Raw genomic sequence first — 57,671 nt, forward strand, 5'->3', positions numbered from 1 at the left:
GATTCTCAGCTGAAACCTCCACCGCCTTCAATCTCCCGCCTCAAATCCCCCATACACCAGATTCGAGCTTAGCTCGGTTTTTCGGACCCGCGATGCGTCGAAGCGCAATGTGCTGGCTGAAATCACTGCTCTGTGCACATACATCGCGCTTCTATGCTCCGCTCCGAGGCCAGCCCAGTAGCGAGGCGCGACCAATGTAAGTCGTCCGTCTGCTGCCAAGTTTCGAGCGTAGGTAGATTATTATTGGTGGCAGGTAAATCGAGGTTAAAGGGAAGCGATGGAAGCATTAAAAATTATTGAGCAGGACGGCCGCTACATCTGGGTCGCGCATCCCGCGACCACGAACCCAGGCGGGGTTGGATTTTCGCCGATCAGTTTTTCGACGGAGGACGCCGCAAAGGCGGATTGGGACATCTACCTTAGATCGCCAGGCGACGGCAAGGGACGAACTCTTCGTACAAGAGAACAGATTGAGACACTTCTTCGCGTCGCAGCCGAGACATCCCCGGAATGTAACGGCGCGTCTCTGCCCTCGCCTCAATGGCAGAAGGAAGACGCAAGCGGCTGTAACTGGTACGTCGACATGGACACCGGCGACCCTGTCAAGTGTTTGAAGTATTTGGAGAGCGCCATAATAGGGCTGCAGGCCGCTTACAACCTCATCGACAAAGTAGCGTAGCTCGGCAAGCCGTTAGAAGTCGAATCGCGCGTGTTCCCCTTCAAGACCGCGCTGCGTCGGGTCGTTCACGGCGCGGCCTGTAACTTACTGCGGGGAAGCTAGCGCCGCATTACAACAGGCATACGCGGTTACCTTCCAAGATACCGGTCAGGATTGACTATAAGCTGTCGCCGCATGCCTCGCGAGTCCGTTGCGTGAAAGCGTTCCTGAGACGAACATTCTGGATGGAGTGAGGTCACCCCGCGGAGGTCATCATGCAAGAGCTAGCACTGGTTGGAATCGATCTCGGAAAGCATACGTTTCACTTACATGGCCAGGACGCATCGGGGAGGCAGGTGTTTCGGAAGAAAATCGGCCGGTCCCAAGTTTTGGCTTTTTGCTCCCGTCTGCCTGCCTGCACCATCGCGATGGAGGCTGGTGGCGGTGCACATTTCATGGCGCGCCAGATCGCCCTCCTTGGCCATCAGGTAAAACTCATATCTCCCCGGTTCGTGCGCCCTTTCGTTAAAAGTATCAAAAACGACTTCATGGATGCAGAAGCGATTTGCGAGGCAGCATCTCGGCCGTCGATGCGCTTTGTCACGCCTAAAAGTGAGTCGCAACAGTCGTTATCAGCCTTGCATCGGACCCGACAGTCGTTAATGCAGGAGAGGATACGCACCGGCAATCAGATTCATGCATTTTTGCTGGAGTTCGGCATTGTTATGCCGCGCGGCACTGACATCAAAAAACGTTTGGCTGCCGTGCTTGCCGAACACGATCTGCCAGCGCCGATGATGACCCTGCTTCTACGATTGCGTGATCATTCTGAATATTTGCGAAATCAGATAATGGGCATCGAAAAAGAACTGAGCGCCCAGTTGTCCACCGACGAGTTGGCGCAAAGGTTGCTGACCGTTCCGGGCATCGGACCAATCACTGCTAGCGCCCTCATAGGCGAAATGGGCGACGGCTTGCAGTTCGCATGTGGCCGTGATTTCGCCGCATGGCTCGGGCTTGTCCCTCAACAAATTAGTACTGGCGGCAAAACAACCCTGCGAGGTGTTAGTCGACGGGAAGGCAAGCCGATTCGGACTTTGCTTGTTTTATGCGCAAGGTCCTATATCCTGAGAGTGAACAAGGAGAGCGGTCGGTTAGCGGACTGGGTGCGGTCCCTGATGGCGCGACGACATGCCAATATCGTTGCCTGCGCTCTCGCCAACAAATTGGCCCGCATCGCGTGGGCGGTGGCGACCAAGAAGGCCCCGTTTCAACCATATCCGTCTGTCATGCCGGGCTGACCGGCAGACTGTATCATTCATGCGTTTGCAACCGCCGATGATGAGGTGGACGGCATTACGACGCGACTGCAGCCCGGAAAAAAAGTGGCTCTCGAAGCCGATCATTAAAGGTCCGTCGCGCGAAACGTTCATCCGCGGCTGTACGGCGCAACGGCCGTTGCATGCTATCTGCGTCGTGGAGTTGAACGGCTCGACGCGTTGGCGGGCATTCCAAAAAATTTCTGTGGCTTCTGAAGCCGGTCAAGTTTTCGGAAACGTCAAAGCGAAGTTCAGATCTTCGATTAATGATAGCTTGGTGCCCCTTGTGGGCACTTTTTGTTGCTTCGCGCATCGCTGGGAGTTCGAGCGGCCGCTTGGAATCGCCGAGTTCGAAAGGTCAAACCGTATACGTCCACCTAGACCATGTGCGGCCGATGCCGCCGCAGTGCCAAGCGTATGGGACAACGAATTTATGGTGCTCGGATCAAGTCAGCGAGACCCGGCATGGGAATGCTGGTCAAATGCCGCCAGAAGCGTCATTACCTCCTGACGCAATTCGTCACTTTCGCCCGTAATCGAACCACTTCCCTTCGCCTTCCGAATCGCTTCCCACGTTGTGATGAGGGAACTTAGCTCAATGAGCAGGCCCTCTGAAATGAATGGAAGTTCAGTGTTCATTGAAGTCTTAACGGCACGGGAAATATAGACTTTAGAGACCGAAATCGTTTTTTCGCAGTTTATGACAGTCTCGCTTGTCTCGCCGCTGCTGCCCGGACAGCTTTTACCTGGCGGTTTCAAGGGTGAAGCGCAACAGAGGGATTAATGTTTAGAACTTTGAGGTTGACTTGCTGATGCGAGGGTCGCGGCGAAGACCTCGAATGGTGAATGGAAGTTGTGAGTTGCACGAGGCCGGCTATTCAGACTGTCGGCGATGGCGTCGAGTTCGTCTCGACTGTAGACCGAAAGGTCGGTGCCTTTGGGCAGATACTGTCGCAGCAGCCCGTTGGTGTTTTCGCAAGTGCCGCGTTGCCAGGGACTGTGCGGGTCGCAAAAGTACACGTTCACGCCGGTTGCGGCCGTGAGCTCCCTTGTGGCGCGACATTTCTTTGCCCTGGTCATAAGTGAAGCTCTGCCGCAGTGGCGCGACAATCGAATTGAGTTTGGCGGAGAAGCCTGCCAGCGCCGAAGCTGCGGTGGCGTCTTCCATCTTTGCGAGCAGCACCAGGCGGCTGGTCCGTTCAACCAGAACGCCGACCGAGGACTGGTTGCCCGCGCCCTTGATGAAGTCGCCTTCCCAGTGTCCGGGCAGCAGTCGGTCCTCGATTTCGGGCGGCCGCACATGAATACTGACCATGTCGGGAATCTGTCCGCGTCGGTCTGTGCCGCGTGTACGCGGCATGCGCGTGCTGTGACCACGGCGCAGGCAGGCAATGAGCTGACGGCGCAGTTCGCCGCGCGGCTGGGCGTAGATGGCCGTGTAGATGGTTTCGTGCGAAACCTGCTGGGTCGGGTCGGTCGGATACATACGTTTCAGTGTGCCCGATATCTGCTGGGGTGACCATTTCCACTCAAGCAGGGTGAGAACGATACGCCAGCAGACGCTTTGCAGGCAAAGCTTTGTGGGGGGGCGCCCCGCGCTGCGGCGTGAGGCGCTGAGCGCTTCGGCCGGTACCGATGCGTAGCCTGCGGGAGAGCTGTTTCGCGTCAGTTCACGGCTAACGGTGGCCGGCGAGCGCCCGAGTATCCGGGCCATGGCCCGGATACTCGAACCCTGCAGATGCAGGCTTGCAATGGTCAGGCGCTCTTCAGGTTGTAGTTGCTGGTACTGGGTTCTTTCGTGCATCGCAACACCTTATACGAAACGGTGTTGCACTTCAGATTTGAGGCCGCCCCTTGAATCCCTTCCAGCTCGCCAGAGAGACCGTGAGAGACATGAGGCGAACACAACCGACCGGTTGGGTCGGTTAAGAATTCTGCCATTTCGAGGCGTACAGATTAAAAAAAGAGCCGCATTACGCCCCGGTCATCTGAGGCGTCGCCTGACGCGACTGCTGACCCGCGACACTCAGGACCCGGTTACCAGAATAACGCTACGTTAGTCACAACTAGGACCGAAGGGCTCTTCTAACGTACTTTGTCGGCGGTTACCCTTGTCGCTGCCCATTTTGCAGCAATGTCAGAAAAAGCGCGTTCGGCGCTGGTCCGAAGCGCATCTGCGTCCATACCCATCTGATGAGCTTTGAGAATGTGATATTCGACGAACTTGTTAGCCTCGACGAAATGTTCTATGTCTCCTCCCCCGCAGGGCCACCGTACACGTAGAGTGAACATATGCACATCCGAACTGTGTGTCGACGACAATGAATCGACGACACACCCCGATCTGAGGTCAAGCACATATTGGTTCTGCCTGGAAGTAGCAAACTGCGGAAGCGTTCCCAAGAACGCGACGATCGGATTGAGTCGCTGCATGTATTGGCCCCGAACCTAGTTTTATCATTTCGGCACCGTGGAATCCTAGGGCGACCAAGGGATCGCAGATGCTCGAGTTTTCCGCGATCATCGCATAATTAAGCAAACGACGAAATTCCAGCCTACTTCACTGATTGTTTGCGGCTTAGCAGATTTATTACAGCTTTACTGTTAACAAAAGCATTGCCTCCATGGCATCTGTACTATTGATAAAATCTGTTATCAATAGTAGCCTTCGCGAACGGTGAGCTTTTTCGGGGATGACATGACGCGGCTGGCAGTCAATGGCGCGAGCGGACAAATGAACCTGCTCACGCAACACGATTCTGAGACTGGCCGCCTGTGCCGCTCGCTGCAGTTGAGCGCGACCGAGGATGGTAAAAGCGTGCTCCTGATCGAGACCGATGAGCGGAAAGTCGGTACCCAGCGGGAATATCGCTTCGAAATTACGACGGGTGAACTGATTGCGCTGGTCCGCGCGCACGGCGCTGAGCTCCCAGGAGAAAACCATGTCCGTGCTGCCGAATCGGATTGAACCGGGCCAACGCCTGTCCGATGCGCAGTTCCGTCAGCTGGCGGACGTACCGGCGGAAGCGGAATGGTTTGCCAATCTGGACAATCCGCGCACGCGTCGGGCCTACCGGATCGACCTGCTCGACTTCATGAGCTTTACCGGCATCACCAGGCCCGACGACTTCCGCATCATCACCCGCGCGCACGTGCTGGCCTGGCGCAAAGTACTTGAAGAGCGCGCGCTGTCAGGTGCAACGATTCGGCGCAAGCTGGCCGCGCTCTCCTCCCTCTTCGAATATCTCTGCGAAAGAAACGCGGTGAGTTTCAATCCGGTCAAGGGTGCGAAGCGCCCGAAGGTTGACAGCAACGAAGGAAAGACGCCAGCACTGGGCGACCATCAAGCTCGTGCATTGCTTGATGCACCGGGCTCCGCCTCGCTCAAAGGCAAGCGCGACCGCGCGCTGCTGTCGGTGCTGCTTTATCATGGGCTGCGTCGCGAGGAACTGTGTCTGCTGAAAGTCAGCGACATCCATGCGCGGCGCGGGGTGCCGCACCTGCGAATCCAGGGCAAGGGCAACAAACTGCGTTATCTGCCGCTACATGCGGGCAGCGCCGAACGGATCCATCTCTATCTCGAAGCTGCCGGCCACGGCAAAACTCCTGACGCGCCGCTGTTCCAGCCCGTCCGACGCGGGGTGGGTCAAGGGCTGACCGCCGATGGCGTCTACAAAATCGTCTTGAGCTATGCAGCCACCGCGGGAATCGAACTGCAAGGGTTTAGCGTCCACAGTCTGCGAGCCACAGCAGCGACCAACGCCCTGGAGCATGAAGCTGATATCGCCAAGGTCCAGGAGTGGCTCGGTCATGCAAATATCACCACCACGCGGATCTATGACCGACGCCAAAGCCGCCCCGAAGAATCCCCTACATTCCGGGTCACTTACTAGGCGCACGCGCACCCTCCGCCCCCCCAGACGACGCCCGCGGGATCCGGTGTTCTTACCTGGAAGTCAAGTCTGCAAACCCGCTTATTCGCGCCAGACATTCGCCGCGACTCGTCGGCTTTTGCGGTTATACGCTCACTGGATTACACCGATGTCCTACGCGGCGTTTCTACCAATCATTGTTGCTTTGCGGTCAAGTTGTTCTGCATATCGCCGTTATACGTGAAAGGCAGACATTCGCATTGATGGGCAAACAGCGTGCTTCGGCAACAACAGAATATACCAACGACGGCTCCACGGGCTCGCCCCTTGCGCATTTGCGTATTGCGCTTCTGGCAACGGTGTTGGCCATTGCATCGGCCTGCATCCCGATCTTTACCGCGCTAGGTGTCTTTTTCGTACCGCGAAGCATCAGTTCACCTTCTCGTCGTCGCCGTGATGGCCGCAAAGGCAGCGAACGCGCCGCTGGGGTCAGCGGTCATGCGTCGCATTGTAATTTGATCGGGTTTCCACACAACCTGAACCGAAAGCGGCCCAACAGGTCCAGGTTGCTGTTGTGTGTCCCAAAACCGTCGATAGCAAACCTGACTCCTTTTGCCCTCAGGGAGTCGAATATGGCTGCCGTCCGAGCACTTTCGCCAAGCAAAAACCGCTCTGTCAGTTCCAGGACGAGACTCACACCCGCCGGCAATCCGTCGGCCAAGGTTCCTATCTGTGTGACGAAGCCCTTCCGCTCGAGGTCTGCCGGCGCGACGTTGACCGAGATTCGCAGCGGAATCGCGGGCAGTCTCCGGCTCATCTCGGCGACAGCCGTATTCATTACGAACTCTGTGACTTCCACGAGTATGTCACTTGACTCCGCCTCTTCCATGAACGAGGCCGGGCTTATTATTGCACCCCACTTCGGGTGATGCCATCGCAGCAACGCCTCAACCCCGGGCCAGTTCCCGGCTGACGATGTCGACAATCGGCTAATAGACAACATGGAACTCCTTGCGACGAAGTCCTTGGCGAACGGCGTTCAGCAGGAGCCGGCGCGGCGCGAAGGCAAGCAGATAGGCCGGTGCAATGAGGCTGTCCAACAATAGTTCGACACCCAGGCCTGCCAGCCTGTATTTCCACTGTTATGCCGGAAATAAAAGCAGCGGAGGACGACACAAGGATGGCAAACGGCCATTTCCTCGATCCCACCCCGTCGAATAGGTATCTTTGGGCGTGGACGCCGGGACAAACATCCCTGCAGCGTTCAGTAGCCCGCTGTCACTGACCGGCGTTATGGAGCCATTCCGGGATCGGCGTATTCGCGCCATCCGTCAGCGTCGGATACATACTCCTCACTTGGGGGTGCGGACAGCCAAGGTATCCTAATGCGCCATTAGGTCAGCAACGTTCAGGAATGACTGTGCTGTCAGCGTTTGGCATTAGTTCGTCGCCAGGTAAAAACCGCACAGACGGCGAAGGAAACCCAAAATACTCCGAGCGACAACGCGGCCACCATTTGAGCACTGATGCCACTTCCTTCCAGAAAAATTCGTGTAATTGCGGTGCATGCGCCGGCGCACGAGAAGGATGTCACGAGCCATAAAAAGATTTCAAGCGCGGTCCAGGTCCACTTGGTACGCCTTCGATTCCTTGGGCCTATTTCTGCACCCGCATGCGATAGATGTTCCGCAAGGAGGTCGACATAGATTGCGGAGGCTTGCTGAGGGTTTCCCCCAGCGTTGACAAACGCACTGCCCCAGATCTCGTCGCGACGAATTCCGCTTTCGAATTCCCGAACCGCTTCCCCATATAATTTTTTGACTTCGTCCATAGCGTCTAGTGCTGCCCCAATACGGCAGCCCCCTTTGTTGTGCGTGGTTATAGTTTTTGTCCATCAACGCCGGCCGTGTTTGCTGACCAGCGGTGAGAATTGTAATCGGAGGCTGGCCAATTGCGGAAAGACTTAATCATGAATGCGACAGCCTTCGGGCGCATGTAGAGAGTCATTAGCTACCGGCGGAAGCGCTTTAATTGCCTTGATCCTTCCGGGCATTGTCAAGTTACCGAGAGCGGGACGGGACGACGGCAGGTGACGACTATCAGAAAGCGGCCGACGGATTTTGAGTGAGTTCGACGAATTCTCGCCATGCAACGAACTGAGCAGAGAGTTGTTTGCGATAGATTGAAGCGCGCAGTAGGTGGCGTTTAAGCGCCAAATGTTGCCGGATCGGCCCCAAGCACCAGAGAAATTTTTGTGTGCGTTCAGGGTCGCGAAAGCCGCGCATGCGACGCTCGCGTTCGCGTGTCGGTTGGTGGCTATTCTCTGCGCGGTTGTTCAGCCGAGCTGCCGCTTTGACAAACACGTGCTTCACATTCGCAAGCTCCGGGATCTCGGCTTTTGCCGCCGGATAGCTGCGCGATCAGTGACGATCTTCCGCGGCACCGGGCTCAAACGCAGCACACGCTTGAAGAAGCGTTTGGCGGCAGCCTTGTCGCGCAGCTTTTTGCACCAGAATGTCGAGTTCGGCGCCATGCTCGTCAACCGCACGCAACAGCAGATACGGTTCGCCACGCGGGGTGACGAACATCTCGTCGAGGTGCCACGTGCTACCCGGCTTGCTGCGCGCGCCTTTCGCCCGGAGACTCACCGGCCTGATGACCGTAGGAATCGTTGATCGCCTTGAAGTGATCGAGATCAAGCGCGAGCAGCGAGAAAGGCGCGCCTCCCCGTTTTGCCCGCGCAATCTCCGTCTCGACGCGTTCGATGAACTGGCGCCGGTTCGCCACACCCGTCAGTGGGTCAGTCGCGGCCAGATTTTCGAGCTTCTGGTTGGCCCGCTGCAGTTCCTGCAACGCTCTTTCGGTGCGCGCCATCGCCTCGGCGAGCCGGGCCACCAGTTCTTCCTGACTATAGATGGTCGCAAATGAGCGCGTGGTCTGAAAGGCCTGAACGACGCCGTAGCTGAGCAGGAAAAACCCGGCGGCAAACATCGAGTGCCCGAGCCACAACATGTCATTCCACGGTCTGGCGATGATGAAGGCGAGCGAAGCCAGCGCGAACGATGTGACCGATATCCCGAAGATCACCATCAGCGGCGAACGGATCCGGCGCAGCAGCAACGCACTCACGTTCAGGGTCGAGAAGACGAGCGCACCGCCCTCCATCGACAGTCGCACTGCCAGACTGCCCGCGAGCGGAGAATTCTCGATGACCGCCATCGCAACGTCGATGAGCAGCAAAAATCCAACCCATTTCGCCCAGCGGCGCGCGTTAAGGCGCTGTCCCATATCGTCCGGCGGCCGGTCATACGACAGCAGTCCGGCCAGCAGCTGCACCGACATCAGCAGGCGCGACGCAGGTCCATAGAGCAGGAACAGCCAGATATTGTGATGGGCAAGCCCGGCAAAGGCGCCATGCGGTGCGTAGACCAGCACGAAACCGAAGAACCCGAGGGTCAGCCAGCGGAACAGCGGTTCGCCCGACGAGAGATAACAACGCCAGGTGACGAACAGGTCTTCGAGCATTGCCGCCGCAATCGCGATTTCGTGGAACCCGTGATTCTCGAATCGGAGCGACGGGTCCTGAAAGAAATACAGATAGGCAACGAGGTAAGCCGGCGCCAGCGCGAATCCGGCCAGCAAGACACGCGCGTAAATCCGTGTGGCAAACCGGACCGCTACGGGCGGCTCGTCGATAACCACGCTTGCGCTCACGAGCCACTCCAACAATGGGTCGCGGACGACGGGACGTATCCTGTCGGGCTGGCTTATTCCTCAGGCTATTGGGAGTATATGCGCCGTTTTGCAGATTGGCGTGTTTTGACGTTCGCTTTCTCTCCAAGGCGCTGTGCGGCGTCGACCGCAGATCTAGCGTCCGTTCCTGGTTGCAGTTAATCAAGCAAACGGCGATCGAATGCAAGCACGGCACACTGAATGCAAGCACGGTTGCAATTGATCCGGGCACGCGCGCGCCGTCAGTTGCAGATATTTCGAGCGGGAAACTGCTCCATTTCAAGTCCGGCCGGTTTCAAATCCAAGTCGCTACACCTACCAAGGCAAGTGGGACAGTAAGAAAGACTTCGATGGAAGCGCTCACTGCATCATGGCATTCGGGGCAGGCACTGACGGTTACGGAGACCATGTCCTTGTCCGTCGCGGGCGCTCCCGCCACCGTGCATCGGAAACTGACGAACCTGAAGAAGCAAGGGCTGGTTTCCGTGCACGAAAGCGACATAGATCTTCGCGTCAGGATGCTGGTTCCGACTCGCAGAGCGCTGGATTATTTCGAAAGGCTAGCTGCCTGCCTAGAAGATGCGAAGTTAGGGTAGAGGCTCAGCCAACCGTCGTAGTTCGGCCTGCTCCTGCGAGCAGAAGTCCATGTGGCACGCCAGTTAAACGATCAGAGATGGATAATCCGTTCTGGCCATGCGCAGGGAGCCTGTGTGCCACTTATGCTTCCGTGCGCCTAAAATGCGCTACGGTGACGTCATCAACGAAGTCATCGAACAAGCCATCAAGGAACAGACCACATGAAAAACGACAAAAATCTGTACAACGAAGCCCAACTCGACAATGCAGACAAGCTGCGTCAGCGCTCGTACAGCATACCGGGACAGAAGGCCAGTGCACCGCCAAGCCGGTTTTCACGCATTGGTGGGCTTGTCGCCATCGTCATTTCTATCGCCATCATTGTGCTGGCTGTCGCAAGTCTCATCTTTCACTGACCCATGACCGATAAAACTCGGCAAGATCGCGTTCTGCTGTCACGAGCCGCAAGACCCCGCGTAGCGCGTCCTGTTCTTCGCGTAATGCACGAGCGGCATCGCGCTCAGCGAGCAACTCTTTCAATTGGTCGGCGGTGATCGTAACCTCGATTAGCATACTGCTTGGACCAATATGCCAAGGGCACGTTCAGCTAACGCGGAGATATTCCCGCTTTGTATGTCGCCGGATCGCAGTAATGTTATCGCCGTCGAGCAGCGCGTGCAGCAACTCGGCTGTCATCGTTACGACCTCGGCCTCGTTGTCCGGCCTGATGAAGTGGCTCGTTTCCAATCGTTTGATCATCAGCCAGAAACCGCTACCATCCTAGAAGAGAATCTTGATTCGGTCACGACGCCGGTTCCCGAAGATGTAAAGAGAGGAATCATCGGGTTCAATTGCATTGACTGCTCGACGAGGATTGACAGGCTGTTCATGCCGTAGCGGAAATCGACAGGGCCACGGTGCAGGTAGACGTTCAGCCTTTCGTCGAGCCTGAACACGGCAACCTCCCTAGGATCTGAACTACGGTCGTCAGTTCGTCGATGGTCGCGATCGAGCTGCCCAGCTCAAGTTCGACGCCGTTCGATAGACGCACATGGAGCGCCAGAGACATCGTCATCAAGGGGTGCGTAGCAGATTCGGGTTGATATCGTGCTCCATGGCTGTTCTGGCAATCGATATGCCTCGCTTCAGACACAGACGGATGAGTTCATCACGCGCTTCGTCATCGTATTCGCGTCGGCCATCGCGCTTTTTCGACGATCACCAAACGGCTTCGCAAATCGTTTTTATCTGCCATCGGTGCCAATTCTCTAAGTGTCCACGTGGACACGTAGCATTAGAGTGCAGCGATTTCTACACAAGGGCGTCGCTCATGGACCGCGTCCAATAAAACGATCTCCGTGTTCGGGTCCAGACATGGCGGCCACAATTGAGTATCGGGCCGTCAGCGTTTTGCGGCTAGCCCCACGGATGTGTTCGCCCAAAGCCCCAATAGCGGGCAAGCTGCCGCGTGATGCACGGAAATGTCTCGCGATACGCCTCGATGATCTTTTGGGCATCTACGCGTTCATAAAGGTCTGCGTGGGCGGGGGATTTGCGTTTCGGTGAGGCCATAAGAGTGTGCTTATTTAAAGGTGAGAAAACTGAGCCGCTTGATCTCACGCATAGGTTGATTCCATTTTGAGCATGGCCGGACCACAGCGTCTTCGTAAGTGTTCGATGTCCCACGGTTCTCACAGTTCATCTTCCGTAGAGTCATAAAAAAAGCGGGTGTAGTTCAAAACAGAACGATAAAAGATAGCGCATCGACTATTCGATGCCGGGGACAGTGATGAAGAACCAGCAAACGTGCATCAGGGCCACTGGCCAAGTTGCATCGTCAGGCGCAGTGGCTGCCGTCAGCAACACATCTGGCCACGGTGCGACGCGACAGGGTCGCGCTCCAGCCCTCGATGCCCAGTACATGCCGATCACTTTTTCATCGGAAGTCGGAAGACTTCGTCGAGAAATTCCGCGCAGACCTCTGTCCTCACGGGGACGAAGATCGGTCTTGTGTCCCCTGACCCAGTACGGCTGAAGTCAGGCAAAAAAGCTTCCTGCCATACCTGCTACATGCCGGCGCTCATGTAGCTGGATAACCGTGCGCCTTTAAACTGGAGACTGACCATGAAACGCAATGTCATCACAGCAGCAGTCCTCTCGCTGGCTTCCGTCGCCGCCTTTGCTACGGGTACGAATTCGAGCTCAAGCTCGACCTCGGGCGGCTCGACCGCTGCCGCCGTGATCGGCTTTGGACACTTTACGGCAACCGACGCCGGTGCTGCAAACGGCCACGCTTCGGCCACCGCAGGCTCAGGTTTTGGCTCCACGGGTAACACGACCAACGCAACGACGAGCCACATCAACACATCGCAGGTCGGCGGCTTCGGCTTCGGCGGCTCTACCGCGGGGGGCATGTCGGGTGCCGACGCAGCCGCGAACGCGTGGAGCAAGCTCGGCAACGGATGGCATTAAGCGTTCCGGCTGCATAGGTGCCAGCCCTGAATTCGGGGCACCAGGAGTCAGTTCGCAGGAATGGGATGCTGTTGAACTCCACGATAACGAGCATGACTCTTTCACAGTCTGATAAGGAGTACATATCATGAAAATCAGAATAACCGCTGCTGCGCTGCTCTCTCTCTGTTCCGTTGTCGCGATGGCTGGGACAGGAACGAATTCCAGCTCGAGTTCGAGTTCGGTTGGCCAAACCTCCGCGGCCGTGTCGGGCTCCGGCTTCTTCCAGGCAACCGACTACGGCGCGGCAAACAGTAACGCGCAAGCGCTCGCAGGTGGCGGTTTCGGCGTGACCGGCAACGCCACGAACGCGTCGACCAGCCATACCAACACCTCGACGGTTGGCGGATATGGCCACGGCGGATCGTCCGCGACGGGGCTCTCCGGCGCGGGTGCGGCGGCCAACGCATGGAGCTCGCTCGGGCGCGGCTGGCGCTAGCCGACCCGTTAGAGGCGGCGTCTGCAGAGATCATTGGTCGAACTGGACCCGCCTCGTTTACACCCATAAGAACTATAAATCGTGCTCTGGAATCGCTTGTCGTTGATTGCTGTCGCGGCGTTCCACTTTATTTCGGGAGACTTACAATGACTAGGACCACCTTGTATCTGGCATGCGCAGTTCTGCTTTGTGTTGCGCACGCCGCTTATGCCGATACGACCGCAAATTCATCGTCGGGCTCGATCTCGGGTTCAAGTTCGGTCGGCATCGGCCAGGGCGGCGGCTCCAGCCTGAACAACATCGGAACCTCTTCGAACTCTTCGGCCACCACGAGTTCGAACGCGTCGTCGGTTGGTGGCATCGGACGAGCCACCGCGTCGGGCGGCTCCTCGAACGTCAGCGTGTCGGTCACGGTGCCGGCACTGACGGCATCGACTGGAGCAGGCACGACGGGGGGCAGCGCAACCGACGCTGCCAGCAAGGCCGCCTCGGGCGCAGGATCGAGCGCGTATGATACGAGGGCGACAGTCGACTACAACCAGAGCTCGTACTCCGTGCGAACGACACCGAGCATCGCGGCGCCAGCGCTCACGACGACGCTCTCCGATACCTGTATGGGCTCCACGAGCTTCGGCGTGTCGGTTACCGGCTTCGGCCTGACAGGTGGTACGACGCAGGTTGATCAGGCGTGCGTTCGGCGACTGGATGCGCGCGAGTTCCGCGCGATGGGGCTGACGGATGTCGCGCTGGCGCTGTTGTGCCAGAGCGACGCCAATCGCAAGGCTGTCGAAGCCACCGGCCATCTCTGCCCCGGCACCATCGCGCCCCTTGCCCACGCAGTCGATGCTCCGCAGTATTCGGATGACGAAAAATATCGTGACCCGCTCGTCCGCACCCGACTTGGTCTGCCTGTCGTCGCCGCGGCCAGCGAGCGCACGACGGATCCGAGGGCTCAGCCCGCAGCAGAAAAAGTCAAGGCAGTGCCGACTCCGACGAAGGTCGAACATGATGAGATTGCTGACGCCAAGTCAATGTCGGTCATGCACGACAACATCAAAGTCTCGCTGGCGAAATAGCGTCGCTGGGTGCAATGGCACCTGCACCATGAAAAGGAGATGTGCTCATGCCTTCTCTTCATTTCAAAGGTTGGTTGTTGTCGATAGCCCCGAAAAGGCCAACCCTCGTTTTCCGGTCGAGGCGCCGTATGAAGAGTCATCTCTCGGTTGTGATGCTGTCGCTCGCCGCAGTCGCCGGCGCCAACGCGCAGATAACAGCACCCGCCCTAGCAATCTCCGCGAGCAACGCGGCGGGTTCGCAGGTCACGCCCAACACCCTGCCCTTCGCCTTGCTTGCCTGGAAGGGTGCGATTCCGCTCAAGGTCTCGGAGGGTGGTAAATGCCTCTTGGTCGCGCGCCGGGGACCGCAGATTGTGGCCGTCGAACTGTCGCCGCTCAACGACGGCCCAACGGTGGTGGGATGGTCGACCAGGGAAATCGACATGGATACCGCCACGTCCAGATGGGGCTATGTCGCGCCGAAATGGGCTTCGGATGAGGCGCGGTTCGGCAACCCGGTAACTGCATCGATCGCCGCCTCCAGTAAAACTGTCGCGAAGGAAAGCGCCACGCCCGCAACTTTTTCAAGCTCCGGTGCGCAAAGCAATGCAAGCGTTCAAGCACGCGACCGGGCTGCCGAGGAAAGCGAATCGAGCGAGACGGTGACGGTCAACGGCAAGGCCTACCGGAAGTACAGCCATTTCAAAGCTGCTTCGACCGGGCTTCTCGAGGCCGTCCAGGATGAATACATCTGTCAATGAGGGCGTCGTACGACTACCAGTCGCAGTTGGACAGAACGGGCAGATCGGGCCGCTTCCGATATAAAATAAGACCGCCTTTGCGCGGCGTGTAAAACGCATAACGATGTCAGGCGTGACGCAGGGCTTCCTGCGGACGGGATGGCTTTAACTAAAAGCATCTTTACCGGTGGGAATCAGTTGCTGGGTTGGCTGATTGACGCTGGAGCACCGATCGACGGGGATCCACGGCTGGGCTATCCCCCGATTTTGCAAAGCCTGTGGACGCCCGGCACGTTGGATTTCTTCATTGCCCGGGGCGCGAATGTGAATGCGCAAGGCGGTCAACGTCGCAGTACCGCTCTTCATATAGCGGCCGTTCAAGGGCTTCTGCCACATGTAAGGACACTTTTGGTGGCCGGCGCCGATGCGAATATTATTAACAGCGACGGCGATACTGCGCTAACATTGGCCGCCCGGTACGGCAAACTGGACGCCGTGCGTCTTCTCCTCGAATCTGGTGTACAGCTACATCGTCCGTTCGACCGAAATTATCTATCTTCGAACGTTTGGCAGCATCGATTGCTTACTATGAAAGTCTTCCCTCAGACGACCGGAAAAGAGTCGAGCTACTCGACTACATCGAAGTCGACCGTCTGCTGCGGGAAGCGGAAGAAAACGGCTCATGGACGATTGACCTTGCAACTGGTGAAATACTAGAGCGCTAGCTTGATCTGCTAAGGATGGTTTGCCGGGGCTGCCTGCCTGCCCGCTTGACGACTACTGCGCGGCTCGACAAATTACAAAGGGCGCCGAAGCGCCCTTTGTACTTCATTCTTTCCCAGATCTTATACACCTCATCCCCGTCGCGCTTTCCGACACCGACCACCGAGACCTTGAATCCGACTGAGTACCGCAGACGGTTTGCGCAGACCGATATCTGACCAGCTTGGATAGGTCCCGGGCGCGCCCAGCGTGAACGACACCGCAGGCTGAACGTGATTTATTTTCCGTTTTCTCAAGCGCCCCTATCAGGCATCTGCGCTGCTCCGACAGGTCGGGATCTCATCAGGTCCCCGATCTGACAAATGCAGGTCCTTTTTGTTCCACACGCAGGCAGTGGGCTGTACTGGTTTTTGACATAACGCCTGACCTCGCCTGACGGACTCCAGATCCCGTATGCAATGCTATGCTGATTCCATTCCACTACGGAAAAATCGCAATGGACATTAGCTGGCCGGTCATGGGTGTGACATTGGTGGTGATGGGTATTCACTGGTCGATGGAACGGGGTGCGCGCAAACAGCGCGAACAGCGCATCGCCCGTCTGCGGCGTCCCGCGGTACCGCTTGTCCAGGAACTGCATTGCCCGCACTGCGACCACGTCATCAGTGATGCAGATTTCGGACGTCAGCACGTCCCGTTCGTCCCGCCAACGCGGCGTGATTCACCTTACTTCCGTCGAGATCGCGACGCGACGTGAATATGCCATGCATACGCAAGGCGCCTGACGGCTCTGAATCATGAAAGAGCCCTGTTTTCAAGGGTCTTTCGAGAGTGCTCCAACCGAAAGCGACCTGTTTTCGTATAGCTTTTTAAATTTTCCGCACGACCTGTTCGCACACTGAAAAACCTGTGCTAATGTAGTTCCGCTTCTCGCGTCCCTGACGCATCGACCTACGATCTGGCCTTGAGCCAAGTCCGATTCTTTATGACGCCGGGGTATCCCGGCCGCAGTCATCGCTTACGGCAAGCGCATCGGATTGATCCGCCCTGCGCAGCCCCCTGGGCGACAAAATTTTCCTGAGTGCTTCGGCGGGCTCCCGTAGTCCGTCCATCGAAAACGCACTCATTCCCTGCATCACGGGGCTCACCCGTGCATCACCGTTTTATCCGGGCATGACCCGGGCACACCCATTCCAGCTCTGCGTCCAACGAGTCGCCCATCTAGCGCATCGCGCGCACGCTCCCCGTTCGCTGTGCCGACAGCGAATGCATGCGAGCCCCGCACGATGACTTCACCGCCTTCCGCGACCCGCCCGCCGGGAACGCTCAACGAAGGTCACCGCATGGATTCTGCAGCGTCACTGCTTCGCCCCGCGGAGCAGTGACGCTCTTTCGAACACCCCTGTCGCCCGCGTCAGTCAAGGCGCCCATCTACCGACGTGATAGTTACGCGCCAGTCAGCGCGTCGAACCGGCCAACCGGCGAACGACAAACGACCTGATCGGCATGCAGTACCCCGGCCACGCGAAACCCACCTCCAGGTGGCGGCCACCCCTCCCTAAACGGAAGCAGGACCCGGCTCGCTGGAGCGCACCGGCACGACGCAAAAAGCACTGAATCAACCACGAACCATCCCAACAGAAGATGACTATGAGCAAGTCCACGTCACCTCCGAACCGGCCACGATCGATTGAAGCGAAGTTCATGGCGGCGTCGCTCCATAAGGGCGCGGCGACCCTGACCCGGCAGAAGATGCGTACCACCTTCTTGGCGTTCGCCGCGCATGCGAAGCAGCGGCGCTACGGGCCGGTCGATCCGGCCACCGTCACGGAAAAGCAGCTCCGGAACTACGTGGCCGCGCGCATCGAGGCGGGGATCACGCCGCGCACGATCCAGAACGAGGTCAGTCATCTGCGCCGCGCATTGCGCGGCGTCGGACGCGGCGAGTGGGCCGATGGGGTGACGAATGCGCAGCTCGGCGTGCCCGCCGGCACGCGTATCGGCACCGGACGCGTAGTCGATGCAAACGTGCTCGAGCTGGCGCTCGAACGCGCACAGGCCGACACCCGCGCATGGATCCAGCTCGAGCGGTACTTGGGCCTGCGACGCGAGGAGATGATCGAAAGCCACCGGAGCCTGAAACAGTGGGAGGCGGCACTGGCGCGCGGCCAGAGCTTCATCACGATCCGTCATGGCACCAAGGGTGGACGCGTGAGGGATACGGCCATTCCGGCGCCCTACCGTGCGCGGGCGCTGGAGGCGGTCAGGGCCGCGCTGGAAGTCATGACGGGGCGGCAATACCTAGTCGATGCGCCCACCGATCGCGCGGCCCAGAAGCAGGTTCAGGACCGGTTTGCGGCGCTCGGGCTGACGGGCCGGGACTCCGGACACGCCTTGCGCCGGGCCTTCTGCCGCGACAACTACGAGCACTACCTGGGCGCAGGCTACAGCACCAAAGAGGCGCTCGCACTGTGTTCGCGCGACCTGGGCCACGGCGAGGGCCGGGGCCGCTGGGTCTGGAACAACTACCTCAGGGCGACCTATGAGCTGCAAACCTGAATTCATAGCCGCCCATCGTCTGCCGAAAGGCAGCGTGTGGAAGGTCAAAGCTGAGCTGGTGGGCGGAACCCGTCTGGAGGGTCTCCCTGAATCCGCAGACGCTCTGCCGAAGGTGCGAATATCTCCTGAGGCATTCCACGCCCTCAGGGGACTCAGGAATCGCGGTGAGACAATCCGGGAGGTGATGGAGCGGCTGATCTTCGGCGCAGCCGGCAAACCATGACATGCTTCGGGATCTGATGACGGTCTGTGCCCGGCAGTGAAACTGATATAAAAGTGTCAGTTATCTGACACTTTTGCCGAAAGATTCAGCGAGGGTGCATCTGCCGGGACCGAACTGATAGAAAAGTGCCAGTTATCTGACACTTCGCACGGCGCGGTGCGAGGCCGCATTGCCATTAAGCGTACGGAGCATGAAGTCAACCGTCAGGCCAACCCGATCCACCGCTCGATAAAGGTGAACCCACTTACCACGAATCTTCAGGTAAGTCTCATCGACACGCCATGAGTGGCCGGTGGGCCTGCTAATGCGGTTCCACCGTTTGACGAACTCCGGTGCAAAGCGCCGCACCCAGCGCAGGATCGTCGTGTGCGCCAGCGACATACCCCGTTCTGCCATCATTTCGACCAGATCGCGCAGGCTAAGCTTGTAGCGCACTTACCAGCGAACGCACACAATGTGATCACATCGCGGTCAAAGTGACGGCCTGCGAACAGTTCGTCAAGGCTTTTCAGCTTGCTCATCGTCGGTTCTCAATTCGTTCAGCCTGACACGTTAACCGATTTGCTGCCGGGGACGCGAACAACTCGATGGGGCTTTGAGAAACTCCGCGGCTTGTTCTCGCAGAAGGTGAGCTATGAACTGGTGATCTAGAAGCGCAAGCTATTACCGCGCGTCAGAACCTGTGCCGCACTCCGATGCTGACAATCGCCTGCGATTGCGCCGCCGACGAGTGACCGTTGCCCTTGTCCGTCACCGAAGCGGTTGCGGCGATAGGATTGCCCAGCGCATCGAGCGTCGTGCCTGAAGCATGCTGATATCCCCCCATCAGATACACCGTCGAGCGCGTCGACAGGCTGTACTGCGCACCGAGCGATACAGTGTGATATTGCGCTCGATCGCCCACGCCATCCACTTCGCCTCCGCGGGTGTAGCTGTAGCCAGCGAACAGCCGCACCGACGGCCGCAGCGTCCACTGCGCGAACACGCCCGCAATATTGAAGGTGGCATGTCCGTTGAACAGCGAGTCCGCGCCCGAACGGTACTGCACATTGCTGTAGTTCACGCCGACAATCGCCGGTCCGAAATCGTAAGTGGCTCCTGCACCGATGATCTGCTGCGACTGCGCGCTCGCATAACCTTCGTTGATCGACGAGTTGAACAAACCGTCATCGGTGCCTTGCCATTTGCCCGCTGTCGTATCGTCGGCACCGCTCTTGCTGTTGTCGGAGCGCTCATAGCCGGCACCCACGTGAACTGGTCCATTCGCATATGATGCACCGACGCTCCACGTGTTCTGCTGTTTCAGGCTGCCCGGCTGGCCGCCGAAACCGTACATCGCGCCGAACGTGAACCCTGCGTAGGTCGGGCTGGTGTACTTGACCGAATTGTTGACGCGAGCGGTCTGGTCGAGGTCGTCGATATCGCCCGGATGCGCACCGTAGCCGCCCACCAGCGACACCGCCGCGACCGGACTGACGAAGTCGTTGAGCGACGTGTACTGGCGTCCCATCGTGATGGTCCCGTATTGTCTGTTGCCGATCCCAACGTAAGCCTGACGGCCGAATATGCCGCCGTTCTGGCCGCTCTTGCCATTTGTGATGTCGAAGCCGTCTTCGAGCAGGAACAGCGCGGTCCAGCCGGCGCCAAGCTGGTCAGTGCCCTTGATGCCCCAGCGGCTGCCGGACAGATTCCCGCTCGTGGCGGCGACGTTCGAATGACCGCTATACGCCCCGGTCGAACCAATGCGTTCGTTGCTGCGGTAACTGATGCCTGCATCGACGATGCCGTAGAGCGTCACCGAACTCTGCGCGGAGGCGATCCCCGCGAACGACAGCAGGAGGGGCGTGGCAAACCAATATTTTTTCATCGTTGTCATGTGTTTGATAAGGCGTCAATCTCAGGTCGCTTGGGCGGCGAGTTTTCTTCGTTCCGCGCGAACGCAGCCCCGCCTCGGGCAGTGAGGGCGGTTGACGTCAAGCGGGATTAAGCGGCGCAGAGAATGCGGCCGACGTGCACTGAAAACGGGTGCGACGTCAGCCTGCGCGCAGATGTTGATTCAGTGGCGACGCACAGCGTCCGGAGGCAGTTCGGGCGCTGTCACGGTAACTGCCTTGCGAACCTTCGCGACATCCGACGCCGTGACCGTCGAGCCGGTATTGCCCCAACTCGTCCGCACGAAGCTGGTCACGTCGGCGACTTCTGCGTCGTTCAGACGCCAGCCGAACGCGGGCATCGTGAAAGTCGACGGCGCGGTTTTCGTGCCCTGCAGCGCGCTGCCCGACAGCAGTACGTGAATGATCGAGGTCGCATCGTTGCCCTGCAAGACCGGATTGCCGCCAAGTGCCGGGAACAGGCCTGTGTAGCCGCGTCCGTCGCTGCGGTGGCAGGACGCACAGTTGTCGCGATAGACCGCCGCACCTCTCGCGCTGGCGTGGCCGGTTCGCAGCGCGCGGGCGGCGCTGTCGTCGTAGACGTAAGGCTTTTCGGCAGGATCGCTGGACGGCAGCGTCTTGATGTAGCGCGCCATCGCGATGACGTCCGCGTCGCTCATGTATTGCGCGCTGTGCTGCACGACATCCGTCATTCCGCCGAAGGCAGCTGCGTGCGCGGTGCGGCCGGTCTTCAGGAATTGCACGAGGTCCGCTTCGCTCCATGCGCCGACGCCGGTGCGCGGATTGCCGCGCAAGCTCGATGGGACCCAGCCGTCGATCGCTGCGCCGCCGGACAGATAGCTCGGTCCGTCGAGATCGTCCAGCGCGAGTTCCTGCATCGTCACGCTTCGCGGCGTGTGGCAGGCGCCGCAGTGGCCGAGGCCTTGAACCAGATACGCGCCGCGTGCGAGAACCGGATCGCTGTAATGAGCCGCATCGAATGCGTGGGGATTGGGCGCGAACAGATGACGCCAGATGCCGAGCGGCCAGCGGATCGACAACGGCCAGACGATATCGACAGGACGATTGGTCTGTTCCACAGGCGCGACGCCGTGCGTGAAATACGCGTACAGCGCGTGCATATCGTCGTCGCTGAGACGCGCGTACGATGGGTAGGGCATCGCCGGATATAGCGTGTCGCCGTTCGGACGCACGCCCGCGCGTACCGCGCGATCGAATTGCGCGAAGGTCCACAAGCCGATGCCGGTGTTGCGCTCCGGCGTAATGTTGGTCGAGTAGATCGCGCCGATCGGCGTGTCGAATTTCAATCCGCCCGCGAACGGTTTGCCCGACGGCGCCGAGTGACACGCGATGCAATCGCCGGCGCGCGCGAGGTACTCGCCGTGCGCGATGAGCGCGGCGTCGTTTGTGCTGGAGGGTGCGGCTTGTGCGGATGGTGCGGTTTGTGCCGCGTCAACCGTGAGCGGCCCGAACAACGTTGCGCAAGCACTCACGGCCCCCACGGCGCGGCGCATGCGCTTCGAAACAGTTATCGTCATGCTTATACGCTCACCAGCGGACCAGGGTTCTTCAGATACTGCGTGCGGATCGCACGCGCGGACCAGTAGGCGAGAGCGGCAACGAGACCCGTCGGGTTGTAGCCGATGCCTTGCGGAAACGCCGACGCACCCATCACGAACACGTTGTGCACATCCCAGCTTTGCAGATAGCGGTTCAACACGCTCGTCTTCGGGTCCGTGCCCATCACCGCGCCACCCACCAGGTGGGTGGTCTGATAGCGGCGCGAATCGAAATGCGCACCGTATTCGCGCGTATAGACGTTGATCGCTTTCGGGCCCATCTGCTCCGCGATGTTGTGCATCTGGCCGGTGACGTACCGCGCCATTGCGATGTCGTTGTCTTTCCAGTCGAACGTCATACGCAGGAGCGGCTGCCCGTACGAATCGCGGTAAGTCGGATCGAGGTCGAGAAACACATCGCGATATGACATGTTTGTTCCATGTGCGTCCATCGAAATCGTGTGCGTATAGTGATCCTTCACAGACTTCTTCCACGTGCTGCCCCAATTCGGCGTGCCGGCCGGCGTCGCAATGCCGCTGATCGGCTTGGTACCCGCCTGATTCACCCACAACGGCGAGCCGCCGACAAAACGGAGCGGACCGTGGTCGAAGTTGTCTGCGTTGAAATCGTCCACCGCAACGCCGTTGCCGCCCGCACCGATGAACGGATTGGTGTACGTGTCCTTGTCGAAGAACGCGGTGATGGTCGACAGGTTCTGATACGCGAAATTGCGGCCGACCACGCCTTCACCGGAGATCGGGTCATACGGCTTGCCGATACCCGACAGCAGCAACAGATGAACGTTGTGATACTGGAAAGCCGCGACGATCACGAGATCGGCGGGCTGGAAAACTTCCTGGCCCGACGGATCGACGTAGGTCACGCCTTTCGCGAGTTTCTTCGAATCGTCGAGATCGACACGCAGCACGTGACAGTGCGAGCGCAACTCGAAATGTGGCGACTGCTTCAGCGCGGGCAGAATGTTGACGTTCGGCGAGGCCTTCGAATACATGTAGCACGCGTAACCGCTGCAAAAGCCGCAGAAGTTGCACGGGCCCATCTGCGCGCCATACGGATTCGTGTACGGACCCGACGTATTCGCCGAAGGCAAACGGTACGGATGCAGCCCGAGTTCTTTCGCGGCCTTGCCGAAACGCTCGGCGGAATATGTATTCAACTGCGCGGGCAGCGGGAAGTTGTCGGTGCGCGGCGCTTCGAACACGTTGCCGTCGCCGACGATCTTGCCGTTGACCTTGTACGCCTGACCTGAGGTGCCGAACACTTTCTCCGCGAAATCGAAATGCGGTTCGAGTTCGTCATAGTTGACGCCGTAGTCCTGGATCGTCATCCCTTCGGGGATGAAGTTTTTGCCATAGCGCTCTTCGTAGTGACTGCGCAGACGCAGTTCTTCCGGCGTAATGCGGAAATGCACGCCCGACCAGTGCAAGCCTGCGCCGCCCACGCCTTCGCCCGGCAGAAAAGCCGCCAATTGGCGATACGGCAGCGCGGTTTCCATCACGTTGTGACGGATCGACACGGTGGTCTTCGAAAGATCGAGGAATAGTTTCTTGCGAACGTTGTACGTGAGTTCGTCGATCGTGTTCGGATACGCGCCGTCCGGATACGTATCGCGATACTCGCCGCGTTCCAGCGCGACCACTTTCAGGCCCGCCTCGGTCAGTTCTTTCGCGAGAATCGCGCCGGTCCAGCCGAAGCCCACGATGACTGCGTCGACGTGCGGTTTGCTGTTGGTAGCCATTAGGCGCGTTTTCCTTCAATCGACACGGGACCATACGGATACGGCTGACCGTTCTGGTTGACGAAGTCCATGAAATCCGCGCGCGCGCCGGGGAAGCCGATCATTCTCCAGCCGCCCATGTCGCGATTGCCGCCATGAATCGGGTCGCAGAAATATCCTTCGCGCGTGTTTTGCAGCAGTTGCGCAAAGAACACGTTGGCGGGCACGTCGCCGAGATCGATGCTGCCTTTTTCGAGCGCGCCGAGCACGGTGTCGCGGGTGAGGGCATCGAGTGCGTCGAAAGACTTCTTATAGGTTTTCGTGCAGTACGCGTTCACCGAAGCAATGCCGAGCCGGTACAGATCGCGCGGCACCAGCTTCAACTGGTAGCCGAGTTCGGGCGCACCTTGCCTGAACGGGCCTTGCATGTACCAGAGCGCGCCGTGCGCATAAGGCGTGTCCATCTGACGGTCGACGAATTCGGGCACGCCCGCTTCGATTGCGCCAGGGCCTTCACTGTCGGCGGGAACCAGACGGTCCACGGCCGCGTGGACGAACGCCCACTCCTTCGCGTCGAAGAAGCGCGGCTTGTAGTCAGCGCGGGACGTGCTGGCGCTATTGTCGCCATTCGGGATCGGTGCGGACGCCGACTGATCCGACCCGTTGTGCTGCGCGTCGCAACCGGCCAGCGTGCCAGCCGGAACGAGCGCGATAGCCGAGCGCAGAAAGCCTCGGCGCGAGGTAAGGGGGAATTCAGGCATGTTCTCGATTCACCAGTGTGGACGCGCAATTGCGTCCGCGACGACAGTCCGCCGCGGACGGATCATATTTGGAACCGGTTCCATCCGCACGTGATTATTTTCGCAAAATGTCGTTGCGAAATCTGGCGGAATTCCGCCGTAGCGCGTGCTTGACCGCCGTGAAGCGTCGTTATGACGGCGGTTTCAGGCATCGGACGATGCACGCACGTTGCCGCGGCAACCGGTTCCCGCTGTTGCATATTTTTCGACAGAAGGTCTGCGGCGAGGAGCTGACGGTGACTGCCAACAAAAATAGACCGCCAATACCCGTCCGGCCTGATTGTTGAATTTTCGCAATCGACCTTTTCGTAATTTACTTTCTTCGCCAAATTTTTGGCCGACGACGCAATTGATTACGACCGTGAATTCATCTTTTTTCGCCGATTGACCCAGTCATCGCCGAGCATGGCGACATTGCCCGTAGACCGCTCCAGCAAGCCTCGAATGCTCAAAGAAAAAATCAGTCCGGAAGGTGATCCGGGCGCGCCGAATCTGTCGCGGTGCCATGCGCTGAAGACCCTCGCGGCCCCCGCCGCACCGTCACTGGATGCGCCTGGCTTCCTGCAGTTATCGAAAGCGCTGACTGCTCATGCATCGATGCATACGGCTTTCACGCGGCTGTTCGCGACGCTCAGCGCCAGCGACACCAGCTTTGCCAGCCGGGCCGGGTCGCTGGTCCGTCAGGTACGCGAAGGGCAGAACCCGCAGCAGTTGCTCGTGGTGGCCAACGCGTCGGGCTGGCACGACGTCGCGCTTGCTATCGTCGCAGGCTTTTCTGTCGACAAGCCGACCGGTCCAATGTGCAAAGCCTCAGGTCAGCTGCGGCTGCGAGGGATCGTTGTTACAGATTTCTATTTTTCAAAGACTTATCTAAAAAAATCTAAGAACCTTCTTAAAACCTTCTAACAGTCGGGTCGGTGCCATGTTTCATTTGAAAAATCAATTACTTGGCGCCCCGCCCGGTGAGCATATGACTATCTTCGGTGCATATTTGACTGGAAGCGGTGAGCATATGACTGGAACCAGTGAGCATATGACTTTCGGAGGTGACTATCTGACGGCGCGCTGTGGATAAGTCGCGATAAGCCCGATAAATAGCTATTCCTAACGCCTTAGTTGGGCGTTGAGGCGCGTGCGTCAGATCTCCTCCTCAGAAGTCGGCGGTTTTTGCCGGCACGGTGAGTATTTGACTCGTTAGCCTGTGGGCAACAATGCCGCAAAGGTGGGTTCGGTCAGTCAAATAGTCACCGGGTGTGACTGATAGTGACCATTTGACTAGGCGGTGCGGCGGTACTTCACGTCAAGCCTGATCACCCGTGCTGTCAATGCCACGCCGGTCCTCTGCGGTGACCATTTGACTCCGAACCACCTTGACCTTGTCCATGTCGTCGATGTGCCAGGAAGCCAGGAAGCCGACTTCGATCAGGCGGTCTAGCGCTGCTTTCATGGCTCGGCGGAAGAATTTGATTTCAGCCATGCGCGATCCACATAATTTATGAATCGTCTCGACCTTCATGGGATAGGGGCGTTGATTAGTCGAGTAGAACGCGTGCAACCATTTTTCCAACGGCGATAGCTGGGTTCTAACCTGCCAGTCGATCCGGGTGTAGTCACCGGGCCTCAGCTGTGCGGCAACCTCCGTGTTGATCTGCACTTTCCAGAATGTGACTTCGTCGAAGCCGCCCTCTTGGGCTCCAGCGTATTTCAGAAGAAGCGGTCCGCCGTAGACGAGAGGCGCGCTGGTTTTCGTGCGTGCGCGAGTGACTTCGAGGGCGCACGCGGTCAGGCGTCGGATGGTTTCCCGAAGCTCTAAAAGGCTGCGCGAGTTTTGCGTCCAGCCCAGCATTTTTATAAGAGATCGGGCTTCGAACTCCACCCATTCCTGTCGACTGTCGACGGTGGTGCCGCGAGACAGGTGAAGGATCTGAAGGTACACATCGTAATCGCGTTGTCGCAGCTCTTCCCCTGTGTAGGTGATCTTGATGTGTTCGAGCGCATAGATCGGTTTTGCCTTCAGATCCATTCGTGCATCTCTTTGCCCGCAGGTGAAGAGTGCCGAACGGACTAGGTCGTGCAGTACCGGTCGATGATCTTCCGACCACAGAGGAATCTGTACCCTCGAAGGCGTTCGTCCAGACTTGGGGCTTTCAATCGCTTTGCCCGCACGGGTCTTCTCGAGCCGGGTAACGATCTCGAGTGCCGTTTCCTTTGCCGCTGGTTGCGCAGTCTCACCGCTCGTCTCCAGAAATTCGGAGGAGAACAAGCCGGATTTTTTCATCCTCATTGCTTTGCCTCATCGTGGATCGGGTATTCTAGTGCCGATTACTTTTTTTGAATATAACAAGAATTTCTGATCGGAAGCCCATGATTAATCCTTTACGCCCTGAGTACAGTGTCGCGGACATCGAGGACCAGGCAAACCGTGTCGCTGACGTGGTCGAACGCGTTCGCAATAGCATTTTTTCGCCAGACTACATCAAGAAGCCCCCTACTTTCTCCATCACCCAACTTGCAGCACTGTGCCGCATTGATCGGAGTGCGCTTGTGAGGCGGCTTGCAAAGGGCGATCTTCCGGCTGGAAAGGAGATCAACAGGTCAAGACGGGACTTCACGCTGGCGGAGGCTCGTCGATGGGCCAAGGCATTTGGACGATCGCACACAAGAAGCGGCGACGATCGGGCCGTGGTAGTAACCACCGGCAACAGTAAAGGCGGGGTCAGCAAAACGACCACGACCATGTGCATGGCACAGGGACTTTCACTTCGCGGGTACCGCGTACTCTGCATTGATCTGGACCCGCAAGGATCATTGACGAGCCTGTGCGGTTATCTACCCGATACCCAGGTCCAGGAAGAGGACACGATCTTGCCTCTTTGTGCGGGCGACGAGACTTCCCTTCGATATGCGATTAAACAGACCTACTGGGATGGTCTTGATGTCGTCGCGTGTAGTCCGGTTGCGTTCGCCGCGGAGTTCCATATTCCAAGTCGCCAGTCCAAGCGCGAACCGGATTTCCGGTTTTACGACGTGCTTAACAGGGGGATCGAAGACATCAGATCTCAATACGACATTATCCTCATCGACACCTCCCCGACTCTTTCGTACCTGTCGTTGAATGCCTTTTTTGCGGCCGACGGGCTCATTATGCCGATGCCTCCACGCGGAATGGATTTCGCCAGTTCCAGCCAGTTCTGGACGCTCTTTTCGGGTCTGGCAACGTCAATTGCGGAGCAGGCCGGCACCCAGAAAACATGGAAGTTCATCGACGTCCTTTTGTGCATGACCGAAGGACAAGACAATGTGAACGAGAGCGTAGTCAGAGAATGGGTCAAAGTGGCTTACGGCGACAAGCTGATGACAGGCGAGATTCCGAAGACCGTGGTGTCGAGCTCGTCAGGGACAAAGTTTTCGACCGTTTATGACATCACCAAGTACACGGGTAGCGCCAAGACATACCAGACAGCGCGGGTGGCGTATGACGCCGCCGTGGATCAAGTCGAGGCGCAGATCCGGCGCGTCTGGGTCGGTTAAAGGAGTTGGCCAATGAGTAAGAAAGAAGAAGCGGCACGTCTCGCCGCAGCAGCGCTTGAACCAGCACTGTTGCCTCGGCTTGAGCGAAGGACCCCACGCCTAGCCATGAACAAGGTGACAGACTTCACAGGAGAGCTGGAGAAGGTTGAGCGGGATCTGAGTGAAGCGAACAGGAAACTGGCGTTGCATGAGGGCGCCCTTCCGACGCGAAAGTTGTCGCCACAATTGATCAGACCCTCAAGGTTTGCAAACCGGATCGAGCGCTCCTTTCAAGGGTCGTCGTTTGAGGCCTTCAGGCAGGAAATCGCGAACGCTGGCGGAAACGTTCAACCTATCAAGGTAAGGCCTGTTTCCGGCGGTTACGAGATTGTTTATGGCCACAGGCGTCATCGTGCTTGTCTCGACTTGGGGCTGGAAGTCCTTTCCCTAGTTCAGGAGAAGATGTCTGATAAGGAACTATTTGAGGAGATGAGTCGGGAGAACGAACAGCGAAGCGACCTCTCCGCGTATGAACTCGCCATGCACTACAAGAGAGGGATAGACAGCAAGCTCTACAGAAACTGGTCTGAAATTGCGGCAGTTCTCGGCAAGGCGAAAAGCCTGATGAGTCGGTACAGCGCGCTCACCGAACTTCCTGAGACCGTGTTGAATGCGTTCGGCTCACCCAGCGACATTCAGCCCAAGTGGGCGGAGAAACTGAGACAGGTGATCGAGGCAGATTCGGCGGCGGTGTTCGAGGCGGCGAAAGCCATAAAAGGAAAGACGCTTTCCCCAAAAGCCGTGTTCGAAGCCCTTATTAATCGACCTCCCCCAGAGTTCACCCGGGTGAACTACCCTTTTGGCGTGTGGACGGAGACGAGCACGAGAGCGCTGATCGACATCGACAAATTGGCTCTTGCTGCCGATGATCTCAAAGCGCTCCAGACATTTTTATCAGCCCTGACCGAGAAAAGTTCACCTCGGTGAACGGGCCTGGAATCCCTTGGGCGGGCGCCATTGACTGTCATGCGCCTACCGGAGCGCGGACTAGTCCGATTAGGGAGTCGCCGCCAGTCGACGGGCGCAACAGTTCACCCGGGTGAACTGAATGCCGCAGACTGAGGCAAAGGTCTCTTGGCGGACGGTGTCCGATTGGGTTATGCGTCTAAAGGCCGCTGTTGGCCGCAAAGACGCCAAGCTGCATCGCCAGTCGGCCGACGACCTTACCGGTATGGGTGAATGGGTATCCTGTCGGACGACCGACGCTGCGTGTCTGCCCGTATAAACGTAGTTGCGACGCGCGTCGGCCGCTACGTGGTTACTGCCCCCACCTTCTCACTCGCTACAACGCAGCGTTACAAGTCGGATGGTCCAGGCTCGGGATGGGGCATAACATTGCGCCGTTGGCGCCGCCGTGTGTTTCGGAGTAACTGGACTAATCTCAAATTGCGGAGTATCACCGACCGCGCTGTGTTCAGCATCGTCGCGGCTGGTTGTTGAACATCAAGACTCGCCGTCACGGCTCCCCTAGTTGCCGCAGCGCTTGATGGCCTCAGGGCAGCTGCTCTATTTCTTCCGCAAGCCGGGAAGCGATGCGATTGCTCAGCGTCCCCCCGCATCGGCTCCAATCGCTTCGTGTGATCCCGCTTTGCGTCAGGCTGCTGAAAAGCGTTGTAGACGAAGCGAGAGTCTCTCGTGGCTGATGGAATCGTCGTTGCGATCGCGTCATGCGTCGCCAGTCAGCGCGATGTCGGCGCGGCGACTATTGTGCCGCGGTCGACGTGTCGCGCGGAGCTGTAAGCCATGCTTGCGGCGAGCACGAAAGGCAAGGCCTCGTCGAGTGATCAGATCCGCTATACCAGCGAAGCGCGCCTCGACCTGATCCGTCTTACCCGTTCCTGCTGGAAGGATCCCGTAATTGCCGGGCGGGCGCTCACATACGATCCGCAAGGGGGCCGGAGCGCTCGAATCGTTTTCATTCACTTGCCGCCAGGTTGACCAAGCGATCCGTACCTCTGCGAGCTCATCGCGCCGTCCGGACTCAACGCGAGAACGGCCACCAGTAGAACCGACGGTTGGCGCGGGACTTGGTGGCGTTGAAAGGGAAGGGATGAGCAATCCGCGCTGCGGGTGACGCTGAAGCTCCCGTTGGGAGAGACAGGCGGGCTTTGAGATTTATGGGCCTAACGTGCGCCGCCGGTAATCCAGCCGATCGGCTACAAGACGCTGGCGGAAGGACAAAAGTGGACTCCGACGAGAAGATAGGGCCCACGGGCAAGCAGGCAGGGAATCAAGCCGGGATAACGGATTGCCAATGGGACAGGAGGGGCACCGAGGTCATCCGACGACGCAAACACAACGTGAAACGAAGTGACCTTGTCTGCTAATTATTATTAGCAGTGGAGTATTTAATAGAGCGAATTGCCGCAACGGCATCTGCGCCGCAGAAAAACTGTTGTAACGGTATCATTTGATCTATGATAGTTGTTCAGATGAACCGAAAGAGGGTGTCATGATCTTGGTTTCGCCGGAACAGATTGCCGCGGTGATGGGGCTGCCGCAGGTGCCGCACTCCGTAGCCGAACTCGACGAGCAGGTGCGCGACGGACTGCCGAAGTCTGCGCTGAAGGAGGGAGTCGGGCATGCGGCCCGCAGCGCCGAAGAGCGCCGCGCGCTGCTCGTGCGCATCGTGCCGGAGGCGACCTTCAAGCGCCGCCGCGAGCGGCTCAGTCCCGATGAGTCGGAGAAGACCGAGCGGCTCGCGCGCATTGTCGCGACCGCCCGCTATGTGTGGGAGGACCCGGAAGGAGACGATCGGGATGCCCGCGAGTTCCTGAACACCGCCCACCCGTTACTCGAGGGCCGCACGCCACTGGAGGTGGCATTCACCGAGCTGGGCGCGCGCCGCGTGGAAGAACTGCTCTGGAAACTGTTCTACGGACTGCCTGCCTGATGCGCATTGTCCGGATCGCCGATCGCCGGCACACCGTCTGGAGTGGGACCGGGGCCATGCTGGTCGGGGGCCGGTTCAACAGTCCCGGCCGGCCGGTTATCTACGGCGCACTGAATTTTGCCGGTGCGATGCTTGAGGTGCTGATCCATGCGCGCATCGGGAAGGTGCCAAAGCACCACGTGTGGGTGGAAACCCAGGTGCCGGACGACCTGCTGGTTGAGCGCATGGACGCGGGCGATCTGCCGCCTGGCTGGGACGCGCCGGATGCGCAGGTCGCGCGCCGCTTTGGCGATCGGTGGATCGAGGAGGGGCGATCGGCGGTGCTCGTGGTGCCGTCCGTGGTCGCGCGGGCGGAATGCAATGCCGTAGTGAATCCCGCGCATCCAGATGCCGGGCGTCTGACAATTTCGGCGCCGCAGCCGGTCATGTGGGACCAGCGGTTGTTCGTTGGTGAAAGAGACGCGACTCCTGAATAGACTCACCGTCGCCTCCCAAAAAGACTCACCTCAAGGTTGACCCGCGGACTTACCTTGGTCGTCCGTCGACCTGCAAGCAAGAGCACTCACTATGGCCAATCAACCGCAACAGCTAACCCTGCCCCCGCCACGGACCTATACCCGCACCGACTTCACCGCGCTGCGCGCGTTCGTGCAGCGCCTGCCAGCGGCGACCATCGCACGCCTTTACTACGATCCCGAGCATTCACCGCATGCGGCAAGTGCCGATGTGATGGAGCGTTACTTGCGCACGATGCGCGATGACTTGGTTCAACTGGCATTGCTGCATGGCTCACCGGTGCTGGCCGATCACCTGAAGGCATCCATCAAACAGCACGGCAACGCGAAGCTCACCGCGATGACCCTACGCATGGTCGAGAAGGCGTCGACGCTCGCGGCCGCGATGCCACTTGCGACGCATCCGGTCCACCTGTGGTTTCGGCCGCTGATCGCGCAGCGGCTAAAAGGGGAGAGCATCACCACCCTTGGGGAGCTGACCGCCTATTGCAATGCGCGCGGCGGCAGCTGGTGGCGCTCCGTCCCACGGATCGGTGCGTTGCGCGCACGCGCGCTCGTCGCGTGGCTGCGACGACACGAAACGACGCTTGGCGTCAAGGTCGCCGCCGATGTCGACACCGCGTCTCTGGTTCCGGCGGATACGGGAAGCGTCGAACGCCCGGACCTAGTCGTGGTCGGCGGGGATCCCCGCGAACCGCGGCTTGCCCCGTTTGAGAGTCTGGCGCTGCCAGCGACGCTGTCCGGTGGAAACGGTCCCCACCGTGGCGTCAATCGCGCGAGCAGTTTTGCGTTCATCCGCGCTGAGCACGATTTGGCAGCGGTGCACGCCTACCTGCATCGCTATCGCGATCGGTCGACGACCTTGCGTGCCTACACGCGCGAGCTTGAGCGACTGATTCTGTGGAGCGTGGTGGTTCGTAAAAAAGCATTGTCGTCGCTGACCGTCGAGGACTGTGAAGCATACAAGGATTTTTTGAAAGCGCCGTCCTCGGAGTTCGCCGGACCGAAGCGCGCGCGCACCAGTGGGCGGTGGCGGCCGTTCACGCCGGAAGGCTTGTCGGCAGACAGTCAGGCGTACGCCGTGCGCGTGCTGCGCGCGGCTTTTGCGTGGCTGGTTGAAGTGCGCTATCTGGCGGGCAATCCTTGGAGCGCTGTTCATGAACCAGCCACCATCACGCGTGAGTCGGCCATGCAGGTTCAGCGGGCACTGTCGGCAAAGCTGTGGACGCACGTGCGGGTGGCACTCGATGAACGATGTGCTCGCTTTGCGTTGGTCGATTTGAACGTCTCGGGGAACGAAGAGGGGCGTCAATGGCGCGCGGCGCGAGCGGCGATTTTGCTGATGGGCGATTCCGGTCTGCGTCGGGCCGAGGCGACCTTGGCGCGTCGGGAAGATCTGCGTCGAGCTGAAGACCCGGAAGATCGTCGGACAGCGAAACGCCAAACTTCGCGTGCCTCGGCGAGGAGTGCATCACAAAGTTATGCATCGACGGGCCGGACGCCGACGGGAAGCTTAGCCGCAGGTACGTCGGCGGCGGCGCTAACATCGTTGTCTGTTTCGTCCCCCGAACCCGCTGGGGCGGCACGGGCAGTCTGGGCGTTGACCATCGTTGGTAAGCGCCGCAAGCAACGCACGGTGCCGGTCAGCCCCGCGACCGTTGACGCGCTGCGCGCGCACTGGCAGGACCGGGGCGTCGACTTCGACGCTGCATCGGCGCACGGACCCCTGATCGCGCCGACGTGGATTCCTGGCACGTCCGCGGCGCTCGAGCGACATCAGGCGCCTTGGACCCAACCGGACGAAGCACAAGATGCCGACCTCCAAAATGAAGTGATCGATAGAGGCAAGGTGGACGCGATGCCCTACACGGTTGACGCGTTGGGACGCATCGTGCGCATTGCGATGCAGCGGCTGAGCGCAGAGACCGCCGCGCTGGTCGACTTCAGCGCGGACGATCTGGTGCGGTTGGCCAACACCTCAGCTCACGCGTTTAGGCACACCTTTGGTACGCGTGCTGTCGCGCGCGAGATGCCGATCGACGTGGTACAAGCAATTCTCGGTCACGCGTCCCTGCAGACCACCTCGATCTATGTGCGGGCCGAGCGGCGACGCATGCTGGAGGCAGCAGCGCGCTATTACGCCGATGATGAGAGGTCAAAAGAAGACCCATGACACCGTCCCCGTCGATTGCGCAGAATCAATCGGCTGCAGCGACGAACGCGCTGGCAAGGACGGAAGAATCAGCGAGCACCGCGGCACCTGTGACTGCCTGTCGGTGATAGTGCCTTGTCGTGTTGCGCCGCAAGTGAAGGGCGCTATTGCTAAAGCTCTTGATAAATCACGGGCGCGAACTTCATTGCCTCGCAGAGAGATGCGACGCTCTATCTGAAATCAGGCGATTACGTCGAGTGCTGGGCGAATTATTCCTGCGAGCAGTGGCACACCCGCCGCGATCCGAGGCACGACATCGAGCTATTTTGAAGGCGTCTACATCGGTGAATAAGTAGGCTCTCTGCAAGACGCACACAGGTAAAATAGGCCACCTAGTCAGACAAGAAACGGGGCCCGATGCGCGCACTCAAGTCGTTGTTTTCCACCCCGGCCATGGACGCCGCCCAAGGTGCGCCGTCTGCCGAACCTTCTTCTTCTGGCAGTCGGCAGACCGTTTTTGATCTTTATGCAACCGATGAGCGAGTGAAGACGCAGGTCGGGAGCCGTTCGGATGGCCGGGTGCACTCCACGGGACGTACCGGGTTTCTGCTGTACGGCCCCTATGTGACGCTCCCTGCCGGAAGTTATGAGGCTGTCATCACCGCGCGTGCCGACGTGCCTGCGGGTGCGGTGATCGACTTCGATGTCATGGCAGAGCTTGGCGGTTTCATGCTCGCGCAACGAACGAACGAAACTTGCCTTAATCGCGAGGTTCCTGTGCGTCTTCCCTTTACCCTCGAGCACGAGCGCAGCGGCATTGAGATTCGTATGAATGTCGATGCGCAAGTGCGCGCGACGGTTGAGAGAGTGCAGATCGACAGTGTCTCGACATCCGGGATCGTACGCGAGAAGACGCGCATTTTCGATAATGAAGAAACGGTCGCGGATCTCACCTCGATCGATTCGCGCAACATCTGCATCACGTTCCAGCCGTTTGACTTCACCGGGTTCGAGGCGAAAGGCTTCGCGGAGGACTTCTTCCCGTCAATCGGATATGACGTGCTGTGCTTCAAGCCCAAACGCAACGTGTGGTATCAGGACATGCCGTCCATGCCGCCCGCGGTGTGTAGCCTGCTTGGATCCTATGAACGACGCGTCGCCTATGGCTCCAGCATGGGTGCATATGCCGCGCTCTATTTCGCCGACGACCTTATGGCGGATCACGTGATTGCCGTGAGCCCGCAGTACTCGCCAATCCTGGCCGATATCCCATTCGAAAAACGGTGGCACGACGTTCTGCGCTCGGTAGGCATATCGCATCGCTGGCATGACCGGGTTGTCGGGGCGCACACGACCATACTTTACGACCCGATGCTCACCGCGGACCGGCTGCATGTCGATCTGCTGCGCCCTCATCTGGCAAATCTGCACGAGCTTCGCCTGCCATTTTCCAGTCACCCAAGCATTGCACCACTGCAAGAGAGCCGGCAACTGAAACCCGTTCTGCTCGCGCTTCTTGACGGCAAGAACGTCGATCTGCAGTCCGTGCGGCGCATAATGCGTGAGCGCTCTCAGCACTACGCGCGCACGCTGATTCTGCACGCTAACACACGCAATCCAGTCCGCGCGCTTGGCCTCTTTAACCATATAGTGCGCACCACCGAGAAGGCGCCCACATGGATCAGGAGTTTCGCGGACGTGTTCGCCACACAGCTTGAGTATCGCGGCCATCCTGAATTTGCCAAGCAGGCGCGTGCGATCGCGCAATCGGCACTCGAGATAGAGACGGCCTGACGCGTCGCTTCCACCAACTTATTGAAAGCCGCCTTCGGGCGGCTTTTTCGGTTCTGGCGGCCAGATGAATTGCTGGCCCCTCTACATAATCGCGTCAACTGTAAGTACCGGCTTTTCCGCTCCCTCGGTTACGGGTGCAGGTCCCCACGGTCTTGATTCTGCAACCACGCAATACGTGGTCGTTAATACCCACGTTCATGAATCCTTCGTCTATTAGCGGCTCGACTCTACTGCGGAACTCACCGGCCGTTTAATCATTGGCCATTCCCGATCGACGATTTCTGTCGCCAGCTCCGTAGCTGAAAATTCTTCCAAGCGTCAAGTTGATGCCCGGCGGCGGAGTACACGACTCGCTTGTGGCGTTGAGGCCGCGACCGACTCCTGAAGTCTGTCTGCGTTTGCGCTAAGTGGGTGAGGTCGACGGGGCCTTATTCGGCCATCCGCGAATCCGTGATCGCGCCCAGCCCAGCTGCGCTTCTTACTCGATGCCCGCGGGGACAGCTTTTTGGTGGCCACGTGGGGACCTTCGAAGCATGGTCCGGACTGCCGAGGGTCCTGAAGTGCGATACTTGCAGGGCAACTCGGTGAGAAGAGTCGTCATCAGCACTCTGCTTTCCTGGCAGTAGCGAGACTATCGGCTGCTCATGCGCGCACGAGTGTAAAGCAACGGGAAATTACCGATGTTCCTGCGAATACCACCGTATCGGTCTCGTCCATCAAAACAAAAGTACCGGACATCGCGCTTGGCCCGCTAGGAGGGACGCATCTACCGAGACAGGCCGTCCTATTGCAGCGGACCGCGCAAAAATCGCTTAGGCGTCTGCTTCTCTTAACAATGAGCATCGCACAACGCGCCATTGAGCGGAAGCGCTGCGAGGATCTGCATCAGGCATTGGGCGGGCGTCGTAATGGCCGTCTGAACATGCACTTCGGGTCGCGCCGGCGCTTCATAAGACGATTCGATGCCGGTGAATTGTCGAATCGCGCCTTGCCGGGCCAGTGCGTAGAGTCCCTTGGGATCGCGCGCTTCAGTTACCGTAAGCGGAACGTCGACGAACACTTCAATGAACTCGCCGTCATTGAAAAGCGAGCGGGCCGCCAGTCGGTCCGCGCGAAAAGGCGAGATGGTCGCCGCTATCGCGATGATGCCGGCATCGACCATCAATTTGGCAACTTCGGAAACGCGGCGGATGTTTTCGTGACGGTCATCGACTGAGAAACCCAGATCCTTGTTCAGACCTCGACGCAGATTGTCGCCGTCAAGTACATATGTATGCATGCCTCTGGAGTGCAGCGTTTGCTCGAGCAGATTCGCAAGTGTGGACTTGCCTGCGCCTGAGACGCCCGTCAGCCAGACGACGAAAGGGCGTTGCTGCTTGAGGCGCGAGCGGTCCGTCCGAGTGACTACCGTAACCGCTGGCACCACGTATTTTTGTTGTTCTCGTAACATTTTTTCGAATTCGAAAGGGTTTCTGCAATACCTTACGGACCAATTACCTGACGTTTAATCGTGATATCGAGCTTACGTAATAGTAACTCGGTGAAAACACTTTGACAGCTATTCGAATTAGAAGTGGCGAATTGACGACATTAATGTGGCTTGACAATTTCTTGTCCGTTGTTCGTTCAATCCGCCAATTCGTTTGCTCCAACGGGGGCACGCTTCGCGTTTGCTAGGCGGTGGTCAAGCGCGCCCCGGTAGCGGCATAACGTCAGGCGCTCGACCCCCGACCGTAGGTGTCTTCGAAGCGCACAATATCGTCCTCACCGAGATAAGCGCCTGACTGAACCTCGATGAGTTCGAGTGGGATCTTGCCCGGATTTAGAAGCCGATGCGTGACGCCCACCGGGATATAAATGGATCGATTCTCAGTGAGCAGAATCTGCTCATCGCCATTTGTGACAAGCGCGGTGCCGCGCACGACGATCCAGTGTTCCGCGCGATGATGATGCATCTGCAAGCTGAGTTGTGCGCCCGGACTAACAACGATGCGCTTGACTTGGAAGCGCTGGCCTGTGTCGATGCCTTCATACGAGCCCCACGGACGTTGCACGCGTCGATGTGTGACAGACTCTTGACGACCCGACGCATTGAGCCGCTCGACGATCTTCTTGACGTCTTGAACCTTATCGCGATGAGCGACCAGAACGGCATCGGCGGTTTCAACGATCACGACGTTCTCTACGCCAATCGCCGCAATCATGCGATGCTCGGAGCGGATATAGGAATCCTTGACCGAGTCGATCATGACATCGCCGAGAGTAACGTTTCCGTCGACATAGCCTTCCCCGAGTTCTGCGAGTGCGCTCCAGGAGCCGATGTCGTTCCAGCCGAGATTGTCGGCAACGACGACCGCAGCGCGATCCGTGCGTTCCATGACGGCGTAGTCGATCGAGACGTTGGGACTCGCGGCGAAAGCGGCGCTGTCCAGACGCAGGAAATCGCTGTCGCGTTTTGCTTCCATTAATGACAGTCTTGCCTGCTCTGCGATCTCGGGCTCATAATGCGCGAGCTCTTCAAGATAGGTCGTGGCGGGCAGCATGAACATGCCGCTGTTCCAGTAGTGATTGCCGGCTTGCACGAATTGTTCGGCGGTTTGTGCGTCGGGCTTCTCGACGAATGAATCGACAAGATAGGATTCCTTCTCATTCGTCAGCTGCTTGCCGCTTCGAATATAACCATAGCCGGTGTGAGGCATCGTGGGCCGGATGCCGAAGGTCACCAAGTAACGATTACGGGCCGCCTGAGCGGCGACGTCCACAGCTTCGGCGAAATCCTTTTGATTGGCGATAACATGGTCCGAGGGTAGGACGAGCAGCAACGCGTCCGGATTCTGTTGCAACGCGAGATGCGCCGCGACGGCGATGGCCGGCGCGGTATTGCGTCCCACCGGTTCGAGAACGATGGCGGACGGTTGGACATTCACCTGCTGCATCTGCTCGGCTACCATGAAGCGCTGATCATTGTTCGTGACCACGATGGGCGCTGCACCGCCTGGGATATTGCGCAAGCCAGGGCGGTCTGCTGCACGAGAGACGTGTCGCTCGTCAGCTTCAGATCTTGTTTTGGATAGCCGCCACGCGACATTGGCCAGAGTCGCGTTCCGCTGCCACCGCACAAGATAACCGGAAAGACATTCATGCTTTGATCCCTAGCGTTTAAAAATTTTGTTTGTTGGATGCTTGCCATTTGCGCGAAGCGTTGCGGTCTCCGTCCGTTTATTTTTCTGACCTATTCGCCAATGTAGATGATGCAAGGCGTTGCGAATCCATCGAACAATCTTAATGGCCGGTCGCGAGCGGCTGCGTACAGGCGCGAGCGGTCGCCGGGAGGGCGGTGTCAATTGCCTGACGACCGCTTCAGGAGTAGTGAACATCTTCAGCGTCCAGTCGAAGTAGACAGGATAGCGAATCAATGCGGCGGATACGAGCGTGTCCAGAGACAGCCTTCGTTGCCGATGCGGAACCGGACCCGGCACATCGTGCGTGAGGCCCCATCCCGCATAGAAGGGGATTCCGTAGGCGTGCACGATCTTTCCACGCAGCAGTGCATCGAAGCCGGACAGCGAGGACAAGGTGTGTACTTCGTCTGACACGTCGATGAGCGAGATCAGATCCGCCTCCGTGTCGACGACATCGGCGAGGCGGTTTGCATCGATCAGGCCTCGCCGGTTGCCCGAAAGAACGTCTGGATGCGGCTTATACACGATGAACGCATCTGGTCGGCGCGCGCGAACTTCTCGCAGGAGGGCAGTCGACGTGGAGATGGCGCCGGTGCCGAGTCGGATGGAAGCGTCGTCGGCCACTTGCCCGGGCACGAGAATGACCGTTTTACCCTGCTGTGCACGCCAGGTCGGCTTCTTTCGGCCTAGGTTGTATTTCGTAAGGCCGGCGGTGCAGATCATCTGCCGAAGCTTCGAGGCGCGCATTAATTCTTCATCGTCGAAGTCCGCTTCGTTGAGCAGCACAGTGAGATCGCTCAAGCCGGTCGCGTCGAAATACAAGTGCTGCGTGTCGATGACCTGGCTGCACGGTGCAACCATGTCGGAACCAAGGCCGGTCGAATGGATGAAACCGTCTTCCATGCGCACGATTCTCGTCGCTGGCCCGATATCGCTCGCGGGCCGTGCGCCCCATACCGCCACGCATTCGTCATCGCTCAATTCTTCGGCGCTGTCTACCCATCTCAGACGACCGGCGCCGGCGCGGAGAAAAGGCGTCGCGAACGGTCGCTTCCACCATCGGAAGCGCATGCCTGCAACATTGCCGAGCGCTTCGAAGCGGAGCGACGTATTCCGCTGCAATTCGACGCTATCAAGCAGCGAAGTGAGCGTGCCGCTTTCGTGCGTCGACGGATCCACGTATTGCGACAGTCGAAGGAACACGGCATCGAACAACGCCGATGCGCGAGGACGGGAGCGGCGCGTCGGTACCGGATGATGATCGTCCGTGAGGCCCCAGCCTGCGAAATACGGCGCGCCGAACACATGGACCGTTTGTCCTCCGAGTACCGAATGCGCCGCTTCATGCGCCGATACCGTGTAAACGTGGTCGGCCTTTTCCAGCGCCGCACAAAGGGAGTGACGCGGGCTCAGTCGACGCGTGCCCGGCGGTAACGATCGAGCAGATGACAGCCACGCGCCGTTACCGCACGAAGCAGAACGTCCAAGCCAAAATGTGGCGCCGGGATGCGCCGCTTGCGCCGCTTCGACCATTCTGCCAAACGCGGCCCGACGCTGGCGAGATGTCCAGTCCGTATCGATCGCGCTCTCGCGTTCATCGATGAGAACGACGTGGGAGGACGCGGGGTGCGCGAGTATCGCCGGATCACAGATCGGCAGCACGAGTTCAGAATCGAGCGCGTAAAGAGCGCGCACGCGATGCATGAGTTTCGCGACGTCGGCAGAGAATCCCGCGCTCGCGTCCTTCGTCAGGATATCGTCGATGGCTGCGTAAAGCTGCCACGGTGCGTTCTGCGCGCCACGCAGCGTGAACCAAGACAACGCAGGCGCGCGGATATCCGCGCGCGGCATGATGACGCCCGGCCACGTAATATGCATCTGCATCTGCATAGGTCGCACGAGCCGCCATACGATGCGACCGATGCGGGAGTCGAGCCGGACATCGAGCGCGTCATCGCAACGCGCAAGCCTCGGCCGCGAAATGGCCGCGGGGAGCTGAGGTGCGGCGCGCAGTTTCATCTAGTTAGCTCTTCGAGGAAGCCATCGATCTTGTCGAAATGATCTGGCCACGTCGGCACCCGGAATTGATCGATTCGCGCGAGTTGCGCGCGACGTGCGTCGCTGTCGGACCGCGCGTACGATTCGATGGCGGCTTTCCATCCCGGTCCATCAAGCGGATCAAGGAAATGCGGAACTTCGCCGGCGATCTCGTGAAACACCCCGAGGTTGCTCGCGATGACCGGCACGCCCATTGCGAGCGCTTCGACCAGCGGCATGCCGAATCCTTCGGCAAACGACGGAAACAGCAGCGCCTGCGAATGCTGAAGCCATGCGCGCAAGCGGTCGTCGTCGCATTCGGGCTCTTCGATGATCACTCCGCGCAGCGCCGCGCAACGTTCGAGCATGTCCACCGCGTTTTCGCATTCCCACCCGCGGCGCCCGATGATCACGAGCTTCGGAGCGGCATCACCAAGGCTTTCGACGACTCTCCTCCAAACGTGAAGGATGAACCAGTGGTTCTTGCGAGGCTCGATCGTGCCAAGAATGACGAAGTAATTTGCATTGAACGGCCGGGCGGTCAGCGACGCCTCCGAGATGCCGGGAGCTAGATGAGCAACCACAGTCGGCGGCAAAAACAGGCGCGCGGAGCGTGCTTCGGCTGCGAGCTCGTCCAGCGTATCCTGGGAGTTTGCAATCAGTCCGTGCGCTTGCCTGAGTGCCGTGTGAATGCGCGAGCGATGCTTGACGTCGATTCCCGTCCGGCAATATTCCGCATGTGTAAGCGGAATGAGATCATGCACCATGAATACTGTACGAATCTCGCGCCTGGACAATGCTTGGTAATAGCGGCCATGTTCCATGCCGTTATGACTGAGATGCAACAGCACACCTGGCCCGCAACGCTTACCGCCGAACATTTGACCGATGCATGCGCGCGCGATTAGTCGGCGAATCGTATTGCGCTCACGCGTGACCGACAAGAGTAAGTCAAAAGCACGCTGCGAGTCTTTTTCGCTGAGGACGCCAAGCCATCCGGCTTCGCTAAGTACCGCGCGCGCTTGTGCCCGGTATCGGGCGACATAAGCCAGACTTACACGGTCCACTCCTGTCGGCTTTAAGCCGTGGTAAAGGCGCGACAATGAGCGGCTGACGTCTAGATAAATGGTTGACACGACTGGCTTGGTTCGATTTTTTTAGCGGTGCGGTTACAGGCCGCGCTAAGGGAATGAACAGCGCGCAGTTTTTAAGGCCTCTGTGTATGATTTTAACCTTTAGCGTGCGACAATCCCTGCCGCCCAGGTTATTTTCCAAGAAAAGATGTCGCGCTCATGTTCTAATTTTTTCGGCATTGCCTTGATGGCTGGAGGATGCTTCCTTGCAGGATGCTCCGCGATTCCGACATCCGGCCCAAGCAGCACGCAAATAAATCGCGCGTCGAAGTCCTTCGATACCAACGGCATCCAGATCGTAGATCTGACCGACGACGTGGCACGCAAGCTTGTCGCGGAGCGCCGGCGCGGCGATTTTTCTGCGTCGCTGGGCAATCAGTTGAGCTTCAATCAGCAACTCGGCGTTGGGGATACCGTCGAAGTGTCGATATGGGAAGCGCCTCCCGCAACCTTGTTCGGCGGTACGCCAACCGACGTTAAGAACGGCCCCGGCAGTTCACACGTCACCACGCTTCCTGACCAGACCATCGATGGCGCGGGTGCCATCACGGTGCCTTTCATCGGCGCCGTCAGAGCCGCGGGGCGCACCCCAACCGAATTGCAGGTCGAGATCGCACGACGCCTGAAGAACATGGCGCACAATCCGCAGGTGCTAGTCAAACTGTCTACTAATGTGACCTCTTACGTCACGGTTGTGGGCGACGTAACGACCAGCAATCGAATGCCGCTGACGGCGCGCGGCGAACGTGTGCTCGATGCTGTCGCCGGCGCCGGCGGCGTCCGCGACCCCATCGACAAGGTCACCATCCAAGTAACGCGCGGAGAGAAGTTCGTGTCCTTGCCATTGGGCACTGTGATTCGCGATCCGCGCCAAAATGTGCCGCTCCACGCGGGCGACGTTGTGACGGCGGTGTATCAGCCTTATAGCTTTACGGCCCTCGGCGCCACGGGAAAGAACGACGAAGTCAATTTCGAGGCGCAAGGCATCACGCTGGCACAGGCAATCGCGCGCGCCGGCGGACTTCAGGACTCGCGCTCGGATGCGCGCGGCGTATTCATTTTCCGGCTGGAAAAGCCTGATGCATTTCAATGGCCCAACAACCCGGTCTATCTGACGCCCGACGGCCGCGTGCCCGTCATCTATCGGGTCGATCTCCGCAATCCGGCTTCTATGTTCGTCGCTCAAAGCTTTGTGATCGACAACAAGGATTTACTTTATGTATCGAACGCGCCGGTCACAGAACTGCAGAAAGTCTTGAATCTGTTCTTCTCGGTCGCCTATCCGGTGGTGACGGGAGTCCAAACATTCCGGTGATTCTCAATGGCCACCGCGTGCGCTCGATTCAGGCAGTATCCGAACGCGCGCGCGGCCCGGCCCTTACGTAGAGACGCAGATGAAGCGCGTAGTCGCAATCGATGGGCATAACCTCGCGCTGCAGCGCGGCACCGGGGTCGCAACTTACGCAAGAAATCTTGCAAACAACTTGGCGGAAATGGGCTGGGACGTATCGACGTTATACGGAACGCCTGTTTCATCGAAAACTGCGCCGCTATTGCGCGAAGTGCAGTTCTTCGACTCTCTCGGCGGCGCCGGTTTCGGGCAGAGTAAATTAAGTGTCGTGCGCAATTGGGCCAAGGAAATCGTCGCTTCGCCGTTCGGATACAGGGCTGCAGAAATACTGCCTAGCGGGAGCGTCGAAACACGCCGCTTTGCAGATAGGCTTCCGACGAACGCTGCAATCCTGAACGTTCGCAGCCTCTTCGATATCGCGCGAAGACACTTTAGGCGACACGGCAAATTCCTAGAAGTGCGATTCCCCGGCAAAATTGATGTGATGCACTGGACATATCCCTTGCCGGTGAAGGTCGCGAATGTCCCGAATATCTACACCATTCACGATCTGGTTCCACTTCGTCTTCCTTATACGACGCTAGACAACAAGCGGTATTACTATCGCCTGATTAAGGGTTGCATTGGAAACGGCGATCATATCTGTACGGTCTCCGAGCGTTCGAAAGACGATATTGTAGACCTGTTCGATGTGCCGCCGGACGATGTAACGAATACTTATCAGGCCGTCGATGCAATCAGCTGGGGCGCGCAGAAAACGCAGACCGAGGCGGAGGCGGAAGTCAAAGGCGTCTTCGGACTCGAACCCCGCGATTATTTTCTGTTTTTCGGTGCGATCGAGCCAAAGAAAAACGTTGGCCGGCTGATTGAGGCTTTCCTTTCCTCGCATGTCGATTCCTGTCTCGTCGTCGTCGGTTCGCTGGCGTGGAAAGCCGATGAAGAAATGAAGCTGGTGAATGCCATGCTCAAGCAGCGGCCAGAACTGCGTCGACGTATTCGCCTTTTCGACTACACGTCCCGGCCGTTTTTGATCAGCCTCATTCGTGCCGCCAAAGCCGTGGTTTTTCCTTCGCTCTACGAGGGGTTCGGCTTGCCAATTCTTGAAGCGATGCAACTTGGAACTCCGACTTTGTGTTCCAGTGGCGGCTCGCTCCCCGAAATCGCCGGCGATGCGAGCGTGTGCGTCGATCCCTATGACGTGGGCGACATTGCGCGGGGCTTGCGTATTCTCGACCAGGACGAACAGCTTCGTAAGCATCTGGCACTCGCGGGCGTCGAGCGCGCGAAGGTGTTCAGTGCCGATGCCTATAAAACGAGACTGCTGCAGATGTACGGCCGCATCATATGATATCGACGAAACAAGTCGTGTTATGACACCCTTCCGAAAAGACCCGACGTCGGGTTGCGATCCCGCCTTGCGGCTAGAGGAGGCGAGAGGCGCGCACCTCGTTCTTACGCTGAACTACGACGACGGACGCCTACGATCGGTCGTTGGTCAAAGATCCGCCGACGTGCCCTTCGATCGGCGATGGCTGGATACGCGTCAAAAAAAGGGCTACTCGCATCTCTGGCGTGCGCCGGTTCCCGTTCCGGCGGTATTTTTTTCGACGGCGACGAAGCGGACGACAAGCAACACATCGAACTGCTCAAGGAAGTCTTTCCTCTGCACGACGAACGGCCGCTGCTGTTCTCGGTCATCCCACAGCAATTTCCGCCGCCGGGTCTCAACCGTTTCTCGAACTTCTGAAAAGGATCATCGAGAATCAGTGAGTATTTTCGATACCATTTTAAGGTTTGGGATGTTCAAAGCAAAGGTCGAGGTGCGTCGCGCCCTCGCAAGCTTGCCTGGCGCGCGCATAGCGCTCCAACAGACTGTTGATGTTCGGAATGGCATCGACCTTTCCGTCCGCAACGATGACGCTGCATCGATATCCGAGATCAGCGAACAACTCCCAAAATTCGAGCGCGCTGTTGCCATGAACATCGGATTGATAATCCGGCGAATATTCGGAAATGACTGTTGGCCTGAATTGTTTGAGTACGTTCGTGGCGCCGCGCAACGCCGGTAACTCATTGCCACCGACGGCGATGCGGATGACATCGCAACGTTTGAGATCGTGAACGGTCTGATCGATGGTGATTGCGCTTACCAGCCTTTCCGGCGCGATTGTGTCGAACCCACCTTCTGGCAGGCGTCGCACCACGCAATTCGTCGATGCCTGGTTATGCGCGATCATCAACGTACAGCATGTGTCGTAGGCCGCGGCGATCACAGTCGTCACGTTTCGCACGCCGTTGACTTGCGTCGCGCGTAACAGACCCGCAATGGCCCTCGCGCTCGGATCGATACTGACCACCTTGCCCGTGCTGCCGACGCGTTGTGCCGCGACGAGACTGAAAAATCCAACATTTGCGCCGACATCGATGACGGTCTGACCTTCCTTGACTAGATCTTCGAAGAACGGAACCACAAGAGGCCGGAACAGACCGCCGCCCTGCAGATATCGTTCGGCGAAGTGTTCGGTCGGCACTGCGAGCGTTACGTCCTTCGAGCGGATATAGCGATAGCTCGTTTGTGTGCCGCCCGTATCGGTCTGAAACCTCTGAAATACATACTTGAGCTGTTCGGCGAACGGCGCTGCTGATTCCAGCAGATGCGAGTTGCTCCCGCCCGTTTGCGGAGAACTGACCGCCAGATCGTCCGCCGTGAGCGATGGCCATTTGCGCAGAAGAGCATCGTTACTCGCATCGAAGATGCTTTGGACGGATGCGTGATGTTCTGGTGAAAGTGTCAACTTGCTGCGTGCGCCGAAATCCTTCAGATATCTCCCGACGGAGACGAGCGTGGGACCGTCGACGCGCGCCGCATTGAGTACCCCGATGGCTTCGACGTCGATAGATTGATTGACGCGTTCGAGCCCTACCGCTGGAATATCGATGCCGGTTTCTTGACGGAGATAGGCGAGTACATCCTTTTGCCGCTTGTATGAAACCGGAACGATCGATTCACGTCCGAAGGCGGCAGCCCATCGTTCCAGCATGGCGTCGAAATCGAAATACTGCTTTTCCCGCGCGAGATCCGTGATGGTTGATTCCGTGATGACGATACCGTCGCATGCGAGCGTCGAGAGTCGTGAAATCAGAACGTCGACTTGTGGGCGGATAAAGCACAACACCGCGATGTCATCGAAGAAACGGCGACAAAGTTGCGCTAGCTTGGTCGTCTCTCGCTCATTCGCATACAGACTACTGAAATACTCGCAGCTCATCATGAAGTGGCTGCAATTCCTGAGGCGTGCGAGCGCGACTTCTTTTTCCAGTTCCCCTTCGATGGTCGCTTCCAGCGCCGCGAAGTCCTCGGGCGAAGTCCCACCATAACGCAGCAACCGGTCGTCTTTGACGGCGTTCTGGTAATCGCGTCCGTAAAGCGACATCTTCCTGTGCGCATCGGGACCCAGACTCGCCGGATACCAGAGTCCTCGTTCGGCCAAGAGCTCGCGCTGATTCGCCAGTGTGAGCTGGATGGATGAGCTACCAGTCTTTTCCGTGCCGATGTGCAGGATAAGCTTCATGGACTTCAAGGCGTTTCTGTATGTTTCGGTCAGGTGAGGTGGCGCGCACCGCGGCAGCCGTTGCGGCGGTGCGTGCTGACGCGCGATGCACCAGCTTAGGCGGGAAGCATAAAGTGGGGGAACGCGCGCGACAGACGGCGCGCCTGGAGCAGCGCCAAGTTGTCACCGGTCAGTTCACTCGCGTTCTCGTCGCCGATACTGCGCGTCTGTGCGGTAATTGCGTCGATGCGCAGTGCCCACGCTTGCGCATTCGACACGTCGTCGATCAGGCGAATGCCCGCCGCGCCGCGCGCGATTTCGCGCGCCCGTTCGAGTGCGGCGGTACGATTGAGCGCGGCCAGTTCGAGATGCTCGTGGAGGGTCGGTTCGCGTTTGAGCAGCGCGCGATAGACCGAAAGCGCGAGGTAGTGAGCATCGAACGCGCAGAGCATCGAGAGTCGATAAACGCGACGCGCATGCTGAACCGCTCCCGGCACGGCCGGGCGCAGATACAGATGCACGCGAAGATCACCTGCCGCGCTGCGGAAAACGCGCGTCTCGTTGGCCAACGAGACGATGTTCCGCAGCACGTTCATGCGTGTGGCGACATCGCCTTGCGATGCGGCATCGAGTACGCGCTGGAATGCGGTGGCTTCGCTGTCTGAGGGCGCGCGTTTGGCGAGCGCGAGCATCGCTTCGCGAACGAACGCGTCCTGATCCAGCAGAAGGAGATGCACGGCGCTGACCACACGATCGCCATCGATTTCGTCGAGCACGGTGGGAACCGGATCCGCATCGAAGCGCGTCATATCCAGATCGATTGAGTGACCTTGCGCGAGGCCGCTCGCGGCGATCGCGGCGATCTTCGTTACGATCTGGCGCTTGTCGCCGGCGGCTGCGCTTTCGAAGTCGGCCAGCTCGTCCGGCGCGGGCTGGCGCCCGAACGCTGCCGAGTACATTGCCGTGCATGCGGCGCGCGCGGGCATGTCAAGCAGATCGTGCACCGCGATCGCAGAACCCGCCGGCGTGGTGCGGCTCGACGATTGGTCGAGCCGCGCGAGCGCATCGCGATAGACGTTGGAGATGGTGTTGTTGTCACGGAAGGCAGCGAGGCGCTCGGCAACCTGCGCGTAGTACGCCGGATTGGCGAGGCGGCGCAGCAGATCGGGTAGGCCGGCATCGGTTGCGAAGACGACGCCGTCCGCCATGTCCTCGAATTGGTCTTCTGGCGAAGTCACTACAGGGCGCTCGGCCGTCATTGCCACGCGCGCGGAACCCGTGGTCGCCCAGTAGGAGATCGCACCTTGCGGGAAGTAGATGACATCGCCCGCACGTAGCGTCTCAAAAATTTCGGCATCAGTCTGGAAATCGAAGGTGACCTTGCCCGTCACGCCAATGTCCTCGACTAGCGCGCGTGCACGCCGGATCAGCTCTTCCGACTCGCACGCGAAGTTGGCGACAAGGCTGGAACCCGTATCAGCGCACGCCTGCAGAATGCGGTCGATGCGCTTGTGCGGCGACAGGAAGCCGAACGACGAGACCGTCAGCGCGCCGATGCCGTCGGTGCGCGTTTGCCCCTGCGCGGCCGGCGCTTTCTGACGGACGTCCCAGTGAATGCCGTGCTCGACGAACATGGCCTTCGTATGGCGCGCTGCCGCGCTGCTCAGCGTGATCACGCTCACGTTCGAGTTGAACAGAACGAGGCTGCGGTCGCGCAGTTCCGGCTTGTTCATGTCGATGGTGTGCATGACGACCGCCGAGCGCACGCCCGGGAAGCGTTCCGCGTAGTCTTCCAGTCGTTCGACCAGATCGCCTGTAGAGTCCGGACCCGCGAGATTGGGATTGAAGTTGTCGTAGAGACCGTACTCATGCTGGATCAAAACGTACCGGTAACGACCCGTCGCGAGATAAGGCTCACATTCGTCGATACCACGAACGATGACCGTGTCGCGCCCTTGCTCGCGCATGGCGGCGGCAACGTGCGTCGTATAGCTTGCGATGCCGCACTGGCGCCCGTAGCTGGCGCATACTTGAATGACACCCTGCGCCGTGGTGTCGCGCTCGACACGCGTCATGAGGCTGCCGTGGCCGCTGAGCAAGCGGTTCTCGATCAGCGAGACGATGTTCGCCGTGGTGTCGCGCCAGGCGCGCTGGTGATAGCGGCTCCTGATCTGCGTTTCACGCTGCGCGCGCTTTTCGGCATCGCAGATATAGCTGCGGGCAATGCGTACGAACGCGTCTTCGTCGGTGGGCGAGAAGTAATCGGCCGAGTCGCCGCCGACTTCGGGCATCGACGTCTCGCTGGATGCAAGACACACTTTGCCATGCGACAGGGCTTCTGCGATCGGCAGACCCCATCCTTCACAAAGACTCGGGAACACGGTGAACAGGCAATTACGGTAAAGCTGATCGAGGCTCGCGTCGTCGACGTTGTGCAAAACCATGACCTTGCCGCCGGCGTGATTCGTGGCCTTAAGTTCGGCTTCCAGAGCTGCCATGCCGTCACCGGCTGCACCGACTAGCACGAGCGTCGGGCAGTCTTTGCCGATGGTCTTGCGCAGGCGATCCCAGGCGCGCACCAAGAAGCCGTGATTTTTGCGCTTGCCGATAGCGGAGACGAACAACGCATAGCCCGCGCCCTTCGACAGACGAAGGATCGACGAGACGGTGCTTTCCGCGACACGATGCTTGCGCGGCAGGCAGCGGTAGTCATCGCCGAGCTCGACCTTGATGGATTCGATGGCCGCGCGTCCGGTCTCGCCGCAGAACTGCGTGATTTCCTTGCCCGAATGAAGCGAGTTGACCATCACCAGGTCGGAATGATCCAGTGCCGTGCCAATCCATTTCTTGAAAATGGTCGCCCACTTCTCGCTCACGAGCGCGGGGTAATAGAGTTGCAGCAGATCGTGGATGTACACCGCCACGCGCGAGCCGGCTTGCTTGTATGCCTTGAGGATCGCGTTGTTCGCATCGTAATGCCAAGCCGAACCGAGAATAACGACGACGTCCTGCGGCCCCGGCTTGAAGACGCGCTCCCCAGGCGTGAGTTCGCGTCGCACGAATGGGTTGAGGCGGGTGGCGTCCTTGTCGCCGAAGCTCGTCGGGAAGATGGCCGATTCGAAATCGGCTGGCTTCACTTCCACCGGTACGCCTTTCCAGTTGACGAGCGTGAGATTGCCGCACCAGTTTTCATATAGCTCAAGCGCGACTTCGACGATCGTGCGTTCAATGCCGCCCGGAGATGCCGAAGCAGCCACGACGGTCGCGAGACTGGTCACGTCGAGCACGAGTCGCGTCTCGGTGGCCGGCGCCGGGGCGACCATGTTGCGCGCTGCGTTGCGCCACGCGGAGAAGCGCGTGGCGCATTCCGGGAAGCGTGCGGCGAGATCGTCGCGCGCGAGGGCATCGGCGGCCGCGGCGTATTGTCCGGCGCCGAGCAGCGCTTCGTATTCAAGCTCAATGCCGCGCGGGTAGTTCGGAAATAGGAACGAGTAGGTTCGCGCAAAGTCGAGCGCCTGTGTCCAGTTGCGCTCGCGCAGCGCCATCATTGCGTGGATTTCGAGATGGAAGGCGCTGTTCGGCCAGAGCTCGGACATCGCCGCGCTGACGCTGCGCACGTTCTCGAAGTCACTGACGTTGAAATGTAGCCAGACGAGGCTTGTATAAGCCGCGAAGACCGGCGTGCGCATGTCGGGCGGCGGGACGTTGTCGGGCGCGATTCCGGCGCGCAGCAGCGCGGTCAGACGTGTGCCGGCGGCGACGGCCTTCGCCTGGTTTTCCAGACCGGTGCTGAGACTCAGCGCGTCCTCGAGCAGCTCGCGGTCATCCGGGAAGTGATCGAGCGCCTGCCATACGATATCTTCAGCTTTCTGACGCTCGCCGAACTCACGCAGCGCAGCCGCGCAGCGGATCCAGTATTGCTTGCGGCCCGGTGCCAGCCTGAGGACGCGCGTCCAGAAGCTTTCCGCTTCCTGCTTTTGGCGTGCGGCGAGCGCGAGGTCGGCGACCGCGACCAGCGGTTCCGGCTCGTGCGGATATACTTCGGCGACCGCAAACAAGGCTTCACGCAACGCTTGCGGTGACTTGTCACGATTCTCGAGCCGCGCAATGGCGATATGCCCGCGCACAAAATTGGGCTGGAAGTGCACGAGTCCGCGCCACGTCGCGAGCGCGATCGAGAGCCGGCCTGCGGCTTCTTCGCATTCGGCGAGTGTCGCAAGCGTGTTGACATCGTGTGGACGCCGGGCGAGCGCGTCACGCAACACGCGGCAGGCATCGTCCGGACGCTTTAGCGCGATGAGAATGCCCGCGTGCGTCAGCGCTACACTTTCCATTTGCCTGTCCAGGCTGATTGCGCGCTGGATCTCTTCCAGCGCCTCTGGATAGTCGCTGAGCGTCTTGAGCAGGCGAGCGCGGGTTTCAGCCACCAACGCCGACGCCGGCCAGCGCTCGCGGGCAACGCTGAGAATCTCGCTAGCGGTGCGCGTATCGCCTAGTTCGATGAGGATATTCGCGCGCTGCAGCGCCGCGTTAGTGTTGTCCGGATCGAGCGATGCCGCGTGCGTCCAGTGCCTGTAGGCGGCTCGCAGATCGTGCTGGCGGAAAGCGCATTCCGCGATACCCGCAGCGATGTCGAAGCGTTCGTTGTCGCGAATGCTCTCGAGAATGTTACGCGCACGAGCGTGATCGCCCGCATGGAGCCATGCGAGGCCTTCGCACACCTTGAATTCGATGCGCTGGGTTAATTCCGCGGCGCGCTGCCATGCTCGGGCCTCGCCGGCGTGTTCGCCGCAGAAATGATTGGCGCGCGCGAGCAGCTCATAAACGATCGCATCATTCATGAACGAGTCTTTGGCGATGTCGAGAATGAGACGCGCGATGCGGCAGCTGCCGTTCTTCAAATATTCCTTGCAGATATCGATGATGTTGCCGGCATCGCCGCGCGCACGCGCATCCTCGATCAAATCGTTGACGAGCGCTTTCAATGCTGCTTCGTCGTTGCCTGCGGCGCACTCCGCCGCGAAATGCCTGGTGGCCTCTGTTTGACTCATGCTGTGGTCCTTGGAACTTGTTGCGTCAGCGGATCCGGCCGCGGCCGCGATTCATGCTGCTAATTCGATTTTTTTGTTTGTTGGTGCAATCAAGATCGCGTGTCGAGACGATCGATCGCACAGCCTGTGGGGTCGCTCAAATTCAACGCTCCGTCTGGCCAGTGATGGCGTGATAGAAGTCGAATGCTGATTCCACATCGAGGAATTCGCGAAGCACACCTTTTTCGAGGACGCACGCCCGGGTGCAATGCTCGCGGATGTTGTGCGGATCGTGCGAGACCATGATCATCGCGCGATCGCGGCGTTTGACGAAAAGCTCTTCGTGGCATTTGGCGCGAAAGCGTGCGTCGCCGACCGCGATGACCTCATCGATCAAAAAGCAGTCGAAGTCGATCGCCATCGATACGGCGAATGCGAGCCGCGCCAGCATGCCGCTGGAATACGCCTTCACTGGCTCGCGTAAATACGTTCCGAGTTCCGTGAAGTCTTCGACGAATGGCACGGCCTTGGTGTAAGACGCGCCGTAGATGCGGCACGCGAAGCGCAGGTTGTCGAGTCCCGTGAGGCTGCCCTGGAAACCGCCAGAAAACGCGAGTGGCCACGAGACGCTCATGCCACGCGTCAGCGTGCCGGAAGTCGGCTGCTCTGAGCCGCTCATTAGACGGATCAGCGTGGATTTGCCTGCGCCGTTGCGGCCGAGTATGCCGACCCGTTCGGATCGTCCGAGGGTCAGATTGACGTTGTCGAGGATGATCCGCTTGCCGTTGCGGGTGTGATAGCGCTTGGAGACGTCCCGCAGACTCAGCATTAGCGCCTCACCCGAATGGAAACGTCCCGCACGGCGGCGAGCGCAAGCCAGCTCAGGACCGCGCAGACTATCATCGTGTACGGCACGTCGTAGTATGTCTGCACATGTTGGCCGAAGTAGCCGTGACGGAAGAGTTCGACGCAATTGGGCGCGGGAAACAGCAGCATGATGTCGCGCAGATTTTCCGGCAGCCAGCTCGCCATGACGAATGCTCCTGACACGGGAAGCTGGAAATAGGAAATTGGATGCCAGAGTCGCTCGACCAGTTCGCTGTATTCGGTGAGTGCGCCGATCAGCAGGCCGAGCGACGCCGAATACCATGTCAGGAGCATCCAGCCCGCGGCCATATCGAGCACATCGGCGGGCGGATCGATCAGGCCGAGCAGAACGCAGGTGCTGATGATCACGAGCATCGAAAACGTCGTGCCGATCACTTCCAGCGCGATGCGTGCGTAGAAGAGATCGATAATTCGCACGTTCCGGTGAAACAGCAGCGCGGCGTTGGGCTCAACGGCGAGCGTGCAGCGGCCGATTGTGTTGCGCCACAGAAGGACCGTCGAATAGCTCGTGACGGCGAACGCCGTGACGTTGAGATCGTGCCCGTGACCTCCCTCGTTCAGGAGGTTCCAGAGCGTCGCGATGCCAGCCGTGAACAGCAGCGGCTCCCCGAACAGCCATGCAAAGCCAATATTGTGTCGCCCGTAACGCGTAATGATCTCACGCATGATAAGCGCGAACACCACGCGAACCTGAATCCTGACGGCTCGCGCGAGCGGCGTCTCACTCGTCAACATGCGTCAGTCCCTGTGCTCTCGAACGCTCGCGATCAGCAAGCTCAGCGAAGCCCACGCAACAAGTCCGATGACGAACGTGGTGGCGATGGCGCGCAGACGCTTCGGCTCAATCGCGATGTCGGGCGTATTGGGCTGAACGAGGCGCTCGAGGTATAGCTGCTTGCGCTCCGCTTCGCCGCGCGCGCTTTCGAGGGCCGCCATGGCGGAACCCAGCTGCTTGTCGGCGAATTGTGCATCTAGTTGCAGACGCGCATACGCCGCGGCCTTCTGCGACAGCGAACCCTTACTCCCTGCAACATCGCCGGTGGCGGCTTGGATCTGCTTCTGCAGCGTCTCGATGTTGTTCCTGAGCACGGGAACTTGCGGGTTTTCCGGCGAAATCGAGAGCAGTTGCATCAACTGATTTTGCGCCGCGAACATCTGCGTTTGTAGGCCAGTGACCTGCTGCAGTTGAAGCGCCGACTGTCGTTCGGGATCGAACACCGTATAGAGATTCCGATATCCGGCGAGCGCTGCAGCGGCGTCCTTGGCTTTCTCGGCGGCGAGGTCGACCTCGTGCTGCGCGAACTGCACCGTGTCGCTCGCGGCGCGCTGGTTCATGCGATTGATGAGCTGTTCGCTGATGGCGAGCAGTTGCGCATTGATGCGCTCTGAATCGCGCGCCGTGTATGCACGGACCTGCAACGTGGTGATGCCGGATGTCGGGTCGAGCGCGACGGAGACAATGTGCTTGTTGTAGTACTTCCAGAGCGCTTCTAAACTGTTGTCGAAACTCCGTGAAAAATGGCTCAAGAAATCGCCATGATTGCCGTACGCTTCGGCAATATAGTCGTCCTGGTTCAATTCCTTGAGCGCATCCCGCGACTGAATGTAATCGATCACGGGATATGTATCGTCTTGCGCGCGCGAGAGCCCGGTGCCCTGGAGTATCGCACCCACCACGCTGGTCTGGCTCTGCCGTTGCGCACTGCGCACCACGAAGCGTGACTCAGAAACATACACATCCGACGCAATCAGCCCGAAATACGCCACGGCAATCGCGGTCGGCACCACGACAGTCAACGCAAAGAGCCGATTGACTCCCTTGAGACGCTCGACCAGACCATTCTTGTTCCCCGACGGCGGCAGTGCCGCGTTGTTGCTAGATACAGTTTCCAACGTCTTATCCAAACTGAATAATTCTTTCGATTCCCTTGATGCTCCACGTGCGTCAAAGGAAAGTGCGGAAATGCCCGCAGAATCTGGTGGCCAAGGGTCGACGCAAAAGTTGTACGTGTGCCGATACGAGTTCTTACGCTATCGCTTTACCTGTAAGGAATGCGGCAACTGGGCGCTGCATTCCCCTTGCGGAAATCACGCAAGAGGGCGGTCAAGCAGAGTATGGCGGCGGCCGATTATAGCCCCCCGATATGTATAGCGCCATCCAGCACTGAGAGCTTTCGCAACATTTCATAATTTTTCTAACAGTTTTTATTCTTTGCGCTCGTAATGTTGTATTCTTCGACCCTTGCGAAGGACCAGCAACAGCTATTCAAACGATATCGAGGTCAGCGGGGAAGGGAAGCATCTGTGCGTGTCCCGTCGGCGAACCTCTGGCCGCTATACGACGTTCTTACATGCACCGCTCCTTTCTCGCCTTGCAAGGTACGGCTTCACCGTTCTTTAGCCGCCTTGCCATCGCACTGCGCGAGCGCGGCCATGCTGTACGTCGAGTTAATTACTGCGGTGGCGATCTGGCCTACGCGGGTAGTGGCGATTCGTGGAATTTCCGGAATAAGTCAAGCGAATTAACGGATTGGTATGTCAATCGAGTGAAAGCTGGCGGTTTTACCGACGTAATAATGTTCGGCGACTGCCGCGAAATTCACCGTCATATGCATCCAGTTGCGGAAGCTAATGGCTTGCGCGTCCACGTTTTCGAAGAAGGTTACGTCCGCCCGCATTGGCTTACGCTGGAAAAGCACGGCGTAAATGGACGCTCGCAATTACCGCGGGACCCCGGCTGGTATATCCATCATCGCCGTTTTACGCCGGCAAGCCCAGCAGGGCAGCCCACCGGCTATAACCTCTACGAACGCGCGTTTCACGACATCCGCTATCGCAGCGCCAACACGCTTTTCGCCTCTCGCTTTCCGCATTACCGCAGCCATCGCCCGAGAAACGGCTTCTTCGAATACTCAGGCCTCGCTGCCCGTGCATTGCGTCAGCGTCAGCACCATTGCGATGCCGACAAGGTCACTCGCGATCTGCTCGATGCAGGTCATGCGTATTACATCTTTCCGCTGCAGTTGAATTCGGATGCGCAGATCGTCGTCCATTCGCCGTTCGACAGCGTACGTGACGCGATCGCAAAGGTGCTGACTTCATTCGCACGCCATGCGCCTGCCGCGACCTGGCTCGTCATCAAAAACCATCCCCTAGACACCGGCCTGATCGACTATCGTCGTCACGCGGAGCAACTGGCGCGCGAACTCGGCATTGCTGAGCGTCTGCGTTTCATCGACGCGGGTCACCTCCCGACGCTCCTCGATCACGCGGGCGGTGCAGTGGTGGTCAACAGTACGGTCGGTTTGTCGGCGCTGCATCACCGTCGTCCGCTGATCGCGCTCGGCACGGCGATCTACAGCATGCCGGGGTTGACGTGGCAAGGCTCGCTCGACGATTTCTGGCGGCACGGCGAGCGGCCGGACATGCATCTCTACAAGGCCTTCCTCGACTACGTCGTCCACCATACGCAGATCAATGGCGACTTCTACACGCGCACGGGCATTGCCATGGCGACAGCTGGCGCAGTGCAGCGCCTCGAGGCGGCAGCCTATGCCTAAAGCCACTACGCGCCATATCGTGATCACCGGCGCGAGCGCGGGGCTTGGTCGCTCGCTTGCGCTGTCATACGCAGCGCCCGGCGTAGTGCTCGGTCTTATTGGCCGCGACAAGGAAAGACTCGAAGCATCAGCACAAGCCTGCCGCGCGAAAGGCGCAAAGGTAGAAATTGGCCAGATCGATCTCCGCGATGCTGTCGCCACGCAAGCCTGGCTGCATCAGTTCGACGACACGCATTCAATTGATCTTCTAATTGCCAACGCCGGCGTCGCCAGCACGCTCGCTTCTGCGCAAGACTGGGAAGAACTGGAGCGCACAGTCGCCATTTTCGACACCAACTTCTACGGCGCGTTGCACGCGGTCCTTCCCGTCATCAGCCGCATGCGCCCACGTAAAAACGGCCAGATAGCGCTCATCAGTTCGCTCGCCGCATTGCGCGGCATGGCAATCTCACCGGCGTACTGCGCGAGTAAGGCGGCCATCAAAGCCTACGGCGACTCAGTCCGCCCGATCCTGTCGCGCGACGGCATCCGCATGTCGATAGTCTTGCCGGGTTTCGTAAAAACGGCAATGAGCGACGTCTTCCCCGGCGACAAACCGTTCCTCTGGTCGGCGGACCGAGCCGCGCAGTATATCCAGCGCAAGCTGAAAGCCGGTCGCGCGGAAATCGCTTTCCCCAGCTTACTTGCTTTCGGCATGCGCCTTCTACCTCTGTTGCCTGCGGTAATGGCCGATGCGGTTCTCGACGGCCTGTCTTACCTGCCGCGCGAGGAGCGCTGATTGGAAGCGACGCTGGCGCTGAACTTTGTGGCCGCTGCCGCCCTCGCGCTTCTGCCTGAAGCGCTCGCGCTGCCGCGCGCGTGGTTACGCCGCTCGCCGCTCGCCTTGGCATTGCACATCGCCGCTATCGTGTTCATCTGTTTGTGCGTGCTGCTGCTCACGGGGCGCGTCAGCTTTTCCACCTTTGTCACGATCGCGCTGGTGGCGCTGCTGGCCGGCGTGAGCAACGCTAAGCACGCATCGCTGCAAGAGCCGTTGGTTTTCACCGATCTGAGTCTTTTTAGCCAGCTTTTCGCGCATCCGCGGCTCTACTTGCCGTTTCTCAGCATCGGCACGGTGGTTGGGATTGTCATTGGCATCGCGGTAGTGATCGGCGGTTTCATCGCGGACAAGCCCCTTGCTCAAAAACCTGTTGGGGAGTTCGTGATCGCTGCCGGCGCCTGCCTCGCCGCCGCATATATATTCGCCGCCCGCTTGCCGCTCACGCTGAACCCCGTCGACGATCAGAAGCGTCATGGTTTCTTCGCCGTCTTCGTCGCGTACCTACTGAACGGCATGAAGCCGGCCACTGCGGGTCAATTACACAATGCCTTGGCGGCCGGTCCGTTCACGAGCGGCGCGCCGCAAACCGCGCCTGATGTGATCCTGATCCAGAGCGAGTCGTTTTTTGACGCGCGGCGTCTGGCCGCGTCAATAGATCGTTCGATCCTGAAGCACTTCGACAATGCGCGCCGCGAGTCGGTCCAGTACGGCGATCTGACGGTCCCTGCGTGGGGCGCCAATACGATGCGCACTGAGTTCGCCGTGCTGACCGGCGTCGCTCAAAACCAGCTTGGCTAC

43 protein-coding genes and 6 pseudogenes (1 of these 49 running past the window's edge) are annotated in these 57,671 nt (G+C 59.1%); 25 read left to right on the forward strand and 24 right to left on the reverse strand.

Annotation, left to right across the window (positions count from 1 at the left end; genetic code table 11):
- The first annotated feature begins 277 nt into the window (after nt 1-277).
- The gene (locus AB6809_RS30955; RefSeq protein ID WP_371027952.1) at nt 278-679 is read left to right on the forward strand and encodes a hypothetical protein; all 402 of its coding nucleotides are present in this window, start codon (nt 278-280) and stop codon (nt 677-679) included.
- Between the two features lie 254 nt (nt 680-933).
- Nucleotides 934-1,959: an IS110 family transposase gene (locus tag AB6809_RS30960; protein ID WP_371027953.1), complete on the forward strand. Its 1,026-nt coding sequence runs from the start codon at nt 934-936 to the stop codon at nt 1,957-1,959.
- Nucleotides 1,960-2,757: 798 nt separating this feature from the next.
- Here the strand turns inward: AB6809_RS30960 and AB6809_RS30965 are convergent.
- Nucleotides 2,758-3,781 (reverse strand): annotated as a pseudogene (locus AB6809_RS30965) (IS30 family transposase).
- 894 nt (nt 3,782-4,675) lie between these two features.
- Here AB6809_RS30965 and AB6809_RS30970 point away from each other — a divergent pair.
- Nucleotides 4,676-4,945, forward strand: a complete 270-nt coding sequence (locus tag AB6809_RS30970) for a hypothetical protein (RefSeq protein ID WP_371027954.1) — start codon at nt 4,676-4,678, stop codon at nt 4,943-4,945.
- Nucleotides 4,920-5,870 (forward strand): tyrosine-type recombinase/integrase, encoded by a 951-nt coding sequence (locus AB6809_RS30975; RefSeq protein WP_371027955.1) that lies wholly within the window; start codon nt 4,920-4,922, stop codon nt 5,868-5,870. Before AB6809_RS30970 ends, AB6809_RS30975 begins: the two co-directional genes overlap by 26 nt.
- Before the next feature lie 475 nt (nt 5,871-6,345).
- Here the strand turns inward: AB6809_RS30975 and AB6809_RS30980 are convergent, their stop codons facing one another.
- The 4 genes and pseudogenes from AB6809_RS30980 to AB6809_RS30995 form a co-directional block, all read right to left on the reverse strand.
- Nucleotides 6,346-6,852, reverse strand: coding sequence for an EAL domain-containing protein (locus tag AB6809_RS30980; RefSeq protein ID WP_371027956.1), 507 nt, complete (start codon nt 6,850-6,852; stop codon nt 6,346-6,348).
- 423 nt (nt 6,853-7,275) lie between these two features.
- Nucleotides 7,276-7,680: a hypothetical protein gene (locus AB6809_RS30985; protein ID WP_371027957.1), complete on the reverse strand. Its 405-nt coding sequence runs from the start codon at nt 7,678-7,680 to the stop codon at nt 7,276-7,278.
- Nucleotides 7,681-7,948: 268 nt separating this feature from the next.
- Nucleotides 7,949-8,488, reverse strand: a pseudogene (locus AB6809_RS30990) (transposase); the annotation flags it as partial.
- A gap of 4 nt (nt 8,489-8,492) precedes the next feature.
- Nucleotides 8,493-9,563 (reverse strand): annotated as a pseudogene (locus tag AB6809_RS30995) (GGDEF domain-containing protein); the annotation flags it as partial.
- An 815-nt stretch (nt 9,564-10,378) separates the two neighbouring features.
- Between AB6809_RS30995 and AB6809_RS31000 the strand changes: the two are divergent.
- Nucleotides 10,379-10,573 carry a hypothetical protein gene (locus tag AB6809_RS31000; protein ID WP_371027958.1) on the forward strand — a complete coding sequence of 65 codons (195 nt, stop codon included), beginning with the start codon at nt 10,379-10,381 and terminating at the stop codon, nt 10,571-10,573.
- A gap of 187 nt (nt 10,574-10,760) precedes the next feature.
- Here the strand turns inward: AB6809_RS31000 and AB6809_RS31005 are convergent, their stop codons facing one another.
- From AB6809_RS31005 to AB6809_RS31015, 3 genes and pseudogenes are all read right to left on the reverse strand, one after another.
- Nucleotides 10,761-10,916, reverse strand: a complete 156-nt coding sequence (locus tag AB6809_RS31005) for a hypothetical protein (RefSeq protein WP_371027959.1) — start codon at nt 10,914-10,916, stop codon at nt 10,761-10,763.
- Nucleotides 10,916-11,113 carry an IS66 family insertion sequence element accessory protein TnpB gene (gene tnpB / locus AB6809_RS31010; RefSeq protein WP_371027960.1) on the reverse strand — a complete coding sequence of 66 codons (198 nt, stop codon included), beginning with the start codon at nt 11,111-11,113 and terminating at the stop codon, nt 10,916-10,918. The genes AB6809_RS31005 and tnpB overlap by 1 nt, the downstream gene beginning before the upstream one ends.
- A pseudogene (locus tag AB6809_RS31015) lies at nt 11,089-11,412 on the reverse strand (transposase). Before AB6809_RS31015 ends, tnpB begins: the two are co-directional and overlap by 25 nt.
- Nucleotides 11,413-12,281: 869 nt before the next feature.
- Here AB6809_RS31015 and AB6809_RS31020 point away from each other — a divergent pair.
- The gene (locus AB6809_RS31020) at nt 12,282-12,629 is read left to right on the forward strand and encodes a hypothetical protein (protein WP_371027961.1); all 348 of its coding nucleotides are present in this window, start codon (nt 12,282-12,284) and stop codon (nt 12,627-12,629) included.
- Nucleotides 12,630-12,756: 127 nt separating this feature from the next.
- Nucleotides 12,757-13,107, forward strand: coding sequence for a hypothetical protein (locus AB6809_RS31025; protein WP_371027962.1), 351 nt, complete (start codon nt 12,757-12,759; stop codon nt 13,105-13,107).
- A gap of 205 nt (nt 13,108-13,312) precedes the next feature.
- Here AB6809_RS31025 and AB6809_RS31030 read toward each other — a convergent pair whose 3' ends face one another.
- Nucleotides 13,313-13,588: a hypothetical protein gene (locus tag AB6809_RS31030; RefSeq protein ID WP_371027963.1), complete on the reverse strand. Its 276-nt coding sequence runs from the start codon at nt 13,586-13,588 to the stop codon at nt 13,313-13,315.
- 133 nt (nt 13,589-13,721) lie between these two features.
- Between AB6809_RS31030 and AB6809_RS31035 the strand changes: the two genes are divergently transcribed.
- From AB6809_RS31035 to AB6809_RS31055, 5 genes are all read left to right on the forward strand, one after another.
- Nucleotides 13,722-14,183 carry a hypothetical protein gene (locus tag AB6809_RS31035; protein WP_371027964.1) on the forward strand — a complete coding sequence of 154 codons (462 nt, stop codon included), beginning with the start codon at nt 13,722-13,724 and terminating at the stop codon, nt 14,181-14,183.
- 128 nt (nt 14,184-14,311) lie between these two features.
- The gene (locus AB6809_RS31040; protein ID WP_371027965.1) at nt 14,312-14,923 is read left to right on the forward strand and encodes a hypothetical protein; all 612 of its coding nucleotides are present in this window, start codon (nt 14,312-14,314) and stop codon (nt 14,921-14,923) included.
- Nucleotides 14,924-15,061: 138 nt separating this feature from the next.
- Nucleotides 15,062-15,619, forward strand: coding sequence for an ankyrin repeat domain-containing protein (locus AB6809_RS31045; protein ID WP_371027966.1), 558 nt, complete (start codon nt 15,062-15,064; stop codon nt 15,617-15,619).
- A 469-nt stretch (nt 15,620-16,088) separates the two neighbouring features.
- Nucleotides 16,089-16,382 (forward strand): hypothetical protein, encoded by a 294-nt coding sequence (locus tag AB6809_RS31050; RefSeq protein WP_371027967.1) that lies wholly within the window; start codon nt 16,089-16,091, stop codon nt 16,380-16,382.
- 893 nt (nt 16,383-17,275) lie between these two features.
- On the forward strand, nt 17,276-18,184 hold the full coding sequence (locus AB6809_RS31055) for an integrase domain-containing protein (protein WP_371027968.1): 909 nt from the start codon (nt 17,276-17,278) through the stop codon (nt 18,182-18,184).
- A 409-nt stretch (nt 18,185-18,593) separates the two neighbouring features.
- Here AB6809_RS31055 and AB6809_RS31060 read toward each other — a convergent pair.
- The 5 genes and pseudogenes from AB6809_RS31060 to AB6809_RS31080 all read right to left on the reverse strand — a co-directional run.
- A pseudogene (locus tag AB6809_RS31060) lies at nt 18,594-18,928 on the reverse strand (IS6 family transposase); the annotation flags it as partial.
- A 152-nt stretch (nt 18,929-19,080) separates the two neighbouring features.
- Nucleotides 19,081-20,274, reverse strand: a complete 1,194-nt coding sequence (locus tag AB6809_RS31065) for a porin (protein WP_371027969.1) — start codon at nt 20,272-20,274, stop codon at nt 19,081-19,083.
- A gap of 189 nt (nt 20,275-20,463) precedes the next feature.
- A complete protein-coding gene (locus AB6809_RS31070; RefSeq protein ID WP_371027970.1) occupies nt 20,464-21,837 on the reverse strand; it encodes a cytochrome c in 1,374 nt (457 codons plus the stop codon).
- 2 nt (nt 21,838-21,839) lie between these two features.
- Nucleotides 21,840-23,618, reverse strand: coding sequence for a GMC family oxidoreductase (locus AB6809_RS31075; protein WP_371027971.1), 1,779 nt, complete (start codon nt 23,616-23,618; stop codon nt 21,840-21,842).
- The gene (locus AB6809_RS31080) at nt 23,618-24,358 is read right to left on the reverse strand and encodes a gluconate 2-dehydrogenase subunit 3 family protein (RefSeq protein WP_371027972.1); all 741 of its coding nucleotides are present in this window, start codon (nt 24,356-24,358) and stop codon (nt 23,618-23,620) included. Before AB6809_RS31080 ends, AB6809_RS31075 begins: the two co-directional genes overlap by 1 nt.
- A gap of 372 nt (nt 24,359-24,730) precedes the next feature.
- On the opposite strand from AB6809_RS31080, the gene AB6809_RS31085 reads away from it, so the two are divergent.
- Nucleotides 24,731-25,303: a sugar dehydrogenase complex small subunit gene (locus AB6809_RS31085; RefSeq protein WP_371027973.1), complete on the forward strand. Its 573-nt coding sequence runs from the start codon at nt 24,731-24,733 to the stop codon at nt 25,301-25,303.
- Nucleotides 25,304-25,697: 394 nt separating this feature from the next.
- Here the strand turns inward: AB6809_RS31085 and trfA are convergent, their stop codons facing one another.
- Nucleotides 25,698-26,675: a plasmid replication initiator TrfA gene (gene trfA, locus AB6809_RS31090; protein WP_371027974.1), complete on the reverse strand. Its 978-nt coding sequence runs from the start codon at nt 26,673-26,675 to the stop codon at nt 25,698-25,700.
- A gap of 86 nt (nt 26,676-26,761) precedes the next feature.
- On the opposite strand from trfA, the gene AB6809_RS31095 reads away from it, so the two are divergent.
- From AB6809_RS31095 to AB6809_RS31120, 6 genes are all read left to right on the forward strand, one after another.
- Entirely contained in the window at nt 26,762-27,928 is a 1,167-nt protein-coding gene (locus AB6809_RS31095; RefSeq protein WP_371027975.1) for an AAA family ATPase, read from the forward strand.
- A 12-nt stretch (nt 27,929-27,940) separates the two neighbouring features.
- Nucleotides 27,941-28,894, forward strand: coding sequence for a ParB/RepB/Spo0J family partition protein (locus tag AB6809_RS31100; protein WP_371027976.1), 954 nt, complete (start codon nt 27,941-27,943; stop codon nt 28,892-28,894).
- Between the two features lie 1,525 nt (nt 28,895-30,419).
- Nucleotides 30,420-30,860 carry an antitoxin Xre/MbcA/ParS toxin-binding domain-containing protein gene (locus AB6809_RS31105; protein ID WP_371027977.1) on the forward strand — a complete coding sequence of 147 codons (441 nt, stop codon included), beginning with the start codon at nt 30,420-30,422 and terminating at the stop codon, nt 30,858-30,860.
- Complete coding sequence (locus tag AB6809_RS31110; protein WP_371027978.1) at nt 30,860-31,336, forward strand: RES family NAD+ phosphorylase; 477 nt, start codon at nt 30,860-30,862, stop codon at nt 31,334-31,336. Before AB6809_RS31105 ends, AB6809_RS31110 begins: the two co-directional genes overlap by 1 nt.
- Before the next feature lie 91 nt (nt 31,337-31,427).
- The gene (locus tag AB6809_RS31115) at nt 31,428-33,548 is read left to right on the forward strand and encodes a phage integrase family protein (RefSeq protein ID WP_371027979.1); all 2,121 of its coding nucleotides are present in this window, start codon (nt 31,428-31,430) and stop codon (nt 33,546-33,548) included.
- 396 nt (nt 33,549-33,944) lie between these two features.
- Nucleotides 33,945-35,321: a hypothetical protein gene (locus AB6809_RS31120; RefSeq protein ID WP_371027980.1), complete on the forward strand. Its 1,377-nt coding sequence runs from the start codon at nt 33,945-33,947 to the stop codon at nt 35,319-35,321.
- An 829-nt stretch (nt 35,322-36,150) separates the two neighbouring features.
- Here AB6809_RS31120 and cysC read toward each other — a convergent pair.
- The 4 genes and pseudogenes from cysC to AB6809_RS31140 form a co-directional block, all read right to left on the reverse strand.
- A complete protein-coding gene (cysC, locus tag AB6809_RS31125; protein WP_371027981.1) occupies nt 36,151-36,771 on the reverse strand; it encodes an adenylyl-sulfate kinase in 621 nt (206 codons plus the stop codon).
- Between the two features lie 262 nt (nt 36,772-37,033).
- Nucleotides 37,034-38,463, reverse strand: a pseudogene (locus tag AB6809_RS31130) (mannose-1-phosphate guanylyltransferase/mannose-6-phosphate isomerase).
- Between the two features lie 10 nt (nt 38,464-38,473).
- Nucleotides 38,474-40,522 carry a capsular biosynthesis protein gene (locus AB6809_RS31135; protein ID WP_371027982.1) on the reverse strand — a complete coding sequence of 683 codons (2,049 nt, stop codon included), beginning with the start codon at nt 40,520-40,522 and terminating at the stop codon, nt 38,474-38,476.
- Entirely contained in the window at nt 40,519-41,676 is a 1,158-nt protein-coding gene (locus AB6809_RS31140; RefSeq protein WP_371027983.1) for a glycosyltransferase family 4 protein, read from the reverse strand. The genes AB6809_RS31135 and AB6809_RS31140 overlap by 4 nt, the downstream gene beginning before the upstream one ends.
- A 145-nt stretch (nt 41,677-41,821) precedes the next feature.
- Here AB6809_RS31140 and AB6809_RS31145 point away from each other — a divergent pair, with 145 nt between their 5' ends.
- The 3 genes from AB6809_RS31145 (at nt 41,822) to AB6809_RS31155 (ending at nt 44,771) form a co-directional block, all read left to right on the forward strand.
- Nucleotides 41,822-42,988, forward strand: coding sequence for a polysaccharide biosynthesis/export family protein (locus tag AB6809_RS31145; RefSeq protein ID WP_371027984.1), 1,167 nt, complete (start codon nt 41,822-41,824; stop codon nt 42,986-42,988).
- Between the two features lie 79 nt (nt 42,989-43,067).
- On the forward strand, nt 43,068-44,372 hold the full coding sequence (locus AB6809_RS31150; protein WP_371027985.1) for a glycosyltransferase family 4 protein: 1,305 nt from the start codon (nt 43,068-43,070) through the stop codon (nt 44,370-44,372).
- A gap of 180 nt (nt 44,373-44,552) precedes the next feature.
- Nucleotides 44,553-44,771: a hypothetical protein gene (locus AB6809_RS31155; protein WP_371027986.1), complete on the forward strand. Its 219-nt coding sequence runs from the start codon at nt 44,553-44,555 to the stop codon at nt 44,769-44,771.
- 40 nt (nt 44,772-44,811) lie between these two features.
- Here AB6809_RS31155 and AB6809_RS31160 read toward each other — a convergent pair whose 3' ends face one another.
- From AB6809_RS31160 to AB6809_RS31180, 5 genes are all read right to left on the reverse strand, one after another.
- Nucleotides 44,812-46,596 (reverse strand): FkbM family methyltransferase, encoded by a 1,785-nt coding sequence (locus AB6809_RS31160; RefSeq protein ID WP_371027987.1) that lies wholly within the window; start codon nt 46,594-46,596, stop codon nt 44,812-44,814.
- Between the two features lie 95 nt (nt 46,597-46,691).
- The gene (locus AB6809_RS31165) at nt 46,692-51,626 is read right to left on the reverse strand and encodes a glycosyltransferase (protein ID WP_371027988.1); all 4,935 of its coding nucleotides are present in this window, start codon (nt 51,624-51,626) and stop codon (nt 46,692-46,694) included.
- Nucleotides 51,627-51,768: 142 nt separating this feature from the next.
- The gene (locus AB6809_RS31170; protein WP_371027989.1) at nt 51,769-52,434 is read right to left on the reverse strand and encodes an ABC transporter ATP-binding protein; all 666 of its coding nucleotides are present in this window, start codon (nt 52,432-52,434) and stop codon (nt 51,769-51,771) included.
- Nucleotides 52,434-53,228, reverse strand: a complete 795-nt coding sequence (locus AB6809_RS31175; protein ID WP_371027990.1) for an ABC transporter permease — start codon at nt 53,226-53,228, stop codon at nt 52,434-52,436. Before AB6809_RS31175 ends, AB6809_RS31170 begins: the two co-directional genes overlap by 1 nt.
- 3 nt (nt 53,229-53,231) lie before the next feature.
- Complete coding sequence (locus AB6809_RS31180) at nt 53,232-54,386, reverse strand: hypothetical protein (RefSeq protein ID WP_371027991.1); 1,155 nt, start codon at nt 54,384-54,386, stop codon at nt 53,232-53,234.
- 458 nt (nt 54,387-54,844) lie between these two features.
- Here AB6809_RS31180 and AB6809_RS31185 point away from each other — a divergent pair, with 458 nt between their 5' ends.
- The 3 genes in view from AB6809_RS31185 to AB6809_RS31195 are tightly spaced (each overlapping or abutting the next) and all read left to right on the forward strand, a layout consistent with a single transcriptional unit that may run on beyond the window.
- The gene (locus AB6809_RS31185; protein WP_371027992.1) at nt 54,845-56,053 is read left to right on the forward strand and encodes a capsule biosynthesis protein; all 1,209 of its coding nucleotides are present in this window, start codon (nt 54,845-54,847) and stop codon (nt 56,051-56,053) included.
- Nucleotides 56,046-56,831, forward strand: coding sequence for an SDR family NAD(P)-dependent oxidoreductase (locus tag AB6809_RS31190; RefSeq protein ID WP_371028017.1), 786 nt, complete (start codon nt 56,046-56,048; stop codon nt 56,829-56,831). The genes AB6809_RS31185 and AB6809_RS31190 overlap by 8 nt, the downstream gene beginning before the upstream one ends.
- On the forward strand, nt 56,832-57,671 hold the 5' portion of the coding sequence (locus AB6809_RS31195) for an LTA synthase family protein (protein WP_371027993.1). Its footprint extends 690 nt past the window's final position; the window shows 840 of its 1,530 coding nt (coding positions 1-840); the start codon lies at nt 56,832-56,834; the stop codon falls past the right edge of the window.

The organism is Paraburkholderia sp. RCC_158 (assembly GCF_041355255.1).
Lineage (GTDB): Bacteria > Pseudomonadota > Gammaproteobacteria > Burkholderiales > Burkholderiaceae > Paraburkholderia > Paraburkholderia graminis.

Bases quoted from the DNA above. Each gene is read 5' to 3' on its own strand.
- AB6809_RS31185 (WP_371027992.1), top strand. From the start codon at position 54,845: ATGCACCGCTCCTTTCTCGCCTTGCAAGGTACGGCTTCACCGTTCTTT.
- AB6809_RS31175 (WP_371027990.1), bottom strand. From the start codon at position 53,228: ATGTTGACGAGTGAGACGCCGCTCGCGCGAGCCGTCAGGATTCAGGTT.
- AB6809_RS30975 (WP_371027955.1), top strand. From the start codon at position 4,920: ATGTCCGTGCTGCCGAATCGGATTGAACCGGGCCAACGCCTGTCCGAT.
- AB6809_RS31155 (WP_371027986.1), top strand. From the start codon at position 44,553: ATGGCTGGATACGCGTCAAAAAAAGGGCTACTCGCATCTCTGGCGTGC.
- AB6809_RS31145 (WP_371027984.1), top strand. From the start codon at position 41,822: ATGTCGCGCTCATGTTCTAATTTTTTCGGCATTGCCTTGATGGCTGGA.
- AB6809_RS30955 (WP_371027952.1), top strand. From the start codon at position 278: ATGGAAGCATTAAAAATTATTGAGCAGGACGGCCGCTACATCTGGGTC.
- AB6809_RS31190 (WP_371028017.1), top strand. From the start codon at position 56,046: ATGCCTAAAGCCACTACGCGCCATATCGTGATCACCGGCGCGAGCGCG.
- AB6809_RS31105 (WP_371027977.1), top strand. From the start codon at position 30,420: ATGATCTTGGTTTCGCCGGAACAGATTGCCGCGGTGATGGGGCTGCCG.
- AB6809_RS31005 (WP_371027959.1), bottom strand. From the start codon at position 10,916: ATGATCAAACGATTGGAAACGAGCCACTTCATCAGGCCGGACAACGAG.
- AB6809_RS31170 (WP_371027989.1), bottom strand. From the start codon at position 52,434: ATGCTGAGTCTGCGGGACGTCTCCAAGCGCTATCACACCCGCAACGGC.
- AB6809_RS30970 (WP_371027954.1), top strand. From the start codon at position 4,676: ATGACGCGGCTGGCAGTCAATGGCGCGAGCGGACAAATGAACCTGCTC.
- AB6809_RS31035 (WP_371027964.1), top strand. From the start codon at position 13,722: ATGGGCTCCACGAGCTTCGGCGTGTCGGTTACCGGCTTCGGCCTGACA.
- AB6809_RS30985 (WP_371027957.1), bottom strand. From the start codon at position 7,680: ATGGACGAAGTCAAAAAATTATATGGGGAAGCGGTTCGGGAATTCGAA.
- AB6809_RS31055 (WP_371027968.1), top strand. From the start codon at position 17,276: ATGAGCAAGTCCACGTCACCTCCGAACCGGCCACGATCGATTGAAGCG.
- AB6809_RS31050 (WP_371027967.1), top strand. From the start codon at position 16,089: ATGCTGATTCCATTCCACTACGGAAAAATCGCAATGGACATTAGCTGG.
- AB6809_RS31120 (WP_371027980.1), top strand. From the start codon at position 33,945: ATGCGCGCACTCAAGTCGTTGTTTTCCACCCCGGCCATGGACGCCGCC.
- AB6809_RS30980 (WP_371027956.1), bottom strand. From the start codon at position 6,852: ATGTTGTCTATTAGCCGATTGTCGACATCGTCAGCCGGGAACTGGCCC.
- AB6809_RS31110 (WP_371027978.1), top strand. From the start codon at position 30,860: ATGCGCATTGTCCGGATCGCCGATCGCCGGCACACCGTCTGGAGTGGG.
- AB6809_RS31020 (WP_371027961.1), top strand. From the start codon at position 12,282: ATGAAACGCAATGTCATCACAGCAGCAGTCCTCTCGCTGGCTTCCGTC.
- AB6809_RS31040 (WP_371027965.1), top strand. From the start codon at position 14,312: ATGAAGAGTCATCTCTCGGTTGTGATGCTGTCGCTCGCCGCAGTCGCC.
- AB6809_RS31045 (WP_371027966.1), top strand. From the start codon at position 15,062: ATGGCTTTAACTAAAAGCATCTTTACCGGTGGGAATCAGTTGCTGGGT.
- AB6809_RS31000 (WP_371027958.1), top strand. From the start codon at position 10,379: ATGAAAAACGACAAAAATCTGTACAACGAAGCCCAACTCGACAATGCA.
- AB6809_RS31095 (WP_371027975.1), top strand. From the start codon at position 26,762: ATGATTAATCCTTTACGCCCTGAGTACAGTGTCGCGGACATCGAGGAC.
- AB6809_RS31135 (WP_371027982.1), bottom strand. From the start codon at position 40,522: ATGAAACTGCGCGCCGCACCTCAGCTCCCCGCGGCCATTTCGCGGCCG.
- AB6809_RS31065 (WP_371027969.1), bottom strand. From the start codon at position 20,274: ATGAAAAAATATTGGTTTGCCACGCCCCTCCTGCTGTCGTTCGCGGGG.
- AB6809_RS31160 (WP_371027987.1), bottom strand. From the start codon at position 46,596: ATGAAGCTTATCCTGCACATCGGCACGGAAAAGACTGGTAGCTCATCC.
- AB6809_RS31075 (WP_371027971.1), bottom strand. From the start codon at position 23,618: ATGGCTACCAACAGCAAACCGCACGTCGACGCAGTCATCGTGGGCTTC.
- AB6809_RS31080 (WP_371027972.1), bottom strand. From the start codon at position 24,358: ATGCCTGAATTCCCCCTTACCTCGCGCCGAGGCTTTCTGCGCTCGGCT.
- AB6809_RS31025 (WP_371027962.1), top strand. From the start codon at position 12,757: ATGAAAATCAGAATAACCGCTGCTGCGCTGCTCTCTCTCTGTTCCGTT.
- AB6809_RS31115 (WP_371027979.1), top strand. From the start codon at position 31,428: ATGGCCAATCAACCGCAACAGCTAACCCTGCCCCCGCCACGGACCTAT.
- AB6809_RS31150 (WP_371027985.1), top strand. From the start codon at position 43,068: ATGAAGCGCGTAGTCGCAATCGATGGGCATAACCTCGCGCTGCAGCGC.
- AB6809_RS31100 (WP_371027976.1), top strand. From the start codon at position 27,941: ATGAGTAAGAAAGAAGAAGCGGCACGTCTCGCCGCAGCAGCGCTTGAA.
- cysC (WP_371027981.1), bottom strand. From the start codon at position 36,771: ATGTTACGAGAACAACAAAAATACGTGGTGCCAGCGGTTACGGTAGTC.
- AB6809_RS31070 (WP_371027970.1), bottom strand. From the start codon at position 21,837: ATGACGATAACTGTTTCGAAGCGCATGCGCCGCGCCGTGGGGGCCGTG.
- AB6809_RS30960 (WP_371027953.1), top strand. From the start codon at position 934: ATGCAAGAGCTAGCACTGGTTGGAATCGATCTCGGAAAGCATACGTTT.
- AB6809_RS31165 (WP_371027988.1), bottom strand. From the start codon at position 51,626: ATGAGTCAAACAGAGGCCACCAGGCATTTCGCGGCGGAGTGCGCCGCA.
- trfA (WP_371027974.1), bottom strand. From the start codon at position 26,675: ATGAAAAAATCCGGCTTGTTCTCCTCCGAATTTCTGGAGACGAGCGGT.